Origin of the sequence: Brevundimonas faecalis, from assembly GCF_040549405.1 — a bacterium.
Taxonomy (GTDB): Bacteria; Pseudomonadota; Alphaproteobacteria; order Caulobacterales; family Caulobacteraceae; genus Brevundimonas; species Brevundimonas faecalis.
The window spans coordinates 225,292-278,609 of record NZ_JBEPTF010000004.1 but is presented as its reverse complement, the minus strand read 5'-3'; the positions used below and the strand labels follow the sequence as shown (position 1 = coordinate 278,609).

60 protein-coding genes and 1 other RNA gene (2 of these 61 only partly in view) are annotated in these 53,318 nt (G+C 67.5%); 24 read left to right on the top strand and 37 right to left on the bottom strand.

Annotated elements, in window-relative coordinates; genetic code table 11:
* The 10 genes from ABIE19_RS14665 to folE all read right to left on the bottom strand — a co-directional run.
* Positions 1-465: the 5' portion of a hypothetical protein gene (locus ABIE19_RS14665; RefSeq protein WP_354089956.1), read on the bottom strand. 120 nt of this gene lie to the left of the window's left edge; 465 of the gene's 585 nt are visible here — the first part of the coding sequence; the start codon lies at positions 463-465; the stop codon falls past the left edge of the window.
* A 3-nt stretch (positions 466-468) separates the two neighbouring features.
* Entirely contained in the window at positions 469-2,004 is a 1,536-nt protein-coding gene (locus ABIE19_RS14660; protein ID WP_354089955.1) for a UbiD family decarboxylase, read from the bottom strand.
* Between the two features lie 10 nt (positions 2,005-2,014).
* Positions 2,015-2,656 carry a Pr6Pr family membrane protein gene (locus ABIE19_RS14655; RefSeq protein WP_354089954.1) on the bottom strand — a complete coding sequence of 214 codons (642 nt, stop codon included), beginning with the start codon at positions 2,654-2,656 and terminating at the stop codon, positions 2,015-2,017.
* Positions 2,656-2,904, bottom strand: coding sequence for a helix-turn-helix domain-containing protein (locus ABIE19_RS14650; protein WP_354089953.1), 249 nt, complete (start codon positions 2,902-2,904; stop codon positions 2,656-2,658). The genes ABIE19_RS14655 and ABIE19_RS14650 overlap by 1 nt, the downstream gene beginning before the upstream one ends.
* A 42-nt stretch (positions 2,905-2,946) precedes the next feature.
* Positions 2,947-3,801: an aldo/keto reductase gene (locus tag ABIE19_RS14645; RefSeq protein WP_354089952.1), complete on the bottom strand. Its 855-nt coding sequence runs from the start codon at positions 3,799-3,801 to the stop codon at positions 2,947-2,949.
* Between the two features lie 45 nt (positions 3,802-3,846).
* Complete coding sequence (locus ABIE19_RS14640) at positions 3,847-4,713, bottom strand: alpha/beta hydrolase family protein (RefSeq protein ID WP_354089951.1); 867 nt, start codon at positions 4,711-4,713, stop codon at positions 3,847-3,849.
* A gap of 50 nt (positions 4,714-4,763) precedes the next feature.
* On the bottom strand, positions 4,764-5,168 hold the full coding sequence (locus ABIE19_RS14635; protein ID WP_354089950.1) for a hypothetical protein: 405 nt from the start codon (positions 5,166-5,168) through the stop codon (positions 4,764-4,766).
* A gap of 22 nt (positions 5,169-5,190) precedes the next feature.
* Complete coding sequence (locus ABIE19_RS14630) at positions 5,191-7,035, bottom strand: gamma-glutamyltransferase family protein (protein WP_354089949.1); 1,845 nt, start codon at positions 7,033-7,035, stop codon at positions 5,191-5,193.
* A 137-nt stretch (positions 7,036-7,172) separates the two neighbouring features.
* Entirely contained in the window at positions 7,173-7,616 is a 444-nt protein-coding gene (locus ABIE19_RS14625; RefSeq protein ID WP_354089948.1) for a biopolymer transporter ExbD, read from the bottom strand.
* 171 nt (positions 7,617-7,787) lie between these two features.
* Positions 7,788-8,402 (bottom strand): GTP cyclohydrolase I FolE, encoded by a 615-nt coding sequence (folE, locus tag ABIE19_RS14620; protein ID WP_354089947.1) that lies wholly within the window; start codon positions 8,400-8,402, stop codon positions 7,788-7,790.
* 119 nt (positions 8,403-8,521) lie between these two features.
* On the opposite strand from folE, the gene cysS reads away from it, so the two are divergent.
* Positions 8,522-9,973: a cysteine--tRNA ligase gene (gene cysS / locus ABIE19_RS14615; RefSeq protein WP_354089946.1), complete on the top strand. Its 1,452-nt coding sequence runs from the start codon at positions 8,522-8,524 to the stop codon at positions 9,971-9,973.
* A gap of 181 nt (positions 9,974-10,154) precedes the next feature.
* On the opposite strand, the gene ABIE19_RS14610 is transcribed toward cysS, so the two are convergent.
* A complete protein-coding gene (locus tag ABIE19_RS14610; protein ID WP_354089945.1) occupies positions 10,155-11,441 on the bottom strand; it encodes a lytic murein transglycosylase in 1,287 nt (428 codons plus the stop codon).
* Positions 11,442-11,795: 354 nt separating this feature from the next.
* Here ABIE19_RS14610 and ykgO point away from each other — a divergent pair, with 354 nt between their 5' ends.
* From ykgO to ABIE19_RS14595, 3 genes are all read left to right on the top strand, one after another.
* Entirely contained in the window at positions 11,796-11,921 is a 126-nt protein-coding gene (gene ykgO / locus ABIE19_RS14605) for a type B 50S ribosomal protein L36 (RefSeq protein ID WP_006274063.1), read from the top strand.
* Between the two features lie 232 nt (positions 11,922-12,153).
* Positions 12,154-12,429, top strand: coding sequence for a nucleoid-associated protein GapR (gene gapR, locus ABIE19_RS14600; RefSeq protein WP_354089944.1), 276 nt, complete (start codon positions 12,154-12,156; stop codon positions 12,427-12,429).
* Between the two features lie 314 nt (positions 12,430-12,743).
* Positions 12,744-13,046, top strand: coding sequence for a hypothetical protein (locus ABIE19_RS14595; protein ID WP_354090096.1), 303 nt, complete (start codon positions 12,744-12,746; stop codon positions 13,044-13,046).
* Between the two features lie 9 nt (positions 13,047-13,055).
* Here ABIE19_RS14595 and ABIE19_RS14590 read toward each other — a convergent pair whose 3' ends face one another.
* The 4 genes from ABIE19_RS14590 to ABIE19_RS14575 all read right to left on the bottom strand — a co-directional run bounded on the left by ABIE19_RS14590 (position 13,056) and on the right by ABIE19_RS14575 (position 18,567).
* A complete protein-coding gene (locus ABIE19_RS14590; protein WP_354089943.1) occupies positions 13,056-14,540 on the bottom strand; it encodes a serine hydrolase in 1,485 nt (494 codons plus the stop codon).
* Positions 14,541-14,662: 122 nt separating this feature from the next.
* Positions 14,663-16,114: a sigma-54-dependent transcriptional regulator gene (locus tag ABIE19_RS14585; protein WP_354089942.1), complete on the bottom strand. Its 1,452-nt coding sequence runs from the start codon at positions 16,112-16,114 to the stop codon at positions 14,663-14,665.
* Positions 16,115-16,235: 121 nt separating this feature from the next.
* A complete protein-coding gene (locus tag ABIE19_RS14580; RefSeq protein ID WP_354089941.1) occupies positions 16,236-18,029 on the bottom strand; it encodes a DUF4153 domain-containing protein in 1,794 nt (597 codons plus the stop codon).
* A 58-nt stretch (positions 18,030-18,087) separates the two neighbouring features.
* Positions 18,088-18,567 (bottom strand): DUF1203 domain-containing protein, encoded by a 480-nt coding sequence (locus tag ABIE19_RS14575; RefSeq protein ID WP_354089940.1) that lies wholly within the window; start codon positions 18,565-18,567, stop codon positions 18,088-18,090.
* An 83-nt stretch (positions 18,568-18,650) separates the two neighbouring features.
* Here ABIE19_RS14575 and ABIE19_RS14570 point away from each other — a divergent pair, with 83 nt between their 5' ends.
* The 12 genes from ABIE19_RS14570 (at position 18,651) to ABIE19_RS14515 (ending at position 29,053) form a co-directional block, all read left to right on the top strand.
* The gene (locus ABIE19_RS14570) at positions 18,651-20,447 is read left to right on the top strand and encodes a M3 family oligoendopeptidase (RefSeq protein WP_354089939.1); all 1,797 of its coding nucleotides are present in this window, start codon (positions 18,651-18,653) and stop codon (positions 20,445-20,447) included.
* Between the two features lie 44 nt (positions 20,448-20,491).
* Positions 20,492-21,865, top strand: coding sequence for a serine hydrolase domain-containing protein (locus ABIE19_RS14565; protein WP_354089938.1), 1,374 nt, complete (start codon positions 20,492-20,494; stop codon positions 21,863-21,865).
* 74 nt (positions 21,866-21,939) lie between these two features.
* On the top strand, positions 21,940-22,191 hold the full coding sequence (locus ABIE19_RS14560) for an aa3-type cytochrome c oxidase subunit IV (protein ID WP_354089937.1): 252 nt from the start codon (positions 21,940-21,942) through the stop codon (positions 22,189-22,191).
* A gap of 234 nt (positions 22,192-22,425) precedes the next feature.
* Positions 22,426-23,559: a Re/Si-specific NAD(P)(+) transhydrogenase subunit alpha gene (locus ABIE19_RS14555; RefSeq protein ID WP_354089936.1), complete on the top strand. Its 1,134-nt coding sequence runs from the start codon at positions 22,426-22,428 to the stop codon at positions 23,557-23,559.
* Positions 23,560-23,791: 232 nt separating this feature from the next.
* Complete coding sequence (locus ABIE19_RS14550; protein ID WP_354089935.1) at positions 23,792-24,118, top strand: NAD(P) transhydrogenase subunit alpha part 2; 327 nt, start codon at positions 23,792-23,794, stop codon at positions 24,116-24,118.
* Positions 24,115-24,399, top strand: a complete 285-nt coding sequence (locus ABIE19_RS14545; protein WP_354089934.1) for a hypothetical protein — start codon at positions 24,115-24,117, stop codon at positions 24,397-24,399. The genes ABIE19_RS14550 and ABIE19_RS14545 overlap by 4 nt, the downstream gene beginning before the upstream one ends.
* Before the next feature lie 10 nt (positions 24,400-24,409).
* Entirely contained in the window at positions 24,410-24,787 is a 378-nt protein-coding gene (locus tag ABIE19_RS14540) for a hypothetical protein (RefSeq protein ID WP_354089933.1), read from the top strand.
* A gap of 40 nt (positions 24,788-24,827) precedes the next feature.
* The gene (locus ABIE19_RS14535; RefSeq protein ID WP_354089932.1) at positions 24,828-26,249 is read left to right on the top strand and encodes an NAD(P)(+) transhydrogenase (Re/Si-specific) subunit beta; all 1,422 of its coding nucleotides are present in this window, start codon (positions 24,828-24,830) and stop codon (positions 26,247-26,249) included.
* Positions 26,250-26,320: 71 nt separating this feature from the next.
* On the top strand, positions 26,321-26,725 hold the full coding sequence (locus ABIE19_RS14530) for a hypothetical protein (protein ID WP_354089931.1): 405 nt from the start codon (positions 26,321-26,323) through the stop codon (positions 26,723-26,725).
* Between the two features lie 7 nt (positions 26,726-26,732).
* A complete protein-coding gene (locus ABIE19_RS14525) occupies positions 26,733-27,119 on the top strand; it encodes a cupin domain-containing protein (protein ID WP_354089930.1) in 387 nt (128 codons plus the stop codon).
* Positions 27,120-27,132: 13 nt separating this feature from the next.
* Positions 27,133-27,546 carry a DUF1801 domain-containing protein gene (locus ABIE19_RS14520; RefSeq protein ID WP_354089929.1) on the top strand — a complete coding sequence of 138 codons (414 nt, stop codon included), beginning with the start codon at positions 27,133-27,135 and terminating at the stop codon, positions 27,544-27,546.
* A 40-nt stretch (positions 27,547-27,586) separates the two neighbouring features.
* Positions 27,587-29,053 carry an amidohydrolase family protein gene (locus ABIE19_RS14515; protein ID WP_354089928.1) on the top strand — a complete coding sequence of 489 codons (1,467 nt, stop codon included), beginning with the start codon at positions 27,587-27,589 and terminating at the stop codon, positions 29,051-29,053.
* Here ABIE19_RS14515 and ABIE19_RS14510 read toward each other — a convergent pair.
* From ABIE19_RS14510 to tkt, 7 genes are all read right to left on the bottom strand, one after another.
* On the bottom strand, positions 29,031-29,606 hold the full coding sequence (locus tag ABIE19_RS14510; RefSeq protein WP_354089927.1) for an HdeD family acid-resistance protein: 576 nt from the start codon (positions 29,604-29,606) through the stop codon (positions 29,031-29,033). The two genes, ABIE19_RS14515 and ABIE19_RS14510, sit on opposite strands and share 23 nt — an antisense overlap.
* An 88-nt stretch (positions 29,607-29,694) precedes the next feature.
* Positions 29,695-29,940 (bottom strand): YbdD/YjiX family protein, encoded by a 246-nt coding sequence (locus ABIE19_RS14505; protein ID WP_354089926.1) that lies wholly within the window; start codon positions 29,938-29,940, stop codon positions 29,695-29,697.
* Entirely contained in the window at positions 29,933-32,020 is a 2,088-nt protein-coding gene (locus ABIE19_RS14500; RefSeq protein ID WP_354089925.1) for a carbon starvation CstA family protein, read from the bottom strand. Before ABIE19_RS14500 ends, ABIE19_RS14505 begins: the two co-directional genes overlap by 8 nt.
* A 274-nt stretch (positions 32,021-32,294) precedes the next feature.
* On the bottom strand, positions 32,295-33,488 hold the full coding sequence (gene purT, locus ABIE19_RS14495) for a formate-dependent phosphoribosylglycinamide formyltransferase (RefSeq protein ID WP_354089924.1): 1,194 nt from the start codon (positions 33,486-33,488) through the stop codon (positions 32,295-32,297).
* Between the two features lie 4 nt (positions 33,489-33,492).
* On the bottom strand, positions 33,493-33,885 hold the full coding sequence (locus ABIE19_RS14490) for a VOC family protein (RefSeq protein WP_354089923.1): 393 nt from the start codon (positions 33,883-33,885) through the stop codon (positions 33,493-33,495).
* Positions 33,882-34,724, bottom strand: coding sequence for an alpha/beta hydrolase (locus ABIE19_RS14485; protein ID WP_354089922.1), 843 nt, complete (start codon positions 34,722-34,724; stop codon positions 33,882-33,884). The genes ABIE19_RS14490 and ABIE19_RS14485 overlap by 4 nt, the downstream gene beginning before the upstream one ends.
* Positions 34,725-34,729: 5 nt before the next feature.
* Positions 34,730-36,679 carry a transketolase gene (gene tkt, locus ABIE19_RS14480; protein WP_354090095.1) on the bottom strand — a complete coding sequence of 650 codons (1,950 nt, stop codon included), beginning with the start codon at positions 36,677-36,679 and terminating at the stop codon, positions 34,730-34,732.
* A gap of 145 nt (positions 36,680-36,824) precedes the next feature.
* Between tkt and ABIE19_RS14475 the strand changes: the two genes are divergently transcribed.
* Positions 36,825-37,082 (top strand): hypothetical protein, encoded by a 258-nt coding sequence (locus tag ABIE19_RS14475; RefSeq protein ID WP_354089921.1) that lies wholly within the window; start codon positions 36,825-36,827, stop codon positions 37,080-37,082.
* Entirely contained in the window at positions 37,082-37,420 is a 339-nt protein-coding gene (locus ABIE19_RS14470) for a cell division protein ZapA (RefSeq protein ID WP_354089920.1), read from the top strand. Before ABIE19_RS14475 ends, ABIE19_RS14470 begins: the two co-directional genes overlap by 1 nt.
* A 30-nt stretch (positions 37,421-37,450) precedes the next feature.
* On the opposite strand, the gene ABIE19_RS14465 is transcribed toward ABIE19_RS14470, so the two are convergent.
* Positions 37,451-37,834 carry a PH domain-containing protein gene (locus ABIE19_RS14465; protein WP_354089919.1) on the bottom strand — a complete coding sequence of 128 codons (384 nt, stop codon included), beginning with the start codon at positions 37,832-37,834 and terminating at the stop codon, positions 37,451-37,453.
* 129 nt (positions 37,835-37,963) lie between these two features.
* On the opposite strand from ABIE19_RS14465, the gene ssrS reads away from it, so the two are divergent.
* The 4 genes from ssrS to ABIE19_RS14445 all read left to right on the top strand — a co-directional run bounded on the left by ssrS (position 37,964) and on the right by ABIE19_RS14445 (position 40,211).
* Positions 37,964-38,124: non-coding RNA, 6S RNA (gene ssrS / locus ABIE19_RS14460), on the top strand.
* A gap of 152 nt (positions 38,125-38,276) precedes the next feature.
* On the top strand, positions 38,277-38,822 hold the full coding sequence (locus ABIE19_RS14455; protein ID WP_354089918.1) for a 5-formyltetrahydrofolate cyclo-ligase: 546 nt from the start codon (positions 38,277-38,279) through the stop codon (positions 38,820-38,822).
* Complete coding sequence (locus ABIE19_RS14450) at positions 38,819-39,640, top strand: TIGR00282 family metallophosphoesterase (RefSeq protein WP_354089917.1); 822 nt, start codon at positions 38,819-38,821, stop codon at positions 39,638-39,640. Before ABIE19_RS14455 ends, ABIE19_RS14450 begins: the two co-directional genes overlap by 4 nt.
* Before the next feature lie 106 nt (positions 39,641-39,746).
* The gene (locus tag ABIE19_RS14445) at positions 39,747-40,211 is read left to right on the top strand and encodes a MotA/TolQ/ExbB proton channel family protein (protein WP_354089916.1); all 465 of its coding nucleotides are present in this window, start codon (positions 39,747-39,749) and stop codon (positions 40,209-40,211) included.
* Here the strand turns inward: ABIE19_RS14445 and ABIE19_RS14440 are convergent.
* The 5 genes from ABIE19_RS14440 to ABIE19_RS14420 form a co-directional block, all read right to left on the bottom strand.
* Positions 40,190-41,587: a cytochrome P450 gene (locus ABIE19_RS14440; RefSeq protein ID WP_354089915.1), complete on the bottom strand. Its 1,398-nt coding sequence runs from the start codon at positions 41,585-41,587 to the stop codon at positions 40,190-40,192. The two genes, ABIE19_RS14445 and ABIE19_RS14440, sit on opposite strands and share 22 nt — an antisense overlap.
* A 67-nt stretch (positions 41,588-41,654) precedes the next feature.
* Complete coding sequence (locus ABIE19_RS14435) at positions 41,655-42,746, bottom strand: glycosyltransferase family 4 protein (protein ID WP_354089914.1); 1,092 nt, start codon at positions 42,744-42,746, stop codon at positions 41,655-41,657.
* A 54-nt stretch (positions 42,747-42,800) separates the two neighbouring features.
* Positions 42,801-43,163, bottom strand: coding sequence for an indole-3-glycerol-phosphate synthase (locus ABIE19_RS14430; RefSeq protein ID WP_354089913.1), 363 nt, complete (start codon positions 43,161-43,163; stop codon positions 42,801-42,803).
* Complete coding sequence (gene purL / locus ABIE19_RS14425) at positions 43,163-45,373, bottom strand: phosphoribosylformylglycinamidine synthase subunit PurL (protein ID WP_354089912.1); 2,211 nt, start codon at positions 45,371-45,373, stop codon at positions 43,163-43,165. Before purL ends, ABIE19_RS14430 begins: the two co-directional genes overlap by 1 nt.
* A gap of 59 nt (positions 45,374-45,432) precedes the next feature.
* Entirely contained in the window at positions 45,433-46,230 is a 798-nt protein-coding gene (locus ABIE19_RS14420; protein ID WP_354089911.1) for a TspO-related membrane protein, read from the bottom strand.
* A gap of 136 nt (positions 46,231-46,366) precedes the next feature.
* On the opposite strand from ABIE19_RS14420, the gene ABIE19_RS14415 reads away from it, so the two are divergent.
* Positions 46,367-46,603, top strand: a complete 237-nt coding sequence (locus ABIE19_RS14415; protein ID WP_354089910.1) for a hypothetical protein — start codon at positions 46,367-46,369, stop codon at positions 46,601-46,603.
* On the opposite strand, the gene ABIE19_RS14410 is transcribed toward ABIE19_RS14415, so the two are convergent.
* The 6 genes from ABIE19_RS14410 to ABIE19_RS14385 form a co-directional block, all read right to left on the bottom strand.
* The gene (locus ABIE19_RS14410) at positions 46,600-47,250 is read right to left on the bottom strand and encodes a MalM family protein (RefSeq protein WP_354089909.1); all 651 of its coding nucleotides are present in this window, start codon (positions 47,248-47,250) and stop codon (positions 46,600-46,602) included. The two genes, ABIE19_RS14415 and ABIE19_RS14410, sit on opposite strands and share 4 nt — an antisense overlap.
* 11 nt (positions 47,251-47,261) lie before the next feature.
* Positions 47,262-47,960 (bottom strand): hypothetical protein, encoded by a 699-nt coding sequence (locus tag ABIE19_RS14405; protein WP_354089908.1) that lies wholly within the window; start codon positions 47,958-47,960, stop codon positions 47,262-47,264.
* A 74-nt stretch (positions 47,961-48,034) separates the two neighbouring features.
* On the bottom strand, positions 48,035-48,697 hold the full coding sequence (gene purQ / locus ABIE19_RS14400) for a phosphoribosylformylglycinamidine synthase subunit PurQ (protein WP_354089907.1): 663 nt from the start codon (positions 48,695-48,697) through the stop codon (positions 48,035-48,037).
* A gap of 33 nt (positions 48,698-48,730) precedes the next feature.
* Entirely contained in the window at positions 48,731-49,966 is a 1,236-nt protein-coding gene (locus ABIE19_RS14395; protein ID WP_354089906.1) for an MFS transporter, read from the bottom strand.
* 99 nt (positions 49,967-50,065) lie between these two features.
* Complete coding sequence (locus ABIE19_RS14390) at positions 50,066-50,464, bottom strand: hypothetical protein (protein ID WP_354089905.1); 399 nt, start codon at positions 50,462-50,464, stop codon at positions 50,066-50,068.
* 11 nt (positions 50,465-50,475) lie between these two features.
* Positions 50,476-50,958 carry a YbhB/YbcL family Raf kinase inhibitor-like protein gene (locus tag ABIE19_RS14385; protein ID WP_354089904.1) on the bottom strand — a complete coding sequence of 161 codons (483 nt, stop codon included), beginning with the start codon at positions 50,956-50,958 and terminating at the stop codon, positions 50,476-50,478.
* Positions 50,959-51,076: 118 nt separating this feature from the next.
* Between ABIE19_RS14385 and ABIE19_RS14380 the strand changes: the two genes are divergently transcribed.
* Positions 51,077-52,246 (top strand): class I SAM-dependent methyltransferase, encoded by a 1,170-nt coding sequence (locus ABIE19_RS14380; RefSeq protein ID WP_354089903.1) that lies wholly within the window; start codon positions 51,077-51,079, stop codon positions 52,244-52,246.
* Positions 52,247-52,250: 4 nt separating this feature from the next.
* Here ABIE19_RS14380 and ABIE19_RS14375 read toward each other — a convergent pair whose 3' ends face one another.
* The 3 genes in view from ABIE19_RS14375 to purS are tightly spaced (each overlapping or abutting the next) and all read right to left on the bottom strand, a layout consistent with a single transcriptional unit that may run on beyond the window.
* On the bottom strand, positions 52,251-52,739 hold the full coding sequence (locus tag ABIE19_RS14375; RefSeq protein ID WP_354089902.1) for a GNAT family N-acetyltransferase: 489 nt from the start codon (positions 52,737-52,739) through the stop codon (positions 52,251-52,253).
* Positions 52,736-53,212 carry a hypothetical protein gene (locus ABIE19_RS14370; RefSeq protein WP_354089901.1) on the bottom strand — a complete coding sequence of 159 codons (477 nt, stop codon included), beginning with the start codon at positions 53,210-53,212 and terminating at the stop codon, positions 52,736-52,738. The genes ABIE19_RS14375 and ABIE19_RS14370 overlap by 4 nt, the downstream gene beginning before the upstream one ends.
* Positions 53,212-53,318, bottom strand: the 3' end of a protein-coding gene (purS, locus tag ABIE19_RS14365; protein ID WP_354089900.1) for a phosphoribosylformylglycinamidine synthase subunit PurS. Its footprint extends 133 nt past the window's final position; the window shows 107 of its 240 coding nt (coding positions 134-240); the start codon falls outside the window, past its right edge — the gene reads right to left on this strand; the stop codon is at positions 53,212-53,214. The genes ABIE19_RS14370 and purS overlap by 1 nt, the downstream gene beginning before the upstream one ends.

The following is a 53,318-nucleotide window of genomic DNA, read 5'->3' as shown; positions in this document are numbered from 1 at the left end:
GTCTGCGACGTACCTGGCCCGCGACTGTTCGACTTGGACCTTCCAGTCGGCCTCGCTCACGCCGTCCGGGCGTCCGCTCCAGAGAGGCTGCCGAGCTTCGAAGGCGATGGCGCGCTCGGCCATGTCTTCCCAGGCCTCGACGTCGGAGGCCAGCCATTCGTTGACCGTGCGGCCCAGGTCCTCGTTGATCGCGGCGCGCAGGGGGCGAAGATCGGGCTGAGCCTCGGCCCAGGCCGAGGTGCGAATCTGGAAGACATAGAACCAGAAGGCCGCCTGCAACCGATCGCCGCGCGCCCACAGGCCGTTCGCCGCCTTGGCGATCTCGAACGGGGACTGCGCCGAAACATCGGCCAGGACAGCCTCGGGCCGAACGCTTTCTACAGCGTGCGTCTCATCCCGGGGCGCCGCGACGGCGGGCGACGCCGCCAGGGCGCCGAGCAGAAGGATCAGGCCGAGGTTGCGCATGCTTCAGTTCTTCTTCCAGATCGGCGCGCCGTCGCCGGGCAGGCCCAGGGCGGCCCATTTCTCGGACACCCGATCCACGATGTCCTGGTCCATGCGGATCTCCTCGCCCCATTCGCGCTTGGTCTCGGGCTCCCACTTGTCGGTGGCGTCCAGACCGATCTTCGACCCCAGACCGCTCTCGGGGCTGGCGAAGTCCAGGTAGTCGATGGGGGTGTTCTCAATCACCGTGATGTCGCGCGCCGGATCCATTTTGGTCGAGACGGCCCACATGACGTCCTTCCAGTCGCGGGCGTTGATGTCGTCGTCCACCACGATGATCCACTTGGTGTACATGAACTGCCGCAGATAGCTCCAGCAGCCCATCATCACGCGCTTGGCGTGGCCGGGGTAGGCCTTCTTCATCGACACCACGGCGATGCGGTAGCTGCATCCCTCGGGCGGCAGCCAGAAGTCGGTGATCTCCGGGAACTGCTGACGGATCAGGGGGATGAAGACCTCGTTCAGGGCCTCGCCCAGCACGGACGGCTCATCCGGCGGACGGCCGGTGAAGGTGGTCAGATAGATGGGGTCTTTCCGCATCGTAATGGCTGATAGATGGAAGACCGGGAACTTCTCGACCGAGTTGTAGTAACCGGTGTGGTCGCCGTAGGGGCCTTCGTCCTCGAACTCGTCCAGCAGGACATGGCCTTCCAGCACGATCTCGGCCTGGGCCGGGACCATCAGCGGTACGGTCTTGCAGGGAACCAGCTCGGCCTTGGCGCCGCGCATCAGGCCGGCGAACTGATACTCCGACAGGGTCTCCGGCACCGGGGTCACGGCGGCCAGGATCGTCCCCGGATCGGCGCCGAGCACGACGGCGCAGGGCAGGGGCTCGCGCTTGCCCGCCTTCTTGTGCCGGGCGTAGTGCTGGGCGCCGCCGCGGTGGGCCAGCCAGCGCATGATGGCCTTGTCCTTGCCCAGGACCTGCATCCGATAGATGCCCAGGTTGAAGTCGTCCTCGCGGTCGTCCGACGGCCCCTTGGTCACCACCAGACCCCAGGTGATTAGGGGCGCCGGCTCGCCGGGCCAGCAGCCCTGGATGGGGAGCGAGGTCAGGTCGATCTGATCGCCCTTCAGCACCACCTCCTGCACCGGGGCCTTCTTCACCGTCTTGGGCCGCATGGACATGACGGTCTGGGCCAGGGGCAGCATCTCCATGGCGTCGCCCAGGCCGCGCGGCGGCGTCGGATTGCGCAGGAAGGCCAGCAGTTCGCCGACTTCGCGCAACTCGCCCGCCGTGGTGCGTTGCTTGCCCTCCAGCGTCACGCCCATCGCGACGCGCTTCACCGTGCCGAACAGGTTGGCCAGGCAGGGGATGGGGCTGATCGAGCCGTCGGGCATGACCGGCTTCTCGAACAGGACCGCCGGGCCGCCGTTGCGCAGCAGCCGGGTCTGGATCTCGGTCATCTCCAGATGTGTGGAGACGGGCTCCGACACGCGCACCAGTTCGCCGTCGGCTTCGAGGGTCGCAAGAAAATCGCGCAGGGACTTGTAGGCCATGCGCTGACGCTTAGGCGGCAATCGCCTGGCTGTCACGCCGTCCGAAGGTGCGATCGATCGCCACGACGATCAGGCCGACAACCAGGAAGAAGACCAGCAGCCCCGCGAAATAGACCATGACCTTGCCCAGCCCCAGCTTGTCCACGTCCGTGAACCAGTAGGGCCACCAGCCGCTTAGCTTGCCGTGCAGCAAGGTCCAGCCGCCGTAGATCAGCACCGGGACCAGCCATTTGGCCGGATCGACCCAGCGCAGCCGGCCCTTGGGCGTGAAGGCCAGCCAGTCGATGACGAAGGCGGCGGGCATGACGTAGTGAAGCAGGACGTTGCCCACCAGCGCCCAGCCTTGCGGGGCCCAGATGCCCGCCAGCAGGAAGTGATAGACCACCCCGACCACGACGATGAACATGGCCACGGCGGCGCGGACGCCCTCGCTGAGAGCCCAGCGCCCGATCCGGCTGTTCGGCGCCACGACGGGCGCTGTCAGGGCCAGGGCCACGAGAATGTTGGACAGGATGGTGAAGTAGCTGAAGAAGTTCAGCGTCAGTTCGCCTGCGCCCATGTGCGGATTGCCGCTGATCGTCAGCCGGTACTGCAGGCCCAGCGCGAACCAGGCGACCAGGGCGAAGACGGCCCGATAGAGACGGGCCGCCATCAATAGGCCGGGGTGTCCGACACCAGCGCCCAGACCGGCAGGCGCAGGGCGCGGGTGGCGGCGTCCAGCCGGGCCGAATCCAGATGCTCGCGTCCCGCCTCGACCCGTCGCAGGGCCTCGGGCGTCAGGTCCACAGCCGCCGCCAGTTCGTCGAAGGGCACGCCTCTCTGGTCGCGCCAGCGTCGGATGCGGGCGCCGACCACGGCATCCATCGGATCAACTCCCGGAAAACCCAGAACCGAACCCATGGCGTCCTCCCTGACGCGGGGCGTCCTCAGGACGCCGTCTGATCAGGCATCCTGATCCCATTGGAAGGCCTCGTCCAGCCAGTCGCCGATACGGCCGTCGGGACGGGCCAGGGCGTGGATGCGCGCCATTTCATCCGCCGACAGTTCAAAGTCGAAGATGTCGAAATTCTCGGCCGCCCGGCTTTCCCTGGCGGTGCGTGGAATGGCGATCACGCCCTGCTGGATGATCCAGCGCAGCACGACCTGGCCGTTGGTCTTGCCGTGAACCTTGGCGATCGCGCCGATCACGGCGTCGTCGGCGATCCTGCCCTGGGCCAGGGGCGACCAGGCGGTGATGGACGAGCCCAGTTCGCGCGCGGTCTCGATCAGGGTCTTTTGCGACAGATAGGGGTGATACTCGACCTGGTTGGTCACCAGAGGCGCCGTCGACAGGGCGGCGGCCTGGCGGAACAGCGCCGACGGGAAGTTCGACAGGCCTATATGCTTGGTGAAACCCTGTTCCTGGGCCTCGTTCAGGGCGCTGATCGTCTCTTCCAGCGACGGGATCGGCTTGGGCCAGTGCAGAAGCAGCAGGTCCGGCGTCAGGCCCAGGCTGATGGCCGATTCCTCGGCCTGACGCAGCAGGGCGTCGCGGTGGAAGTGCTCGACCCAGATCTTGGTGGTGACGAAGATCTCCTCGCGGGCCACGATCCCCTCGGCCACGGCGTCGGCGATGCCGTCGCCCACGGCCTTCTCGTTCTTGTAGATCCAGGCTGTGTCGATGTGGCGATAGCCGATACGCAGGGCCTCATGGACCATGCGCCGCGCGTCCTCGGCCTCCAACTGCCAGGTGCCGAAGCCGAGCAGGGGGATTGCGACGCCGGAGGGCGCGACGGTCGGCTGGTCGGAATAGGGCATGGAAGGCTCCACTGGCGTTGAGGAGCGCTCGATATAGGCGCCGGATCAGGCCTCGCCATTCTCCAGCCAGTGGAAAATCCGGTCCCACAGGGGCTCCATGCCCTTGCGGAAGGCGCCTTCGTGGCCGATGCGCCGAACGCCGAAGTCGCCGGGCGCATGGACGCTGATCTCGGACGGAGCGTGAGGATAGACGCTCAGCAGGTCGCGCGCGGTGTTCGGCGTGGCGATGGGGTCGTCGGTGAAAATCCATGACCGGATCGGGGCGGTCACCGCCTCATAATGATGCGGCCGCAAGGTCGTCTCCAACTCCTTGGAGAAGTATTCCCGCTTCAGGCACCAGCGCCGCCAGGTGGCGAAGACGCCGCGTGGCAGGTCGGTCCCGGCCCACAGGCCGCCGCCCTTGATGTAGCCGTGCCGCATCAGGCTGAACGGCCCGAAGCCCAGCCAGAAGAAGAGCTCCAGCGGATTGTAGCTGCGGTGGTGCCCGCCCCACCATCCGGTCCCGACCGAGACGAAGGCGTGGCGGTCGATCCGGTCCTGATTGCTCATGAAGCCCAGGAAGTGCCCGCCGACGCTGTGGCCGACATGGACGACGCGCAGGCCCGGTGCCGCCCCGATCAGGGCGTCCAGGGCGGCGGGCATGTCCAGCCGGCCCCAGTCGGGATAGTCCATCGCCATGGCTTTCAGGTCGTCGGGTCGCGACCCGGCTATGCCCCGGAAATCATAGGTCAGGACGGCCGCGCCCCGCTCGGCCAGACGCTGCGCGAACCGCTCGTAGAAACCCTTGGGAAAGCCGGTCCCCGACGACACCAGCACCGCAATGCGCGGCTCGGCCGCCGAGATAAGCCGCATTGACAGCGGATAGCCGTCGGCGGCCGGGGCGGTGAAGTCGCGCGTGACGAGATCGTTCATAGGTCCGTCCTGTTTGGAAACGAACTCTAGCCGATTGACGCGGCGTCAGGTCAAGCGGTCGTGGCGACTTCAAGCGTCGTGCCCACCGGCGTCAGGCTGCGCTGCATTCGGAAGGTCCCCGACCAGTCGCCGTGGATCACCCAGCGCCCGGCAATACTGTTTCCGTCCGCCGATATAGAACCGACATAGTCGATGGAATGGTGCTGACCGCCCCCGTCGGGGAATTTGGTGAAGACCAGCTGCCCGTCGAAGTGATGGCCTTCAATCCGCGCCGGAATGGGCGAGGCGTCCGCAGGGCCGAGGGCGTCAGGTTCAAGGGTGGAACCCGAAACCTCGCCGCCGGCGTCGCGAATCCGGGCCTCGAACGGCGTGGGTGGCAAATCGTCGTGCGGATTGAACTCGGCATCCACCGGGTAAAAATAGATGCCGGTCCAGCGGCCGGAAAGGTCGGTCATGTCCCGTTCTCAATGAGCCAGATCAATAGGCCAGCGCATTGCCGTCCTTGCGCATCTCGGTCGCCGCGCCGTAGGTCCAACGGCCCTGTTCGTTGACCTGCTTCATCACGTTCTGATAGCCGCCGAAGCCGCCGTCGGGCGGGCCCAGGTCCCAGCCCATGGCGGTCAGCTGCTGCTTGGTGGCTTCGGGCACACCCGATTCCAGGTGCAGCTTGCCGACGCCCTCTGCCGGCTGGCCGGTCGGTTCGGACGAGCCGTAGTGCTGCCAGCGCGGGCTGTCGCCGGCCTCCTGCGGGTCGAGGCCGTAGTCGACCATGTTGATGATGATCTGGGCCTGGCCCTGGGGCTGCATCCCGCCGCCCATGACGCCATAGGCCATCCACGGCTCTCCGTCCTTGCAGGCGAAGCCGGGGATGATGGTGTGGAAGGGCCGCTTGCCCGGCGCATAGACATTGGGATGGCCGTCGGTGAGAGAGAACAGCTCGCCCCGGTCCTGGAACATGAAGCCCAGGGTGCCGCCGTCAGGACCGTCCGGCGTCAGGCCCGAACCCATGCCGCGATAGTTGGACTGGATCCAACTGACCATCATCCCGTCCTTGTCGGCCACGCTGAAATAGGTGGTGTCGCCCTGGGTCGGGGCGTCGCCGGGGAAGACGCGGTCCATGACCCGGTTCGGGTTGATCAACTTCGCCCGCTCGGCGGCGTAGGTCTTGGAGTTCAGCCAAGCGGTCGGGGCCTTGGCGAACCGCTCGTCGGCGAAGTAGCGGGCGCGGTCCTCGAAGGCCAGGCGCTTGGCCTCGGCCTGGTGATGGATGGAGGCGGCGGACTGGAAGCCCATGGCCTTGAGGTCGAACTGCTCGCAGATGTTGAGAATCTGGTTGGTCGACAGGCCCTGGGTGTTCGGCCCCAGCGAATAGACCTCGACCCCGCGATAGGTGGTCATCAGCGGCTCGACCCACTCGGTGCGGTGAGCGGCCAGGTCGGCGCGGGTCATCCAGCCGCCGATGCGCTTGAAATAGCGCTTGATGTGGTCGGCGATCACCCCGTCATAGAAGGCGTCGCGCCCGCCCTCGGCGATCAGGCGCAGGGTGCGGCCCAGGTCGGGGTTGGCGAAGACCTCGCCCGTCTTCGGCGTGCGGCCGTTAGGGCGCCAGACCTTCTTGCGGTTGTCGTTCTCCTCGATCAGGGCGGCGCTCCGGTCGAACCCGGCCATGTTGCGTTCCAGATACCAGGCGATGACCTGGGGCACGGGCACGCCCTGTTCGCACAGTTCGGCGACGGGGATCAGGACGTCCTTCCACGGCAGCTTGCCGTAGCGCTGGTGCGCGCTCCACCAGGCGTCGACCGTGCCGGGCACGTTGACGGTCACGGCGCCGTACTTGGGCAGGTAGCCGTCCACGGCCTTCGAGCGCGCGGTGGCCAACGACAGACCACGCGGACTGTTCCCCGAGCCGTTGAAGCCCACGACCTTCTTCTGGGCGGGGTCCCACATCAGACAGAAGGCGTCGCCGCCGATGCCGTTGGCGGTCGGCTCCAGGAAGCCCAGAGCGGCGTTGATGGCGATGGCGGCGTCGATGGCCGAGCCGCCGCGCCGCAAGGTGTCCAGGCCGATCAGGGTGGCGGCGGGGTGGGCCGTGGCGGCCGCGCCGTTGGCGCCCCAGACGGTGGAGCGGCCGACGAACCTGGGTCCGGTGATCCGGTCGCCGATTCCGATGCCGGCGTAGGGATCGTGAGCGGGCTGGGGCGGAGGAACCGCGCCGGTCGCTTGAGGGGAGGGGCTTCGGCCCGTCGTCGCGGTCTGGGCTGCGGCCTGACCGGCCAGAAGCGCGCCCGCAGGCAGGGTGGACAGGAAGGTGCGGCGACGCATGACGAAATCCCCCGAATACTGACGCAGCTATCAAGACCGCCGACGGTCGTCGGGGCAAGCGGCGGCGGTGAAACGGGCAAAGAAAAAGGGCCGCGCCCGAAAGGCGCGGCCCTGATTCCGTGGAGAGGAGACGAGTCCTACTCGATGTCTTCGTTCAGCAGGCCGACCTTGTAGAAGCCGTTGCCTTGCAGGGTGTTCATGACTTCCATGAACTGGTTGTACTTCACTTCCGGCTGGGCGCGGACGAAGACGCGCTCTTCGCGGCAGTCGGTGGTCACGCGCTGAGCGGCGCAGACGTCGCCCGGCAGGGAGGCGATGGTGGTTTCCTTCTCCGCGATGAACAGCGAGCCGGATTCCTGGATCGTGATGTAGACCGGTTCCTTGGGCTTTTCAGCGCTCGGCTCCGGCGGAGTCGCCGGCGGCAGGTCCAGCTTGATCGAAACGGTGGCCATCGGCGCGGCGACCATGAAGATGATCAGCAGCACCAGCATGATGTCGACGAACGGCGTGACGTTGATGTCAGCGTTCTGTTCGATCGTTTTGCCGCCCTGGCCCGCGGGACCGGAAAGTTTAGAGCCCATACGCCGTCGTCTCCATCAAGGCCCGCATTCTCTGGCGAGCAGCACTCAAAGGTATGGCTCGTCTCTTGGCGTTCCGAGAGCGGCTTGTAAAGCCGTCTTGCATGACGAATTCACGTCAATCGGCAATAAGTTTGCAAGATCCTTCGTTTCGCAGTTGCGAGACGACTGGTTTCAGCCCTTGGCCAGCTTGAGGAAGCGGTCCGCCAGAGCCGGGTCCTCCTTGAAGGCTCCGGTGAAGCGGGTGGTGATGGTGGTGACGTGGCGGTGGTGGACGCCGCGCGTGGTCATGCACTGGTGGGCGGCGTCGACCATGACAGCCACGCCGCGCGGCTGCAGATGCGATTCGATGGCGTCGATGATGTCGTTGGTCAGGGTTTCCTGGTTCTGCAGGCGACGGGCGTAGATTTCGACCACGCGCGCCAGCTTGGAGATGCCCACGACCTTCTCGCCCGGCAGATAGGCGACCCAGGCCTTGCCCAGGAAGGGCGCCAGATGGTGCTCGCAATGGCTTTCAACCTCGATGTCGCGCAGGACGACCATGTCGTCATAGCCCGTCACGTCCTCGAAGGTGCGGCTCAGCTCCTTGCCGGCGTCGGCGTCATAGCCGTCGAACCATTCGCCATAGGCGTCGACCACCCGCTTGGGCGTATCGATCAGGCCCGGACGCGCGGGATCGTCGCCGGCCCAGGCGATCAGGGTGCGCACGGCCTCCAGGGCCTGTTCGCGCGACGGACGCTTGGTCGCCTCATTGGCGACGAGAACGGGCTTGGCGGGCGTGGTGGACATGAAAAGGAACCGAGACGGAAAAGGGGAGGGCTTAGCTGTAGCTGTTATATGCGATAGTCAGGCCGCTATATGGGACGGTCCGTCCGTCCCGCAAGAAAACTCGCAAAAGACTGTCACCCATGCCGTTGCACATCCACGACACCCTTCGCCGTGAAAAGCGCGTTTTCACGCCGCGCGATCCGAACCGGGTGACGCTCTATGTCTGCGGTCCGACGGTCTATGACTACGCCCATATCGGCAACGCCCGCCCGCCGGTGGTGTTCGACGTCCTGGTCAGGCTGCTGCGCAGGGAATACGGCGCGGACAAGGTGATCTACGCCCGCAACGTCACCGACGTGGACGACAAGATCAACGCCAAGGCGGCCCGGGAAGGCGTGCCGATCGGCGAGATCACGGCCCGCTATGAAGCCGCCTATCTGGCCGACATGGGCCTGCTGAACGTCAGCCCGCCGGACATCGCCCCGCACGTCACCGACTACATCGAGGCCATCACGGCCCAGATTCAGGCCATCATCGATTCCGGCTGCGCCTATGCGGCGGAAGGCCACGTCCTGTTCGACGTCGCCTCCTATCCGTCCTACGGAGCCCTGTCGGGGCGGAACCTGGACGACATGATCGCCGGCGCCCGCGTCGAGGTCGCTCCCTACAAGAAGAACCCGCACGACTTCGTCCTGTGGAAGCCGTCCAAGGCGGACGAGCCGTCCTGGCCGTCGCCGTGGGGCGAAGGGCGTCCCGGCTGGCACATCGAATGCTCGGCCATGATCGAGCAGACCCTCGGTCTGCCCATCGACATCCACGGCGGCGGCATCGATCTGGTCTTCCCGCACCATGAGAACGAGATCGCCCAAGGCGTCTGCGCCCATGGTCACGCCCACGGCGATCAGGCCCACGACGAATACGCCCGCTACTGGATGCACAACGGCTTCCTGACCGTGGACGCCGAGAAGATGTCCAAGTCGATCGGCAACGTCCTGCTGCTGCATGACCTGGTGAAGGCCATGCCGGGCGAGGTGGTGCGCTGGGCCCTGCTGAGCGCCCACTATCGTCAGCCGCTGGACTGGAACCAGACCCTGCTGGACCAGAGCCGCAAGAACCTGGATCGCCTTTACGGCGTCCTGCGCGACGCCGACGCCGCCTTGGCCGATTTCGACGAGGCGACGCTGGAAGAGGCAGAGATGGAGCTGGCCGAGAACGCGCTGGATCCGGTGCTGGATGCACTGGAGGACGACCTCAATACGCCGGGGGCCATCGCCCAGTTGTTCGGGCTGGGGAACGCCCTGCGCGACCTGCTGAACGATGCGGAAGCCGACATCAACGACGTCGCCATGGCCCGCTGGACGCTGCAGGAGGCCGCCGGCCTGCTGGGCGTTCTGGCCCTGACGCCCGACGAATGGTTCGAGGGCGGCGATCCTGCTCTCAAGGCCGAGGTCGAGGCCCTGCTGGAGCAGCGCGCCGCCGCCCGCGCCGAAAAGAACTGGGCCGAGGCCGACCGTATCCGCGACCGCCTGAACGAACTGAACGTCGTCGTCATGGACGGCCCGCAGGGCGCGACCTGGCGGGTGAAGGGGTAATCCTTTTTCCTTCTCCCCTTGAGGGAGAAGGTGGCACGTCAGGGCCGGATGAGGGGTGCCGGCGCGGCGCTTGAAGCGTTGTGGATCAGGCGTCTCGCCCTGAATTTGGACGTGAGATGCTCACACCCCTCATCCGTCAGGCTTTGCCTGCCACCTTCTCCCACAAGGGGAGAAGGAAGATTCAGCGCCCTTTTCTGATCAGCTCGTCCGCCAGGACGTCCGTCAGATAGCCGTCCGCCACCCGGCCGTTGGCCTGCTGCCAGCGGCGTAGCGCGGCGCGGGTGTTGGACCCGATGACGCCGTCGACGCCCTGGGTGTCGAAGCCCATGCGCGTCAGGGCGGTCTGAGCGCCGACGCGCTGTTCGCGGGTCAGAGGGCCGTCGTTGGGCCAGGCCGTGGTCAGGCCCGGCTTGCCCTGAACCCCGTCGGCGATCATGCCGATGGCGAGCGCATAGCTGACCGAGTTGTTGTAGCGGCGGATGACGTAGTGGTTGGGCAGGGCCAGGAAGGCCGGGCCCTTGGCGCCTTGCGGAAGCAGGATGGCCGAGCCTTCCGCCGCCTCGGCCCCGTCGAGTGCGGCTCCGTTGGCCAGGCGCACGCCGCGCGCGGCCCAATAGGACCATGGATGCTTGGGGCCCTCGGCCTCGGCGTAGTCGAAGCCGGTCGGCAGGACGACCTCATAGGCCCAGCCCTGGCCGCGCTTCCAGCCCGCCTGGGCCAGCAGATTCGCGGCTGAGGCCAGGGCGTCGGCGTCCGAGCCCCAGATGTCCACCTTGCCGTCGCCGTTCTGATCGACGCCCAGCTTCAGATAGTTGTCCGGCATGAACTGGGTCTGGCCCATGGCGCCGGCCCAACTGCCCTTCAGGCCGCTGCGGGCGCGGCGGCCGTCCACGACGATGTCCAGCGCGTTCTTGAGCTGTCCTTCGGCCCAGTCCCGACGACGACCTTCATAGGCCAGGGTGGCCAGGGAGCGGATGACGTCGAAGTCGCCCTGGACCTGGCCGAAGGCGCTTTCCTGGGCCCAGACGCCGAGCAGGATCTCCGTCGGGACGCCGAATCTCTGGGTCACTTCCCACGGCACGCGATCCTGGCGCTGGCGGGCCATGGCGATTCGCGCCGGAGCCGTGGCGTTCTGGATGTAGACGCCGGCCGGACGCGAGAATTCGGGCTGGTTGCGATCCAGGCGGATGACGCTGGGATTCGGCGTGACGCTCTGCAGTTCGCGGGAATATTCCCACTTCCGGTCGCCGCCGTGCCGGTTCAGGAAACCCTGTTTCCAGGACTCGAAGCTCGCTTGGTCATAGGCGTCCGACAGGTCGGCTGAGGCGGGCGGGGCGGTCGGCGTCGGGGTGGCGGGCGCCGGCTCGACCACTGCGGGCGGCAGGGGCTGCGGCTGGGGCGGGGTCGGAACCATGGGCGCGCAGGCCGCGACGGAACCGATCAGCAGGAGACGATAGGCGATACGCATGAGCACAGGCTAACGCCCCCGAATTCCACGACCAATCACAAGCGCGCGAAGCCGAAAGGGGTTTCCGAAAAAAGGGTTAAGGTCGTGTTGACCATTCTTGAAAGCTTTGCTTTAACGAACGCGGTTTTACATTTTTTGACCCTTGGACACGGCCTGGTGGCGGAGGGGCGACGCGCCGGACGTGCATGTCCGGAGACCCTCCGTTCAACTCGGAGGCCAGGCCTCCAGCGGGAAACCCCACGCGGAATGTTGACGAAAGGCCGGGGCCTCTCTATACGCACCGCTCCGCCGCAGGTTCGCCCGCGGCTCTTTTGTTTTACCGCCCTCACGGGCCTCCAACCGGGACGTCCGACCATGAAGGTCCGCAGCTCGCTCAAGTCGCTCAAGGGTCGCCACCGCGACTGCAAGATCGTTCGCCGCAAGGGCGTGGTCTACGTCATCAACAAGACGGACCCGCGCTTCAAGGCCAAGCAAGGCTGATTGAACGCCATGGCGCGCCCGCCGCGGCGCGCCGACGTTCTATCCACAGGGCCGCGGACCTTGTCCGCGGCTTTTTCGCGTTCGGCGTTGAGCCTTGCGCTGCGGCGTGATTATTCGCTGTCTTCCCTGTCGCCCTGCGGGTCTTCGACCGGCTTGAAGGCGGCTTTCCCGTTTCAATTGTTTCCTCGCCGCTCAATCGGCCTTCGATTGCTTGAGTTTCGGAGCTTCCATCATGGCTGACGACGCCGCCGCCTTCGACAATCCCGACGTCCTGACCGCCACGGCCCAGGGCCGTCTGCGTTCGATCATCGAGCGCCTGGAGCGCCTCGAAGAGGACAAACAGGCCGTCATGGTCGACATGAAGGAGGTCTTCGCCGAGGCCAAGGGCGAGGGCTATGACGTCAAGACCCTGCGCAAGGTCATCCGCATCCGCAAGCAGGACAAGGCCAAGCGCCAGGAGGAAGAGGCGATTCTCGACCTCTACCTGTCGGCTCTCGGCGAGGTCTGAGGCGATCGGGCTTGAAGCGCACGCCCTTCAAGCCTCCCCGCGACCGCCCTTCACGCTCCAACAGCCTGAAGGGCGGCGACGCATCCAAGCTGCGCTCCGGCGGACTAGCCCGAGCCAGCAGCCTCAAAGCCGGCGGCGCCGACAAGCTGCGCTCAAGCAGTCCGAAGGACGGTAGCGCTCCCAAGACTCGCTCAAGCAGTCCGAAGGACGGCAGCGCTCCCAAGACTCGCTCAAGTAGTCCGAAGGACGGTAGCGCTCCCAAGCTGCGCTCAAGTAGTCCGAAGGACGGTAACGCCCCTAAAAAGAAGCCTTCGCTGTCTCCTTGGGAGCAGCAGAAGGAAGCCGCCAAACGTGCGGCTCTGAACGCCCTGAAACGCGCCCGCCGTTCGGCAGAGAAGGCCGGCGTTTTGCTTTCCGAATGGGAGGGCGACTTCCTCGATTCGGTCGGAGAGCGCATTCAGACCCACGGCCGCGCTTTCGCCGACCCCGAAAAGGGCGCGCCCGGGCAGGCCCTCTCGGCGATGCAGGGCCGCAAGCTCAAGGAAATCACCGCCAAGGCCAAAGGCGAGGCGCCGAAGCGGCGTTGGGCGCGAAAACCGGCGCAGAGCGAGGAATAGGCCCAGCCGTCAGGTCGAGGGTTTCCGCACGAAGGTTCCGACTCCGCCCAACTCCAGGCCGCCGACGTCGCCCTTGGCGTCCTGTTGGAAGACCACGGACGAGGTCCCCAGGCGAGGATGAGTCCAGCGCCCGGAGAAGGCGTCATGGCTGCGCGGCGTCAGGGTCGCGCGATGCAATGGGCCGAAGGTCAGCTCCAGCCCGGCGTCGGTCGCGATGACCGCGACCTCGCCGTAGAGCGGGTCCGTATAGACGCCCGCATAGTCTTGTAACGGGCGCGACGGCGAGGCGCCCGTCGCGACGGAGGCCGCGTCGTCTTCGTCCTCGCCGTCGGCGCGGGCGCGTTCCAGGAACAGAGCGCTCCAGTCGTGCCTGGGGGAGCCCAGGTAGAGGTCGAGCAGGCGATACATGACGGCCCGACTCAGGTCGTGACCTTCGGCGTTGGTCAGGATGACGAAACCCAGCCTGGCTTCGGGGACCAGCACCATTTCCGACTGCATGCCGTCCACGCCGCCCGTGTGCTGCAGAATCTGTCGCCCCTGATAGTCGAAAAGGGCCCAGCCCATGCCGTAGGCGTTGAAATGGGTCGTAGGGAACAGGGGATCGTTCGCGGTCGGCGTCGTCACCTGGGCGCTACGCGTCTGGCGCAGCAGGCGGGCGGCGACGAGGGGCCGCCCGTCCGCCTCACCGTCAGCGAGTTGGAAGCGCAGCCAGCGCGCCATGTCGCGGGCGCTGCTGTTGATCGAACCGGCGGGCCCCAGATTGTCCAGGTTCATGCGCGGCATGACGGTGGTCGAGCCGTTTTCGATCCAATGCGGAGAGGCCAGATCGTCCATGCCTTCCAGGGCGGAGATGCTCGTGCTGCTGCGGCTCATGCCGAGTGGGGACAGCAGCCGGTCATGGACCAGGTCGTCCCAGCTCTTTCCAGCTGCCGCCGCGGTGGCCTGCCCGGCGACGATATAGCCCAGGTTGTTGTAGTCGTAGCGGCTGCGGAACGGCAGGCGCTGGGGCAGACGGCGCATCCGGCGAATGATTTCGGTCCGGTCTAGGCCCGAGCCGTGCCACAGCATGTCGCCTCGCGCCAGGCCGTGACGATGCGTCAGCAGGTCCCGAATGGTGATCTCGCGCGTGACCCAGGGGTCGAGCAACTGGAAATCGGGAAGATAGCGGGCGACGGGAGCGTCCCAGGCCATTCGTCCGGCCTCGATCTCCGTCGCGATGACGGCGGCGGTGAAGGCCTTGGTGTTGGATCCGATGGCGAAGACGGTGTTGGCGTCGACGGAGGCCTGTTCGCCCAGACGGCGCACGCCGTATCCTTCGGCCAGGACGACCTGATCGTCGCGGACCACGGCCACCGCCATGCCCGGCACGCCCCATTGCGCCATGGCGTCCACGACATAGGCGCGCAGTTCGCCTGCTTCCTGCGACGGTTGTGCGCCGGCGGTCAGGGGTGGCAGCAGGGCCAGCGCAAACGCGATCACTCCCCAGACCCGCATCCGTCTCCTCCCGAACCTTGTTCGATAAGGTCGGTTTCAGGCGGGATTGGTCAAATGAAATATAGTCAAGGTAGGACGCGGCCAGGGCTCGGAAGCATAGGCGCCGGGCTGAGGCTTGAATCTCAGCCCGCTTCCTTGATCTGTTCTTCCAGACCCTGTTCGCGGACCTTGCGGTAGAGGGTGGAGCGGCCGATGCCCAGGCGGCGAGCGATTTCCGACATGTGGCCGGAATAGACCTCGATCGCGTGCTGGATCAGATCGCGCTCGATCTCCTCCAGGGTGCGGACGTGGCCGCGTTCGTCGGTGATGCGCACAGGGCTGTCGTGGGCTGCGTCATCGCTTGCGGCGACCGGGCGCACGACCTCGCTGGTCGAAATCGAGGCGGCTTCCAGCGGCACGGCCACGCCCGAGATGGCGGGGAAGTCGTGGGGCTGCAATAGCGGCGAATCGGCCAGGACCAGGGCGCGATAGACGGCGTTTTCCAGCTGGCGGACGTTGCCGGGCCAGTCATAGCCCTGGAGTAGGGCCAGGGTCTCGGGCGAACAGCCGGCGACGCGCTTGCCCTCCTCGACGTTGAAGCGGGCGATGAAGTGCTCGACCAGGGCCGGAATATCCGCGCGCCGTTCGCGCAGGGCCGGGGCCTCGATGGGGAAGACGTTCAGGCGGTAGAAGAGGTCCTCGCGGAAAGCGCCCTCCTTGACCTGCTGGGCCGGGTCGCGGTTGGTGGCCGAGACGATGCGGACGTCGACCTTGACCGGGCGCTTGCCGCCGACGGGATCGACCTCGCCTTCCTGAAGGGCGCGCAGCAGCTTGACCTGCATGTCCAGCGGCAGTTCGCCGATTTCGTCCAAGAACAGGGTGCCGCCGTTCGCCTCGACGAACTTGCCGGCGTGCTTTTCGTGGGCGCCGGTGAAGGCGCCCTTCTCGTGGCCGAACAGGATGGACTCGACCAGATTGGCCGGCAGGGCGCCGCAGTTGACGGCGATGAAGGGCTTGCCCGCCCGATCGGAGGCGCCGTGCAGGGCGCGGGCGATGACTTCCTTGCCGACGCCGCTTTCGCCGGTGATCAAGACGGGAATGGTGGACTTGGCCGCGCGCTGGCCCAGGGCCTTGACCATGCGCATGGGTTCGCTGTCGCCGACCATGTCGTCGAAGGAAGAGCGGCCGGCGGCGCGCTTCTTCAGCCGTCCGATCTCGGCGGTCAGTTGGGTCATCTGCAGGGCGTTGCGAACGCCGACCAGAAGGCGTTCAGGTCCGACCGGCTTGACGAAGAAGTCCTGGGCGCCGGCCTGCATGGCCTTGACCACGGTCTCGATGCCGCCGTTGGCCGTCAGGACGATGACCGGCGTGGCGACGCCCGCCGTGCGCATCTCGGCCAGGGCCTCCATGCCTGACAGGCCCGGCATGACCAGGTCCAGCAGGACGACGTCGGCGCCGCCGCCCTTGGTCAGACGGTCGATGGCTTCACCCCCCGATTCCGCATGGACGACCGCATAGCCTTCGCGGTCCAGCACCGCCTGGATCAGGCGGCGCTGCGTGGGATCATCGTCGACGACCAGAACGGTCTTGGCCATTGTGAACACACCCTTGAACATCACCGATAGCGGCCGTCCTCATTGTGCGGGAGCGGCTCGTTTCATGACGACCATATAAGGCAGGGGGTGAAGATCGGGTTTCAGAGAACTGAGTCAGGGGTTAACGAACGGGCGGCGTCGGGCAGGTCTCCTGCGGGGTCATGCGGGCCGTCCGGCCGCCCAGATTCAGGTCCGGCCAGGGCGCAGCGACCGGGGCCAGGTCCGATGATTTCAGCAGTTCGCGGAAATCCCCGCCGGGCAGGCCGGGGCAGGGCCGGATATTATAGTCGCCGCGATGCCTCCACCGTCCATCCGCGTCGAGCGCGAACAGGGCGATGTTGAAGCGGGTCGCCATCAGGACCTCCTCGCGCCCGTCGCCGTTCAGGTCGCGCAGCACGGCGACGCAGCCGTCCGACCGGCCGCAGGCGTAGCGAGGGTCGTCGCCGGGTATGGGGGCGTCGAACCCGGCGGGCAGGATGGTTCCGGCGGGCCAGGCCTCGATGGTCGGCTTGCGCGGCGGGACGGCGGCTCTTTCGACATCATAGCGAGACTCGGCCGCACGCGTCTGTTTCGCCCGGCGCGCGATCTCCGCGTTCGGCGATCGGGTCAGGTCCAGCAGGGCGTCGCGTCCGACGACGCCGGCCTCGAACTTCAGGAAGGCGTAGTCGAAGTCGGCGGGGCTGACGGCGCCGCGCTTCAGCCGGGCGGTCTGATCGTTCACCGACAGGCGGGCGGGGTCCAGCAGGGGGCTGAACAGGGACAGGACGACCAGGACGCTGAGGACCGCCGCCGCCACATTGGTCCGCTCCAGCGGCTTCATCCAGGCGGTCTTGCGCCAGAAGGGACTCAGGGCCGCCCAGCCGTAGCCCAGGGCGTAGACCACGCCGATCAGGGCGCAGGCCGAGGCGATGATGCGGTCCGGCGTCAGGCCGTGCTGACCGATGCGTAAGGAAAGCCCCCAGATCGCGATCAGGACCAGGGGCGTCAGCAGGACGGCCGCGACCCGGGCCGCCAGCCGCAGGACGACCGGCGGCAGATTGTCTTCACGTCCGTCCTGGTAACAGGCGTTGATCAGGATGATCAGGGCGGCGGCCGTCGACAGGACCAGGGCGGTCGCGCTGCCGGTCCGCCATAGGCCTTCAAAGCCGGTGAAGGGCAGGGCGATCAGGAAGCCGGCGGCCAGGACGGCGATGACCGGCAACAGCCAGGACAGCAGCATCAGGGCCACGGTCCGCACGCCCCGGATCAGGCCGCCGCGCACGTCCGTCAGTTGCACGGCGACGGCGAAGACCAGGCAGGTGACGGGGATGGCGAACCATTCCTCGGTGATCAGATCCTCCAGGAAGCCCAGGCCGATGACCTTGAACAGGGCCGCGCCCAGATGCAGCAGCAGCCAGAAGGCGCCGGTGAAACCCAGGGACAGGGCCAACTGGACGCCCGCCTTCCATGCCGTGTCGAAATAGTCGTCGAAGTCCGCGATCCAGCGCCGCGCCGCGACCGCCGGAACGATCAGGTGATGGGCGATGAACAGGGCCGCTGCCGAGAAGGCTAGGGCGGGAAAGGTCAGGAAGGGCGGATGAAAGCCGTAGTCTCGCGCCTGCCGCGCCACGTCGTGCCATCCCAACAGGGCCAGGACCGCCGCCGCGACGACCGCCCAGAGCGCCAGGAAGCGAAGCGGCAGCCGTCCGATCCCCGCCAACAGCATGACCGGCGTGAAGCCGCAGGCCAGCAGCAGGCCGCCGAACAGCGGCGGTTGGGTCGCCGGCCAACTCAGGGCGTCGGAGGGCGAGGCGGCGCTGTAGAGCAGATAAAGCAGGAGCCCCTGGACCAAGCCCGCGACGATGCGCGCCGCCGCCAGTCCCTTGGCGCCCTGGAGCGAGGTCCGGCCGGTCAGATCGTGGAACGGGTCGGTCATGGCGTGGTCCCAAAGGCTGCGAGCGCAGGTTGGACCGGGGCGACCGCGATGTGAAGTCTCAGTCCGATGCAGGACGCGAAGCCGCCGCCAGATAGCAGCCTCTTCTGGCGGCATGGATGTGGATGGTCTGGATCAGGGGATCGGCCAACCGCTCGTCGAGCCAGGTTGCGGCTGCGGCGCCTTCGACCACTTCGGCGTCCGTCATCATCCAGTCGCGATCATAGGCGCGCAGGGACAGCAGGCGAATCTGCAACAGGGCGGGCAGAACGCCGACAGCGGGCGCGGCCTCGACGGCGTTTTCACGAACGAAGATCGGGCCGGTCGCGCGAAAGGGAGATGTCGCCGCCGTCACGTGGGCGTGGTTCAGCAGGATCAGACCTTCCCCCGGTTCGGCGTCGATCAGGGAGACGCGGCAGGGCGCGCTGTTCGGCGTCTGCGCGAACATGCGGCGGGCCCCGCGTTCCGCCAGCGCGGCGTCGTCCAGGGCGAGCCAGGACTGGAAGGAAGAGAGCGGCAAGGGGGTGATGCGGAAGGTCATGCGCCGTCATGGCGCGGCCGCCGAGACATGTCTGGCGTCTTTCGGACGTTGCGTCCTCGACGCGGCGTCCCCACAACAGAGGCATGAACGCGCCCGTCAAGACGACCGACTTCGCCGACGCCCCCCTGTGGGACCTGTCAGACCTCTACGCCTCGCGCGAGGACGCGCGGATCGACGCCGATCTGGAAAAGGCGCGCGATCTGGTCGGGCGGATGAACGCCTTCCAGGGGCGGCTGGTCGGACAGAGGGGTGATGCGGCGGCCCTGGGCGCGGCCCTGGATCAGGCGATCGATCTTTATGAACAGGCGGCGGACGTCATGGGCGGCCTGGGCGCCTACGCCTTCCTGGCGGCGTCCACGGCGCGCGACGACGCGGCCGCTCAGGGCTTCGAGGCCAATGTTCGCGAGAAGATGACGGTCATCGCCACGCCGACCGTCTGGCTGACCCTGGAGATCAACCAACTGGAAGAGGCCGAGGTCGAAGCCGCCTTGAAGGCGCATCCCGCCGCCGCGCGCTGGACGCCCTGGCTGCGCCGGGTTCGGGCCATGAAGCCGCACGAACTGTCGGAAGAGCTTGAGACCTTCATCGCCGAACGCGGTCCGATCCAGGCCCAATGGCCCCGCCTGTTCGACGAGACCCTGGCCGCCTTGCGGGCCGAAGCGGGCGACGACAGCCTGACCCTGGCCGAGGGGCTGAACCGTCTGACCGACGCCGACGGCGGCACGCGCAAGGCGGCGGCCGTGGGCCTGTCCCAGCCCTTCTCCGCCCAGGCGCGGACCATGGCCATGGTCCTGAACACCGTCGCGGCCGACAAGGCGCTGGAAGACAGGCGGCGCGGTTTCGCCCGCCCCGCCGACAGCCGCCACCTGGGCAACGAAGTGGACGGTGAAAGCGTGGACGCCATGGCCGAGGCCGTGGCCGCCGCCTATCCCCGCATCTCGCACCGCTATTACGCCCTGAAGGCGAAGGCCATGGGCAAGACGCGTCTGGCCCATTGGGACCGCAACGCCCCGATCGAGGCGACGCCGGCGCGCCGTTATGACTGGAAGGAAGGCCGCGAGGTCGTCCTGGCCAGCTTCACCGACCTGGGCGGCGACTTCGCCGAACGGGCGGGCTGGTTCTTCGACCGGCCGTGGATCGACGCCCAGGCGCGCGCGGGCAAGCAGTCCGGCGCCTACGCCCACCCGGTGACGGCGGATCGGCACCCCTATGTCTTCCTGAACTGGATGGGCGACCGGCGCGACGTCCTGACCCTGGCCCACGAACTGGGCCACGGCGTGCACCAGACCCTGGCGGCGGGGCAGGGCTCTCTGCTGGCCGACACGCCCCTGACCCTGGCGGAAACCGCCTCCATCTTCGCCGAGGGCCTGACCTTCGACCGGCTGCTGTCCGAGGCGACGCCCGAGGATCAGCGCGCGCTCCTGGCCGGACGGATCGAGGACGGGCTGAACACGGTGGTGCGCCAGATCGCCTTCCATCGCTTCGAGACCCGTTTCCACGACGAGCGCGCGGCGGGCGAAGTCCCCGTCGAGCGTATCCGCGAAATCTGGATGGACGAACTGACGGCCAGCCTGGGGCCGGCGGTCGACCTGGCCGGTTATGAGGACTGGTGGACCTATGTCGGCCACTTCGTCCACTCGCCCTTCTATGTCTACGCCTACGCCTTCGGCGACCTGCTGGTCGCGGCCTTGATGGAGACGCGGGCCAAGGATCCGGCGGGCTGCACGCCCCTGTATCGCGATCTGCTGTCGGGCGGTGGCGCGCGCACCTATGTCGAGGCGCTGAAGCCCTTTGGCCTGAACCCGCGCGATCCGGCCTTCTGGACCATCGGGACCAAGCGGCTGGAAGGTCTGGTGGATCGCTTCGAAGCCCTGGGCTGAGCCGGGCCGTTGACAGGGGCGGTCCGGGCGTAAAGCGTGGCGGGATGTTCAAAGCGTTCCGCACCGCCTCCGCCGCCGCTCTCCTGCTGACCCTGCCGACGGCGGGGCTCGCTCAAGCCCCGTCTCAGGTTCCTGCGCAACAGCCCACGGCCCAGCACCGCGCCCTGGCGGCGGGCTACAAGGTCCTGACGCTCTGCAGCGCCCTCCACACGGCGCGCGCCGCCGGCGCGGAGCGGACGCCGCAAAGCGTGGAGGCGAACGAACTGGTCGGCGTCTACCCCGAGTTGCAGTCCCTGGTCGGGACCATGAAGGCGGAGATGAAGGGGGACCTCGTTTCCGTCGCCTGGGACGAGGCGGCGCCGCCCCGTGTCGCCACCTGGACCGAGGGACGCGGCTGCGTGATCGAACCCATGGGTCATGTCGCCGGACAGGGGACGACGCGCGCGCCCCTGGCGCGACGGACCTCGGCGCCGGACCTGCCGAGCGGACCGGTTCAGGGGGATGCGGCGGCTCTGAAGGCGACGCTGGACCGGGCCCTGGCCCAGGGGTTCGGGGCCGGAACCAACACCACGGCCGTCGTCGTCCTGCAGAACGGTCGCCTGGTCGCCGAGACCTATGCGCCCGGTTTCGGGCCGAACACGCCCCAGCGCACCTGGTCCGTGGCCAAGAGCTTGGCGGGAACCCTGATCGGCGCCGCCGTCCAGCGCGGCGAGGTCGACGTCAAGGCGCCGGCGGCCGTCCCCGACTGGCGGCGACCGGGCGATCCGCGCGCCGCGATCACGCTGGAGGCCCTGATGCGGATGTCGTCCGGCCTGACCAGCGACACGGCGGGTAATCGCACCGACGCCCTCTATTTCGGCGGCACGGCCGTGGACGAGCAGGCGCCGGGCTGGCCCCTGCTGGCGCCGGTCGGGACCGTCTATCGCTACGCCAACAACGACACCCTGCTGGCCGTCATGGCGATTGCGCCGACCTTCGCCGCCCATCCGCCTGCCGAACTCTTCGACCGCCTGGGCATGACCCATACCTGGGCCGAGACGGACTGGCGCGGGAACTACATCCTGTCGAGCCAGGTCTGGACGACGGCGCGCGACCTGGCCCGCTTCGGCCAGCTCTATGTCCAGGACGGGATATGGGAAGGGGAGCGCATCCTGCCCGAAGGCTGGCGCGCCTTCGTCTCGGCGCCGACGGGGCCGCAGCCGCCGACCGGCGACTTCGGCTACGGCGCGACCTTCTGGATCATGGACCGCTCGGAAGGCGTGCCCGCCGACGCCTTCGCCGCCTTTGGAAACCGGGGCCAGTATGTGGTGATCGTGCCCAGCCGACAGGTCGTCGTCGTCCGTCGCGGAGAGGACCCGGCGGGCAAGGGCTTCGACATCGCCGCCTTCACGCGCGAGGTCCTGGCGACGCTTGATTGAGCCCGCCCCTTGAGCGTTCCGCCCTGACCGTTATAAAGCCTGCCGAAATCTCGACTCTTTTCCGGAAGACCGCCATGGCCGACCCGCACGCCGACACCGCCTCGCAAGACTACGTCCACGGCTCGATGGAGATCTCGGAACAGGTCTCGACCTGGCATCTGTTCATGTTCCTGGCCAAGTGGGGTTCGCTGGCCACGGCGGCCGTGCTCCTGCTGCTGACGGTCTGGTTCGCGGTCGGCGCCGGCTTCATCGCCGGCCTGATCAGCGCGGTCGTCCTCTATGTCGCGGGCTTCTTCGTCCTGCGCACCAAGCCCGGCCAGCACTGAGCCGCGCAGCCGCCTCGGCGACGAAGATAGAAATCGGAAGCCCGCCGGACGCCCTGTCTGGCGGGCTTTTTCTTTCATGCTTACGCAGGGTGATGCGCAAGATTTGACCGAGTGCGGTCCTTCATTGTGCGCTGCGCGCAAGATAATTACGCATTTGCAGCATTTTCGGTTTTGACGAACCCTTCCTTCCCGTCCTAACGTTCTCCGGACCTAGGGGACCAGGGAGGGATTCGCTTGGCTGTCGCCATCGCCGTGACCCGCGAACGCCGTGAAGGCGAAACGCGCTGCGCCGTAACGCCCGAAACGGTGAAGAAGCTGATCGCCCTGGGCGCGACCGTCTCGGTCGAGGCCGGGACCGGCCTGGGCTCCTCCATTCCCGATGACGACTATGCGGCGGCCGGGGCGACGGTCCGGCCCGACCTGGCGACGGTCCTGGCGGGGGCGGACGTCCTGCTGAAGGTTCGCGGCCCGACGGCGGCCGAGATCAGCGCGCTCAAGCCCGGCGCCGTGGTGGCGGCCATGCTGGACGCCTATCGCGAGAAGGCTGGGGTCGAAGCGTTGAAGGCGGCGGGCGCCACCGCCTTCGCCATGGAATTCGTGCCGCGCATCACCCGCGCCCAGGTCATGGACGTCCTGTCGTCCCAGGCCAATCTGGCGGGCTATCGCGCGGTGATCGAGGCGGCCTACGCCTACGGCAAGGGCTTCCCGATGATGATGACGGCGGCGGGCACGGTCGCCCCGGCCAAGGTCTTCGTCATGGGCGTGGGCGTGGCGGGCCTGCAGGCCATCGCCACGGCGCGGCGTCTCGGCGCGGTGGTCACCGCCACCGACGTGCGCCCGGCCACCAAGGAACAGGTTGAAAGCCTGGGCGCCAAGTTCCTGGCTGTCGAGGACGAAGAGTTCAGGAACGCCCAGACGGCGGGCGGCTACGCCAAGCCCATGTCGGCGGAGTATCAGGCCAAGCAGGCCGTCCTGACCGGCGAACACATCAGGAAGCAGGACATCGTCATCACCACGGCCCTGATCCCCGGCCGCGCGGCGCCGGTGCTGGTCAGCGCCGAGCAGGCGGCCTCGATGAAGCCGGGTTCGGTCATCGTCGACCTGGCGGTCGAGGCGGGCGGCAATGTCGAGGGATCCAAGGCGAATGAGGTCGTTACGACGGCCGGCGGCGTGCAGATCGTCGGCTGGACCAACCTGCCCGGCCGGATCGCCGCCGACGCCAGCGCCCTCTACGCCCGCAACCTGGTCGCCTTCCTGGGCCTGATGATCAAGGACGGCGCCCTGGCGGTGGACCTGGACGAGGAAATCCTCAAGGCCGCCGTCGTGACGCACGGCGGGGCCGTCGTGCATGAGGGCGTGAAGGGATGATTCCTCTTCGTCTACGAAACGCGCTGTCGGTCTTCTCGATGGTCGCGATTTTTGGCGGTCCTATTTTCTGCGTCTTTGCGTTGGGAGTGGGCTTCGTGGAGGATAGTTCTGGTCAAGCGTTTGGCAGGGGGCTCACGAACATTGCTCCGATCTTTTTCGGAAGCGTGCTCAACGGTGGTTTCCTGAGAGTGCTCATCAGCATTGATGCTCGACTGGAGCAAAGGGTCTGATCATGGAACACGTCGATCCCACTGTCTTTCGTCTGGCGATCTTCGTCCTGGCGATCTTCGTCGGCTACTACGTCGTCTGGAGCGTGACGCCGGCCCTGCACACGCCCCTGATGGCCGTGACCAACGCCATTTCCAGCGTTATCGTCGTCGGCGGCCTGATCGCCGCCGCGGCCATGAGCGCCCAGGCGGGCGGGCCGAACGCCTGGATCGCCAAGGGGGCGGGCGTGGCCGCTGTGACCCTGGCCAGCGTCAACATCTTCGGCGGCTTCATGGTCACGCGGCGGATGCTGGCCATGTACAAGAAGAAGGAAAGGCCCAAGGCCTCGTGATCTTCTCGCCTGTCCTGTTCGCCTTCTACGTCTCCTGGGCCGTCACCGGCCTGGGCGTCGCCCTGTGGATCTGGAGCTGGGTCAGGGTCAAGGACCCGATCGGCCGTCTGCGGTTCCAGGACTGCGGCGTGGTGCTGGTCTTTTCCGCCGTCCTGACCCGGATCGTGATCCAGGATCGGGAGATGACCGTCTTCGACTGGGCCATGATAGTGCTGGGGCCGCTGTTCATCGCCGCCGCCCTGTGGCGGCTGTCCCGCACCCAGAATCTGAGCAAACGATAAGAGTAACCGTATGAAGACCTCGCTGATTTTCGCTTCCGTCCTGAGTCTGGCCGTCGTCGCATCGGTCGGCGCCGCCTCGGCCCGACAGACCCAGGAAGTGGGCAAGAACCCCTATGGCGGCCTGCACTGGTCGGTCGCCGCGCCTCAGGGCGCGACCTGGGCGCTGGAGTGCGGCTTCGCGCCCGTCACCGTGCGCGGCATCCACATGAACCGCATCAACCACACGGGTTCGGGCCACATGGCGGGCCGCCTGCCGGGCGACAACGGCAGCTGCCGCCTGACCAAGACCGGCGGCGAAGGCCCGGTGGGCGTCGCCGTCGTCAAGAACGGCAAGGCGACGGCCGCCGGATCGCGCGACGCCACGCCGGCCGTCGTCAATGTTTTCTGACACCAACCAAAACTGACCGAACCCCGGGGGAGGGGAGACGATGAACGCATCCATAGCCGCATTGGCCTATCTGGCGGCCGGGGTCCTGTTCATCCTCTCTCTGCGGGGGCTGTCCAGCCCGGAGACCAGCCGCAGGGGCAACACCCTGGGCATGATCGGCATGGCCCTGGCCGTCGGCGTCACCCTGCTGACCCTGGGGACGTCCGGCGCGCTGGATCCGCTGACCCTGGCCCTGATCGCGGGCGGCGTGCTGGTCGGCGGCGGCGTCGGCGCCGTGATCGCCAACCGGGTGCCGATGACGGCCATGCCGCAACTGGTCGCGGCCTTCCACTCCCTGGTCGGTCTGGCCGCCTGTCTGGTGGCGGTGGGCGCCGTCTACGCCCCTGACGCCTTCGGCATCATGACGGCGAGCGGAGGCATCAAGACCCTGTCGATCGTCGAACTGTCGCTGGGCGTGGCCATCGGCGCCATCACCTTCACCGGCTCGGTCATCGCCTTCGCCAAGCTGGACGGCCGAATGAGCGGGGCGCCCATCCTTCTGCCCGCCCGTCACCTGATCAACATCGGCCTGGCCCTGGCCCTGGTCTTCCTGATCGGCATCCTGATCGGCACCGGCGGCACGGCGACCTGGGCCTTCTGGGCCGTCTTCGCCCTCAGCCTGATCCTGGGCGCGACCCTGATCATCCCCATCGGCGGGGCGGACATGCCCGTCGTGGTGTCCATGCTGAACTCCTACTCCGGCTGGGCCGCGGCGGCGCTCGGCTTCACGCTGGAGAACATCGCCCTGATCATCACGGGCGCCCTGGTCGGGTCGTCCGGGGCCATCCTCAGCTACATCATGTGCAAGGGCATGAACCGCAGCTTCGTCAGCGTCATCCTGGGCGGCTTCGGCGGCGGGGACGCGGCGGCGGGCGCTGGCGGCGGCGCGGTCGAGACGCGCCCGGTCAAGCAGGGCTCGGCCGAGGACGCGGCCTTCATCATGAAGAATGCGTCGAAGGTCATCATCGTCCCGGGCTACGGCATGGCTGTGGCCCAGGCCCAGCACGCCCTGCGCGAAATGGCCGACAAGCTGAAGGAAGAGGGCGTTGAGGTGAAGTACGCCATCCACCCCGTCGCGGGCCGGATGCCGGGCCACATGAACGTCCTGCTGGCGGAGGCCAACGTCCCCTATGACGAGGTGTTCGAGCTGGAGGACATCAACTCCGAGTTCTCGACCGCCGACGTGGCCTTCGTCATCGGCGCCAACGACGTGACCAACCCGGCCGCCAAGACCGACCCGCAGTCGCCCATCTACGGCATGCCGGTTCTGGACGTGGAGAAGGCGGGCACGGTCCTCTTCATCAAGCGCGGCATGGCGGCGGGCTACGCCGGCGTCGAGAACGAGCTCTTCTTCCGCGACAACACCATGATGCTGTTCGCCGACGCCAAGAAGATGGTCGAAGGGATCGTGAAGGCGCTGTGAGTGCAGTGGGCAGGTCTCGGAGCCTCGGTCTTGTCCTGCTGTCCGCGGCGTCGGTCGCGGCCTGTTCGGCCATGATTCAGGTCCATATCAGCGGAGGGCTGGAGCAGCCGGTAGCGACCTTCGGCGTCGACCCTGCGAACCCCGAGAAGGCCTGCGTCGGCGGCCTGGCCGTACATGAGACGTCCAACGCCATGATGCGCCCGGTCTGGACCATCAGCGCGCGTGGGCGCGACTGTCGCGCGCTGAAACAGGTCGTCTACGGCCAGGCGCCCGAGGGGTTCGGCACGGACGTGCCCGCCGCGCCGCTCAAGCCCGGTGTCCGCTATGTCGTCGTCGGCTACGGCCTGACCGGAGGGTTGAGCCGCGTTCCCTGGCGCGGCGGCGGCGACTTCATCTTCGAGAACGGCCAGTGGCGGCCGGCGCCGGAACGATCGCCCTTCCCACGCATGGACGCATCGGGCGAAGCGGCCCATTAGCGGACGGATGCAAGGCGAGACGGATTTCACCCTGGAGGAAGTGGTCGGCAACCTGTCGCTGGCCCGTCTGTCCGGCGGCGGCTGGGGCCGGGTGATGGGCGAGGTCGGGGCCGTTCCAGCGCCGGGCGAGAGGGTCAGCGCCTATCGATTGCTGACGCACGAGGCGGCCGAAGACTGGCGCGCGGTCGAGGTCGAGGAGTTGTGGACCGCCTATATGGGCGCCGCCCTGGCGCTGGAGACGGCGACCGAGACAGGCGTGCGCCATTCGACGATCGAGGCCGGGTCCGGCGCCTGGGCGCGCATCCCCGCCGGCGGCTGGTTGCGGATCAGACCTCTGGGCGACTGGTGTCTGGCGGGACGGATCGGTCCGATGCAGGATGACGGCCTGTCCTGAAGGGAGAGGCGCCATGTCTGAACCCAAGACCCAGCCGACCGACGCCTCGGTCGAGGATTTCCTGGCCGCCGCCGAACCGGCGCGGCGACGCGAGGAAGGCCGTATCCTGTGCGACCTGATGCAGGAGGTGACGGGCGAGGCGCCGGTCATGTGGGGGCCGTCCATCGTCGGCTTCGGCCGTTACACCTACGTCAACTCGACCAAGAAGCCCGCCGACTGGCCGCGCATGGGCTTTTCGCCGCGCAAGGCGGCTCTGACCCTCTATCTGGCCTCGACGCCGGAGACGGAGGCCATGCTGGCGCGCCTGGGGCCGCACACGACCAGCGTGGCCTGTCTCTACATCAAGCGTCTGGACCAGGTGGACATGGGCGTCCTGCGCGACCTGTGCGTCGCCAGCCGGGACGAGATGGACCGTCGCCATCCCTGACCGCTTGTCGAGGGCGCGCGGAGGCGTATAGCGATTGACCATGCGTAACCTGTTGATCGCCGCCATCGCCCTGTCCGCCGCCTGCGCCATGGCGCCCCTGGCCGCCGCGGAAACCCCGGTCCAGCCCGTGGACCTGCTGTTGACCTCGGCCACGGTGGTCGATGTCGAGAAGGGGACGACGACGCGGGATCAACTGGTGGCCGTGCGCGGCGGCGACATCGTGGCCGTGGCTCCGGAGGGAGAGGCGAGCCGCTATCGTGCGACGCGGACGGCCGACCTGGGCGACCGCTACGTCATGCCGGGCCTTTGGGACATGCACGTCCACTTCGGCGGGGGCGCGCTCCTGATCGAGGAGAACGCCGAGCTGATGCCCCTGTTCGTCGTCAACGGCGTGGTGGCGGTGCGCGACGCGGCGGGCGACTTGGCGCAGCAGGTGCTGGACTGGCGCGACGCCCCGCCGACGCCCGACAGCCCCCGCATCTTCACCTCCGGTCCCAAGATCGAGGGCATAGCCCCCGTCTGGAAGGGCGTGATCGAGACCGGCAGCGAGGCGGACGTGGACGCGGCGCTGGACCGGCTGCAGGCTCTGCGCGTCGACTTCGTCAAGATCACCGACAACACCCTGAAGCCCGAGCTCTTCCTCTACGCCGTGCGCGAGGCGAAGAAGCGGGGCATGAAGACCTCGGCCCATATCCCGGCCAGCATCACCGTGCTGGAGGCCGCCGAGGCGGGCCTGTCCTCGATTGAGCATCTGGACTACGCCATGAAGGCGGGCTCGCGCGACGAGGCCGCCATCGCCGCCGACTATCTGGCCGGCAAATACACCTACGCCCAGACCATGCGGCGGTACGCGGACACCTTCGACGTCGAGACGGCGCGGCGGGTGTACGCCCGGTTGCGGGAACTGGGCACGGCGGTGTCGCCGACCCTCTACGGCTCGACCACCCTGGCCAACCTGGACCTGGACGACCACTCCCACGACGAGGGGCTGGCCTATGTCGGGCCGGGCATGCGCGCCACCTATGACTGGCGCATCCAGCGCGCGGCCCAGGCCACGCCGCAGCAGGTCGAGGACCGGCATTTCGTCAAGGAGGTGACGTCCCGCACCCTGCCCATGCTGCGCGACGCGGGCGTGACCATCCTGACGGGGACGGACGCGGGCTTCCTCAACTCGTTCAACTATCCGGGCTTCTCGCTGCACGACGAGTTGGAGCTCTACGTCAAACTGGGCCTGACCCCGCGCGAAGCCCTGATGGGCTCGGTCGTGGACGGGCCGCGCTTCCTGAACCAGGGCGAACGCTACGGCGCCGTGGCGGCGGGCAAGTCGGCGGACCTGCTGGTGCTGGAGGCGAATCCGCTGGAGGACGCGGGCGCGACCCGGCGTATCGCCGACGTGGTGCTGCGCGGCCGTCTGATCACGGCCGAGGACCTGGAGCGGATGCGCGGCGAAATCCGCGCTCGCGTCGTCGCTCGCAACGCGGACTTCAGGCCTTCGCCAGCTTCCTGACCCGGAAGGCGACCCAGATCAGCAGTAGGCCGAACAGAACGGCCCAGGCCGCGATCAGCCAAAGCAGACCCATGGCGCCCGCGCCCGGCATGAAGACCAGGATCAGACCCAGGATCACCGAAAGTGCGCCGGCCGCGCCCAGGGACCACTCGTTGGCGATCTCCTTCCTCAGGCGGACGGCGCCGATGATTTCCAGCACGCCGCGCATGATCGACCAGAAGCCGATCAGATAGACCAGGACCAGGGCGGTCAGGCCAGGCAGGGCGAAGGCCAGGACGCCGGCCAGGATGCTGACCACGCCGCCCAGGGCCAGCCACCAGCGCGGGGCGAAGCCGCCGCCCCGGACGGCGGCGATCAGGGCCAGGACCCCGTCCGCCACGGCGTAGATCCCATAGACCAGGATCAGGGTCAGCAGGCTGATCTGCGGCCAGACGAAGGTCAGGGCGCCGAAGGCGACGGCGGCGATCCCGCGCAGCAGCAACAGCCACCAGGACCGATGAAGCGCGGAACGGACGAGGCCTTCCAGCGAAGGCGCGACATGAGGCGTGGACATGGACGGCGATCCTTCAGCGAGGGCGTAAGGCCACGCTTCGTGGAACGTCGGCGCCGGGTCGGAGGTTCCGCCGCTCGCCGAACCGTCGTCAGCAGCAGCGGAACCCGCCCGCCCCGCCGAACCGCCTTTGCTCGTGCAGGCGGAAGAAGGCGGTGCGGTCCAGGGGCGCCTGGTCGGGATGGGTCGCCGCCGCATGGGCGACATAGGCGTCATAGTCCGGCTGGCCCACCATCAGCCCGGCCGTGCGCCGGGCGTCCCGGCCCCAGCGGGTCAGGGCGTCGCGGCAGGCGCAGAACAGGTCCGCGCCGCCGCTCGGGGATGCGGGCCTAGGCACGGGCCGCGTCCATGGCTTCGTCGGCCAGGGTCAGCTCGTGCTCGGCCGGGGTTTCGACCACGGTGGGCTGGTCGCTCTTCATGGCCTTCAGACAGGCGCCGACGCCATAGACCAGGACTGTCGCCACCACGAACAGGAAGCCCGCCGTCAGGGCCGAGTTGACGTAGTCGTTGACGATGACCCGATGCATGTCGCCCAGGGACTTGGCCGGGGCCAGGATGTCGCCGGCGGCCAGGGCGTCCTGATACTTCCGGGCATGGGCCAGGAAGCCGATCTTCACGTCGGTGTGGAACAGCTTCTGCAGGCCTGCGGTGACGGTGCAGATCAGCAGCCAGACCGCCGGAACCGCCGTGGCCCAGGCGAACCTCTGCCGCTTCATCTTGAACAGGACGACCGTGCCCAGGACCAGGGCGCAGGCGGCCAGCATCTGGTTGGCGATGCCGAACAGGGGCCACAGGCTGTTGATCCCGCCCAGGGGATCGACCACGCCGGTATAGAGGAAATAGCCCCACAGGCTGACCGTCAGGGCCGTGGCCACGACATTGCCGGTCCAGGACTGGGTCTGACGCATCTTGGGCACGGCCATGCCCAGCAGGTCCTGGATCATGAAGCGGCAGACGCGGGTGCCGGCGTCGACCGTGGTCAGGATGAACAGGGCCTCGAACAGGATGGCGAAGTGATACCAGAAGGCCATCATGGCCTTGCCGCCGATGACGCCGGACAGGATGTGGGCCATGCCGACGGCCAGGGTCGGGGCGCCGCCCGCGCGCGACAGGATGGAGTGTTCGCCCACGTCGCGGGCCAGTTGCTCCAGCTCGGCCGGGGTGATGTGGAAGCCCCACTGGGCCACGGCGGCGGCGGCCGAGGCCGCATTGTCGCCGATGACGCTGACGGGGCTGTTCATGGCGAAGTAGACGGCCGGGTCCAGCACGGTGGCGGCGATCAGGGCCATGACGGCGACGAAGCTTTCGCACAGCATGGCGCCGTAGCCGATCATCGGGATCTGATTTTCGTTCTCCAGCAGCTTGGGCGTGGTGCCGGACGAGATCAGGGCGTGGAAGCCGGACACGGCCCCGCAGGCGATGGTGATGAACAGGAAGGGGAAGAGGGCGCCGGAGAAGACCGGGCCGGTCCCGTCGATGAAGGGCGTCAGGGCGGGCATCTGCACGTGCGGGCGCACGATCAGGATGCCGACGGCCAGGGCCAGGATGGCGCCGATCTTCAGGAAGGTGGACAGGTAGTCGCGCGGCGCCAGCAACAGCCAGACCGGAATAACCGAGGCGACGAAGCCATAGGCCATCATGGCCAGGGCCAGGGTGGTGCCCGACAGGGTGAAGGCGGGACCCCAGAACGGGTCAGCGGCGATATGGCCACCGCCGATGATGGCCAGGATCAGCAGAACCACGCCGATCACCGAAACCTCGCCCACGCGGCCGGGCCGTAGATAGCGGGTGTACAGGCCCATGAAGACGGCGATGGGGATGGTGGCCGCGACGGTGAAGGTTCCCCACGGGCTCTCGGCCAGGGCCTTGACCACGACCAGGGCCAGAACGGCCAGGATGATGACCATGATCATCAGGACCCCGACCTGGGCGATGACGCCGGGTATAGGGCCCATCTCGGTTCTGATCATGTCGCCCAGCGACCGGCCGTCGCGGCGGGTGGACATGAACAGGACCATCATGTCCTGCACCGCCCCCGCGATCACGGCGCCGACCAGGATCCATAGCACGCCGGGCAGATAGCCCATCTGCGCCGCCAGCACCGGCCCGACCAGGGGCCCGGCTCCCGCGATGGCCGCGAAGTGGTGGCCGAACAGGACGTTCTTCGGCGTCGGCACATAGTCCAGGCCGTCGTTATGGCGCACGGCGGGCGTGGGTCGTTTCGCGTTCAGCCCCATGACCTTTCCGGCCAGATAGCGGGCGTAGAAGCGATAGGCGATGGCGTAGACGCACAAGGCCGCCGTCACGATCCAGACGGCGCTGATGCTCTCGCCCTGGTGCAGGGCGATGACGGCGAGGGACACGGCCCCCAGTATGGCGATGGCGCCGAAGATCAGCGCCGTCTTGAACTTGCCCATGGCGAAGGGTCCCTCCGTGGCCGACTGTGCGCGACCTTTCGCCTTTTCTGGACCCTAAACGGCGACGGCGCCAATCGACAAAAGTCGAAGGGCGGCATGGATCCTTCTCCCCTTGAGGGAGAAGGTGGACGCTGCAGGCGCTCGGATGAGGGGTGTCAGCGCGACGTTTGTGAAGGGGCAGCGGGGCGGCGAGGTCAGAATTTCAAGTGACGCCGCCGACACCCCTCATCCGTCTCGCTCTCGCGAGCCACCTTCTCCCACAAGGGGAGAAGGGTTAAGGTCCGACCACCCGCACCTTGCCCGCCGCCACGGTCGCGCGCTCACGCGCCTGATCCGTATCCGCTCCTCGCGCCAGGGCCACGCCCATACGGCGGCGCTCGAAGGCTTCGGGCTTGCCGAACAGGCGCAGGTCGGCGGTCGGGACCGACAGGGCCTCGGCCACGCCCTCATAGACCACGCCCTCGGCCTCCAGACCGCCGTAGACGACGGCGCTGGCGCCGGGCTCGCGCTGGGTCACGTCCACCGGCAGGCCCAAGATGGCGCGGGCGTGCAGGGCGAACTCGCTCATGACCTGGGTCGCCAGGGTCACCAGGCCGGTGTCGTGCGGACGCGGCGAAACCTCCGAGAACCAGACCTCGTCGCCCTTCACGAACAGCTCGACGCCGAAGACGCCGAGACCGTCCAGGGCGTCCGTGACCTTGGCCGCGATCTCCTGCGCCGCCGTCAGGGCGGCCTCGCTCATGGCCTGGGGCTGCCAGCTTTCGACATAGTCGCCCTTGGCTTGGCGATGGCCGATGGGCGCGCAGAAGTCGGTCCGCACCGTGCCGTCGCGCAGCGACCGCACGGTCAGCAGGGTGATCTCATAGTCGAAGTCGATCCGGCCCTCGACGATGACCCGGCCGCCCGCGACCCGGCCCGAGCCTTCCGCATAGGCCCAGGCGTCGGCGACCTGATCGGCGCGTTCGACATAGGACTGGCCCTTGCCCGACGACGACATGACCGGCTTGACGAAGCAGGGGAAGCCGACGGCCTCGGCGCCCGCCGCCAGTTCCTCGGCCGAGCCGGCGAAGGCGTAGGGGCTGGTCGGCAGACCCAGCTCCTCGGCGGCCAGACGGCGGATGCCCTCGCGGTTCATGGTCAGCTGGGTGGCGCGAGCGGTGGGGATGACGCGAGCCATACCCGCCGCCTCGATCGCCGCCAGGACGTCGGTGGCGATGGCCTCGATCTCCGGCACGATGATGTGCGGGGCCTCGGCCATGATGACGCCGTTCAGCACCTGAGGGTCGGTCATGGGGATGACGTGGCTGCGGTGCGCCACCTGCATGGCCGGGGCGTTGGCATAGCGGTCGACCGCGATCACCTCGGCGCCCAGGCGCTGCAGCTCGATGGCCACCTCCTTGCCCAGCTCGCCCGAGCCGAGCAGCATGACGCGCGTGGCGTGGTCGGTAAGCGGCGTGCCGATCTTCATGGCGTCAGGCTCCGTTGGCGGGTTCGATCAGGTCCCAGGCGTTGCCGTAGAGGTCTTCGAAGACCGCCACCTTGCCATAGGGTTCGTGACGGGGCGTTTCGCGGAAGACGACGCCGGCCTTCAGCCAGGCGGCGTGGTCCCGGTCGAAGTCGTCGGTCTCCAGGAAGAGCCAGACCCGGCCGCCCGCCTGATCGCCGATCCGGGCGATCTGTTCCGGCGTCGCGGCGCGGGCCAGCAGCAGGGAGGTCTGGCCGCCTTTCGGCGTCACGCGAACCCAGCGCTTGCCGCCGCCCATGTCGGCGTCATCGCTGAGGTCGAAACCCAACTTGCCGACATAGAAGGCGACAGCCTCGTCATAGTCGCGGACCAGCAGGCTGACGGCGCCGAGCCGGCTCATGACGCCGGAACCGCATAGAGGCGGCGGAAGGCGTCCAGGGCTGCGCCGTGATAGATGGTGGCGTGGCTCTCGGTGGGGCGAGTGGTGAAGTCCCATTTGACGCCGGGCAGGGCGTGGTCGCGCAGGTTGGCGATCAGGACGTCCATCGGCGCCTGCATCATCTCGCCCTCGTCGCCGAGCGTCAGGATCAGGGTGCGCGGATCGTTGGAGTGGTCGCGCAGATGGGCGCCGGACTGCCGCGCCAGCTTGCCGCCGTCCCACCACAGGCTGGGGCTGACGGCGACATAGGCGTCGAACATCTGCGGTTCCTTCAGGAAGGTCTCGACCACGAACAGGCCCGCCAGGGACTCGCCCATCAGGGCCGTCTCGCCGCTGGTGCGATAGCGGACTTCGATGAAGGGCATGACCTCTTCGCCGACGAAACGGCGGAAGCGGTCGGATTGCCCTTGCGTCGGATAGCGGGCGATCAGTTCGGGATTGTCGGTGGGCAGGGCCAGCTCGTTGCGGCGGTCCATCGAGGCGATGCCCACGACGATGACGTCGCGCGTCGTTCCGACGATGGTCCCCAACTGGGCGATGCCAGAGATGTGGTGGAAGTCCTGATCCTGCCCGCCGTCCAGCACATAGAGGACCGGATAGGTCTGGCTGCTTTGGGCATAGCCGGGCGGCAGCCAGACGTTGATTTCGCGCGTCTGGTTCATGACGGCGGAGGGCAGGGCGTAGGACTGGCCGATGACGATGGGTGTCTCGACCGCCATGGGGGCGGTTGTCTCGGCGAAGGCAGGCGCGCCGCCCGCCATCGACAAGCCGAGGCTCAGGGCGAGGGTGAGGCGGCGCATGGAGCTTACAGCCGGGCCTTGGCGGCTTCGACCACGGCCTCGGCGGTGATGCCGAACTCGCGGTAGAGGACTTCGGCCGGGGCCGAGGCGCCGAAGCCGGTCATGCCGACGAAGCCGCCGTCCTCGCCGATGAAGCGTTCCCAGCCCTGCTTGATCGCGGCTTCGACGGCGACACGGACGGTGCCGCGGCCGATGACGGCGTCCTGATAGGCCTTGGGCTGCTGCTCGAACAGGGCGAAGCAGGGGACCGAGACGACGCGGGTCGGCACGCCTTCGGCCTCCAGCGTCTCGGCGGCCTGCAGGGCCAGGGCGACCTCGGTGCCGGTGCCGAACAGGGTGACCTTGGCCACACCGTCAGCGGCCTTCAGCTCATAGGCACCCTTCCTGGAGAGATTTTCGCCCGCGTCTGTCAGGCGGACGGCCGGGGTCTTCTGGCGCGACAGGCACAGGGCGGTCGGCGTGGTCTTGTGCTGCAGGGCGACCTGCCAGCACTCCAGCGCCTCGACCGTGTCGGCCGGACGCATGGTCAGCAGGTTGGGAATGGCGCGCAGGGCGGCCAGATGCTCGACCGGCTGGTGGGTCGGACCGTCTTCGCCCAGACCGATGGAGTCATGGGTCAGGACGTGGACCGCGCGCACGCCCATCAGGGCGCCGAGGCGGATGGCCGGACGGCTGTAGTCCGCGAACGCCATGAAGGTGCCGCCGTAGGGGATGACCCCGCCGTGCAGAGCCAGGCCGTTCATCGCCGCGGCCATGCCGAACTCGCGAATGCCGTAGTTCAGGTAGCGACCGGCGTAGCTCGGCGCGTCCAGGATCTGCGTGTCCTTGACGAAGGTGTTGTTCGAGCCGGTCAGGTCGGCCGAGCCGCCGACCAGTTCGGGGATGGCGTTGAACACCGTCTCCAGGGCCTCGCCCGAGGACTGGCGCGTGGCCAGGGCAGGCTGGGTCGAGACCAGTTCCTTCAGCTTGGCGTCCAGGGCTTCGAAGGCGCCGTTGGGCAGGTCGCCGGCCATGGCGCGGGTGAAGTCGTCGCGTTGGGCGTGGTTCAGCAGACGGCCTTCCCAGGCCTTGCGGGCCTTGCCGCCCTGCTTGCCGACCTTGGCCCAGGCGGTCTTGATCCCTTCCGGCAGTTCGAAGGGGGCGAAGGGCCAGTTCAGCGCCTGGCGCGTGGCGGCGATCTCGGTCGCGCCCAGGGCCGCGCCGTGGGTCTTGTGGCTGCCTTCCATGGTGGCGGCGCCCTTGCCGATCTTGGTCTTGCAGGCGATCAGCGTCGGCTTGTCCTGCTTGGTCGCCCAGGCCAGGACCTTCTGGATCTGCTTGTGGTCGTGGCCGTCGACGGCCTTGACCGCCCAGCCCGAGGCCTTGAAGCGCGCCAGTTGGTCGGTAGCGTCCGACAGGGACACCTTGCCGTCGATGGTGATCTCATTGTCGTCCCACAGGACGCACAGCTTGTTCAGCTTCAGACGGCCGGCAAGCGCAATGGCCTCCTGCGACACGCCTTCCATCAGGCAGCCGTCGCCGGCGACGACCCAGGTGCGGTGATCCACCAGATCCTTGCCGAAGCGTGCGGCCAGATGCCGTTCCGCGATGGCGAAGCCGACCGAGGTGGCCAGGCCCTGACCCAGCGGACCCGTGGTGGTCTCGATCCCGGCCATGTGACCGTATTCCGGGTGGCCGGCGGTCTTGAAGCCCCACTGGCGGAAGTTTTCCAGCTGTTCGCGGGTCGCGTCCTTGTAGCCGGTCAGGTGCAGCAGGGCGTAGATCAGCATCGAGCCGTGACCGGCCGACAGGATGAAGCGGTCGCGGTCGGCCCAGTCGGGACGGCCAGCGTCGAACTTCAGGAATTTCGAATAGAGGACGGTGGCGACGTCGGCCATGCCCATCGGCATGCCGGGGTGACCGCTCTTGGCCTTCTCGACCCCGTCCATGGCCAGGACGCGGATGGCGTCGGCCATCTGTCGCGGGGAGGGTTTGGCGAAAGCGGCTTGAGCGTCGGTCACGGCAAGGCCTTTATGTCGGGAAACAGAATAATGCGGCGCGGCGCCGCTTTACCCCGGCGCGCTCAGGGGTTCTATACGGAATCTCATGGAAAGGACCGCAATGGACGCTGTGACGGCCGCAAAGACACGCATCGACAAGGCCCTGGCCCTGCTGGAACGCAAGGTGCTGGAGCTGAAGGCGCGCCCGGCGTCCGCTCCGCCCGTCGCGGACGACGACCTGTTCGCGCCCCGTCCGTCGAACGCGGGCGACCTGGTGCGCATCGCCGAACTGGAGGCCGCGGGTCGCGAGGCTGCCGAGGCTCTAGGTCGCGCCGCCGAGGCCGTGCGCGACGTCCTGGCCGAGCAGGAGGCGCGCTGATGGCGACCGTGAACCTTGAAATCAACGGCCGTAGCTACGCCGTCGGATGCGCCGACGGCCAGGAGAAGCGGGTCCGCCTGCTGGGCCAGCAGTTCGACGGCCATGTGCGCCAAGTCGCGTCCGACGTGGGCCAGGTCGGGGAACTGCGCCTCTTCCTGATGGCCGCGCTTATGCTGGCCGACGAACTGCATGACACCCGTCAACGCCTGGAAGAGGGACGGGGCCCCGTGGATCAGGATGGTCCGCAGAAGGCTCCGCCGCCCCCGTCCGGCGACGGCGTGGCCGAAGCCCTCAACGCCGTCGCCGCCCGGATCGAGAAGATCTGTCAGGGACTCTGACCTCTCGGCCCTCAGCGGGGCCGAGGGCGATCAGTCCGCGTGCTTCAGCACATAATTGGCCAGGACGCGCTGGACGTCGGCGATGTCGACGCCCCGCCCGAAGGTCTTCTGGAAGACGTGACCGCCGGACACCGCGACCTTCATTTCCGAATCCATGTCCAGGGTTCCGGCCGTCTCGACGCTGAAGTGGCTGATCTTGGAATAGGGGATGGAGTGGAACTCCACCTTCTTTCCGGTCACGCCCTGCTTGTCGACCAGCAGGAGCCGCTTGTCCGTGAAGACGATCAGGTCGCGCACCAGCTTGTAGGCGTGCTCCACCTTTTCGCCGGGGATGAGGATGTGGGTCAGTTCGGCGGCGACGCTCTGGGCGTCCACGGCGTTGGCGTTGCCCATCAGGGCGTTCAGCAGGCTCATTCGGCGCGATCTCCATGCGCATTGATGTCGGGAGATAGTTCGCAATCGGGACCATGGTTGCAATCGCGAAAGCGACGTGCGCGGGCCATTGTTGAAACGCCTCGGACCGCCTATCTTGTCCGACGGCGGGTCCTGCTGCGGCTCACGTCGAAGACAACATATCCTTCTGACCTTAATTCACTCTACGGGATCTGTCCCTGTCCGGGCTCGAGGGCTTGGGCATACGGAGCCCACCTGGCTACCCAGGTCGAGAGGATTTAAACGCTCTTCACGGTTCTCGCGGCGCCGCCACCCTCATTCTTTTTTGCGCTATCGCTCGGCCCGCGGGGCCTCGCGGCTTGAGCGCGGTTGTGCGCTATTGCTCGCCGCGCGGCGGCTTGCTGCTTGAGTGTGGTGCTTCGTGCATTCATCTAGCGACGAGAATGGCGGTAGAGAGCCCGTGATGACCTCCAAACACGAACTCCGCGCCTCCATGCGCGCCCTGCGCAAGCGGCTGGCCGAGGTCGACAACGAGGCGGCCGAGCGCGCAGCGGGTCACGCCGAGGCCCTGCCGTCCGGCGAAACCGTGGCCCTCTATCGCGCCATGGGATCGGAGCTCGACACGGACGCCCTGGCCGTGGCCCTGCATCAGGCGGGCCGTCGCCTGTGCCTGCCGGTGGTGATCGAGCGCGACGCGGCCATGATCTTCCGCGCCTGGGCGCCGGGCGAGCCGCTGGAGCTGGACGCGGCGGGATGCCCCGCGCCTCTGCCGCTGAGCGAGGTCGTCGCGCCGGACCTGATCCTGACGCCCTTGCTGGCCTTCGACGCCCACGGCGGGCGGTTGGGGCAGGGCGGCGGCTACTACGACCGGACCTTCGCCGTCATGCCGGGCGCTCTGCGCATCGGTTTCGCCTATGCGGGACAGGAGGTCGAACGGCTGGCGCTGGAGCCGCACGACATGCGCCTGCATGGCGTTTTGACCGAGACCGGCTATAGAGCCTTCCCATGAGATTGGCGTTTTTCGGCGACGTGGTCGGCAAGTCCGGCCGGGATGGACTTTCGGATCATCTTCCGGGGCTGAGGCGCGACCTCAGGCTCGACTTCGTGGTGGTCAACGCAGAGAACGCGGCGGGCGGTTTCGGCATCACCGAGAACACGGCCAATGAGATCTTCGCCGCCGGCGCTGACGTCCTGACCCTGGGCAACCACAGCTGGGACCAGCGCGAGGCCCTGACCTATATCGTGCGCGAGCCGCGCCTGATCCGTCCGGCCAACTATCCGCGCCTGATGGACGCGCCGGGCCGAGGCGCCGACGTCTTCGTCACCGCCGACGGCCGCCGGGTCCTGGTGATCAACGTACTGGGCCGTGTCCACATGGACCCGATGGACGATCCCTTCAGCGCCGTGGAGCGCGAACTGGAGGCTGCGCCCCTGGGCGTGGTCGCCGACGCCGTCATCGTCGACATGCACGCGGAGGCGACCAGCGAGAAGATGGGCATGGGCCACTTCTGCGACGGCCGCGCCAGTCTGGTGGTCGGCACCCACACCCACGTCCCGACCGCCGACGCGCAAATCCTGCCCCATGGCACGGCCTATCAGACCGACGCCGGCGGCTGCTGCGACTACGACTCCGTGATCGGCAACGACAAGGAAGAGCCGCTGCGTCGCTTCACCACGCGGCTTTCCGGCGGGCGCTACACCCCCGCCAGCGGCCCGGCCACCATCTGCGGCGTCTTCGTCGAGACGGACGACCGCACCGGCCTGGCCAAGCGGGTCGAGCCGATCCGCGTCGGCGGCCGTCTCAGCCAGGCGGTGCCGCAGGTCTGAAACCTGTCGGCGATTGCTGGCGGAGCTTTAAATGAGGCCAAGGAACGGCGCTTGACGAGATAAACGGCTAATGTAACCGAGAGCATGATCATCAATGACGGGAGCGATGATGTCACGCGTCGGATACAGCCTGCTCTTTCTTCTCCTGGCTGCGGAGCCGGCCGCGGCGGCGATGCCCGAGTATGGTGTCGGGTCCATCTTTTTGGAGGCCTACGCCTTTACCAAGATGATGTTCTTCTTGCTGGCCCTGATGGGGGCAGCTTGCTTGGCTGTGTCCGTCCGTGCTTGCCTGAAGCAGAAGCATTCTAAGGAAAATCTGCCGATCTTCCTATTCGTGCAGTGGGCGGCGCCCGTGATCGGCCTTTTAGCGACGGCCTATCTCGTTTTGAATCTGATGATAGCCATGACGACCAGCGGGACGACGACCCCTATGGCCGTCATGGCTCCATCCTTGGCGGAAGCCTTGCTGGCGATCATCTGTGGCCTGCTGGTCAGTTTTTTCGCGACGTGCGGCGCTTTCCACGTCCGGATACAGTCGATTGATCCGCCTCAGGCCGATCCGCCGGGCTGATCCGTTCTCGCCCGCAACCGCAACCTCATGGGGCGGCTGCTGCGCAGGGTGACCTGGTGGATAGGGCGGGGTTCGACCGGGGTCACGGCCTCCACATCCGCCGCCTTCAGGATTTCAGCCAGGGCGATCACGGCCTCCTGCATGGCGAAGGCCGCTCCGATGCAGATGCGGGGACCGCCGCTGAAGGGCAGCCAGGCGTAGCGGTCGATGGTCTTGCGGTTTTCAGGCAGGAAGCGCTCGGGGCGGAAGGCGTCGGGTTCGTCCCACAGCTTTTCGTGACGATGGATGACCCAGGGCGCGATCAGGATGCTCTGGCCCGCCTTGACCTCATGTCCGCCGATCTCGTCGTCCGCCACGGCCTGCCGGATCATGGCCGGGGCGGGCGGGAACAGGCGCATGGCCTCCTCGATCACGGCTCGATGCCAGATCAGGTCGCGAAGCGAAGCGGCGTCGCGGTCCCAGGCGTCGGCCTCGGCCTTCAGGATGTCCGCGATCCTGCGGTCGCGGCTGATGAGGTGCAGGGTCCAGCCCAGGGTGCGGGCGGTCGTCTCGTGCCCGGCCAGGATGAAGGTCAGGATGTTGGAGGCGACCTCGTGGTCCGACAGGCCGGAGCCGTCGCCTTCCTCGTCGCGGGCGCTGAGCAGGGCTGTCAGCAGGTCGTCGGGCGCCTCTCCCTGCTCCAGGCGGACACGCCGGCGCGCCACCAGGGCGTCGACTCTTTCCTTAAAGAAGCGAGCGTCCCCGCCGGCCGCCACCCGGCCGAGGCGAGGAATCCAGTCGGGCGCCTTCAGCGCGTCGAGGGGGCTGATCCGCGCCCCGACCGCCAGAAAATGGTTCAGGGCCTTCTCGAAACCCGCCGCGTCGCCGTCCAGATCATCCGAGAACAGGGTCGCCGACAGGATGTCGAAGGTCAGGCCGCTCATCTCGCTGTCGATGTTCAGGACGCGGGCGCTGTGGTGAGGCAGGCCCCAGCCGTCCACACGACGGCGGCAGACCCTGTCCATGGCCTCGACCGTCCGCACCGTGTGGGCGGGGGTGAACAGAGGCGCCATGATGCGTCGGGCGCGCCGCCACTGGTCGCCCTCGGTCAACAGAAGGCCGTCGGCCAGCATGGGACCCAGGACCCGTCTCTGCAGGTCGCCCTTCACATAGTTGGCCGCGTTGTCGGTCAGGACATGACGGACGCCCGCCGGGTCGCTGACCACCAGGGTCCGGCCTAGCGGGGATGCGCCGTCGACATAGAGTTCGCGGAAGTGGGCCTCGCCCCAGATCTGCAGAGGATCGCGCCAGCTCTGCCACAGGAACAGGGGCAGGCTCATTTTTTCCGTTCGGCGCGGCGGCGTCCAAGGGCGGAAGGTCGAGGCGGCGGCGGTCATGGAGCGCTCCTTCTCAGGTTCGCCCATAGTTATTGACTATGATGTCAAAATAAAGGGCCTGCGACGATCAGGCCGCCATTCGCCTGGTGCGCCTGGCGCCCAGCAGGCTGCAACGCAGGGCGTTCAGTTCCGCGGCGCGGGCGGCGGGAGAATGGGTCTCGATCACGAAGGCCTGGGCCGCGCGCGCCATGGCCAGGCGTCGGGCCGGATCGACGACCAGGCTTTCCATCGCGGCGCCGAGATTGTCCGCCGTCAATTCGTCGACATAGAGGGCGTGCGGGCCGCTGGCTTCACGCAGGCCGCCGCGCCCGGACGAGATCAGCGCGGCGCCCGCGGCGTGAGCTTCCAGCGCGGTCAGGCCCAGCGGCTCGCTCCAGGTCGAGGGCGTCAGGGCGATGGCGGCGCGCTTCATCACGTTGCGGACATCGCCCAGCGAAGCGGAACGCAGAACCTGCACGCGCTCTCCGTATCGTTCCAGCGGCGCGACATGGGGCTGGGCCCAACCGCCGTGCATCTCCCAGTCGTTCAGCATCAGGACGGCGCGCCAGTCGGGATGGCGGTCCAGGATGTCGGGAAGGGCGGCGCAGATCAGGTCGACGCCCTTTTCCTGCATGGCGCGCCCGGCGAAGGCGATGACCTTGTCGCGATCCTCGACGTCGCCGCGCCACAGTTCGGCGTCGATCGGATTGGGAATGGCGTAGGCCCGATCCGCCAGTTCGGGGAAGTCCTGCAGGAAGATGCGGCGTTCGGATTCGCTGACGAAGACCAGACCGTCCAGCTTCTGATAGCGAGACTTGTAGCGCCACCGATTGATCGGATTGTTCGAGGTTTTCAGCGCATTGTGGCGATACAGGATGCTGACGGCGCCGGGGATCGAGCCTGCGATCTTGGTGGCCTGGCTCGTCTGCTGGTGGAATTCGATCAGGTCGGGTTCATAGGCCCCCAGGGCGTGCCGCAGGGCTTTCAGCCTGGCGCTGCGACCCCGGGGCAGGATCTCGACCGTGAAGTCGCCGTAGACCTCTGCGCCTTCGCAGCAGAAGACCTTCACTTCGCCCTCGTGCGCGCAGGCTCCCGCCAAGGTGCGCACCACGGTTTCCATGGAGTTCGGCCGCACCTCGCAGAAGCAGCTGCCGGGCGGCATGACGATGGCGGTCTTCATCTCGGCTTTCCCAACACGGCCTTTCGCCCCCATAGCGAGGGGGATCAGACGAGTCTATCGCGCCGCAATACGCGCTTCGAGCGCGCGCAAGCGTTCTTCCTCCGCCTTCAGATCATTGCTCAGCTGACTTTTCAGAGCAGGATCAGAGGCGGCGGACATCAAGGCGCGGGTCTCCTCGACCGCGCGACGCCGTGTTGCGACGAGTTGCGACAATTTGTCGCCCTCGGGCGTGGCTGCCGCAGCCGCGCCTCGGTCAGAGGCCTGGCTCTGCTCTTCTTCCGTCGTCTTGAGGGCGGCGGCCTGACGTGCGGCCGCTGCGTCGCGCAAGGCGTGCTGGACCGGATCGCCGCCCTCGAAGTCGCAGGCGGCCAGCAGAGCCGCGCCGGCGACGACGAAAGCGACGGCGCGCAGGCGCATCAGCCTTCGATCCAGTTCGGCATCCAGCCTTCGTGGATCTCGCGCAGGTGGGCGACGGGGATGCGGTAGAGTTCGCCCTTCGGACCTGAGGAGGCGAAGTCCGCGCCCTTGGCGGCGCCGACGACCGAGGCGTGCAGCCCGGCCTCATGCGCCTTGGCGATCAGGGCATGGGCGTCCGAGACGGCGACCAGATAGCGGGCCTGGTCTTCGCCGAACAGGAAGCCGTGGGCGTGGGCGGCGCTGGAGGCGTTCAGCTCAATGCCGACGTCGGACGCCAAAGCCAAGTCGGCGGCGGCGCCGACCAGACCGCCGTCCGACAGGTCATGAACGACCGTCAGCTCGCCGGTCTCGATCAGACCGCGCACGAAGTCTCCGGTCTTGCGTTCCAGCTTCAGGTCCACCGGCGGCGGGGCGCCGTCTTCACGGCCCAGAACCTCGCGCAGATAGATGGAGGCGCCCAGCTCGCCGTGCGTCTGGCCGATCAGGACCAGGACATCGCCCTCGACCACGCCGCCGAAGCCGGTGACCACGTCATAGTTGGTCAGCAGGCCGACCGCGCCGACCGTCGGGGTCGGTGGAATGGCGACGCCGTTGGTCTCGTTATAGAGGCTGACGTTGCCGCTCACGACGGGGAAGTCGAGCTCGCGGCAGGCCTCGGCCATGCCGTCGGTGGCGCGCACGATCTGGCCCATGATCTCGGGGCGCTGCGGGTTGCCGAAGTTCAGGTTGTCAGTGATGGCGATGGGACGCGAGCCCACGGCCGTCAGGTTGCGCCAGGCCTCGGCCACGGCCTGCTTGCCGCCTTCATAGGGGTCGGCCTGGACATAGCGCGGGGTGCAGTCGCTGGTGACGGCCAGACCCTTGTCCGTGCCGTGAACGCGGACCACGCCAGCGTCGGCGCCGGTCGACGAGTCCTGCAGGGTGTCGGCCATGACATGGCGGTCGTACTGTTCCCAGATCCAGCGCTTGGACGCCATGTCGGGGCAGGCGATGACCTTGATCACCGCGTCGTTCCAGCTTTCCGGGGCCGGAACCTCGGCCGGGTCGAGGCGCGGCTGCAACTCGGGCTGGACCCAGGGGCGGTCGTACAGGGGCGCGTCGTCGAACAGCGGGGCCAGCGGCACGTCGCAGACCACCTCGCCGTGATGCTTCAGCACCAGATGGCCGGTGTTCGTGGTCTTGCCGATGATGGCGAAGTCCAGGCCCCACTTCTGGAAGATGCGATAGCCGACATCCTCGAAGCCGGGCTTGAGGACCGCCAGCATCCGCTCCTGGCTTTCCGACAGCATCATCTCATAGGCGGTCATGCCGGTTTCGCGCTGGGGCACCTTGTCGAGGTCCAGCTCGACGCCGACGCCGCCCTTGCCCGCCATCTCGACCGACGAAGAGGTCAGACCGGCCGCGCCCATGTCCTGGATGGCGGCGACCGCGCCCGAGGCCATCAGTTCGAGGGTGGCCTCGATCAGCAGCTTCTCGGCGAAGGGGTCGCCGACCTGGACGGTGGGGCGCTTGGCCTCCGACTCGTCGTCGAACTCGGTCGAGGACATGGTGGCGCCGTGGATGCCGTCTCGGCCCGTCTTGGAGCCGAAATAGACCACGTCGTGGCCCGCTTCCGGCGCGGCGGAGTAGTAGATCTCATCGGCGCGGGCCAGGCCGACGCACATGGCGTTGACCAGGATGTTGCCGTTGTAGCCCTTGTGGAAGTTGGTCTCGCCGGCGACCGTCGGCACGCCGACGCAGTTGCCGTAGCCGCCGATGCCGGCGACCACGCCCGAGACCAGGCGCTTGGTCTTCTCATGCGAGGGATCGCCGAAGCGCAGGGCGTTCAGCAGGGCCACCGGGCGGGCGCCCATGGTGAAGACGTCGCGCATGATGCCGCCCACGCCCGTCGCCGCGCCCTGATAGGGTTCGATATAGGAGGGGTGGTTGTGGCTCTCCATCTTGAAGATGCAGGCGTCGCCGTCGTCGATGTCGATCACGCCGGCGTTCTCGCCGGGGCCGCAGATGACGCGCGGTCCCGTGACCGGGAACTTCATCAACTGCTTCTTGGAGGATTTGTAGGAGCAGTGCTCGGACCACATGACCGAAAACACGCCCAACTCGACCTGGTTGGGCTCGCGGCCCAGCCGGTCCAGAAGGACCTCATACTCGTTTGGAGCCAGACCGTATTCAGCGGCCAATTCTGCGATGGTCTTTTGCGGAGCGCTCATGGGCGGGGCTTCTAGCCGGGTCTGAGCCTCCTGTCAGCCCGTCCCTTCAGCAGGGGCGTTCAGCGCGGCCGCTCGATCCCGCGTTTCAGGCCGAAGACGAGGATGACCGCCGCCACCACCAGCAGGAAGGCAGCGCCCAGGGCGGTGAATCCAAGCAGGGGATTCCTCTCCTGTTCCGCCACGAAGGCGCCGACCAGACCCCATGCGATCGGCAGGGAATAGGTCATGGTTCTCAGATAGAGCGTGACTTCGATCGCGATCAGAAACACCACTGCGATCGCGATGACGGCCCATCCGGTCGGCGAGACGAAGGCGGGCAGGGCGTCGAAGGCCGTCGCCGTCGTGATCAGGTTCAGCGGCGCGGCGATGGTCAGCCACCCCGCCAGCGCCGACAGCGGCCAGATCAGGAACCAGCGATCCCGATCCATGACCCCTGTCGTGCGGATCGTCTTGCCCAGGGCCAGCAAGGGAACCAGCAGGGCCAGCAGGGAGGCGAAGATGACCACGACGCTCGCCGCCTTCAGGTCGAGGGCCGCGACGACGATCCACAGGCCGATGCCGGAGAAAGCGACGACGGAAGGCCAGCCCATGCGGTTGATCAGCACGCTTTCGCCTGTCTGAGGCAGGGCCTGACGTCCGGCGTAGATCAGCAAGCCCAGATACAACAGCCCCCAGATCGAGAAGGCGTAGCCCGCGACCCGCAAGGTCTGGTCGCCGGCCGCGGCGAACTCGGCCTGGCTGAGGCCGAAACCGGTCAGACCCTGGATCACAGGGACCGCCACGGCGAAGACGGCCGCCGCCAGAACGGCTAGGCGTCGGGTCCGCTGGGCGGGGGTGGGGCGTTCGATGGCGGTCATGGACGACGTCTCCGGCGCAGCTTCACCGTCATCTACGCGCCGGACGCCGATTTGGTTCACGCGGCGCCCGGCCCGGAACCGGGAAGGCCTCGTCCCGCTTAGAATTCAGCACCCACGCAAACCCAGGAAACCGATCATGGCCGATCCCGACGATCTTCCCGAAGACGAGGCGCTCGACACCGAGGAGGTCGAGACCAACCGCGCCCTGGAACAGGGCCTGGGCGTCGGCGCCCGCGAACTGGCCGCTATCGGCGAGTCGGGCGCGGAGGGCACGCTTGAACGTCCGCAAGATGAAGACGACGAACTGGCCGAGAACGCCCTAGACGTCGGCGATGCAGGTCGCAGCGCAAGCGTGCTGGACCGTCACGATTAGGTCTTGGGCTTCTCGTCAGTGTCGGTGTCGTTGATCGAGACACGGACAGTCCCGTCGTAGGAGAAGGTCCGTAGTTGCTTGGCTTCGGTGCCGGTGTTCACGACCGCGGAGTACATGCCCACGGGGACAACGGTGGTGGCGACCCCGATCTGGATGGCGTCGTACCCCTGGCCGACCAGTTCAGGCGCCGCGGTCACCAGCAGGTAGGATTCATTCTGGCGGGGGCGAAACTGCACGGAATAGACCGGACCGCGATAGAAATACTCCTCCCGTTCGAATGTGCGGGTGACTCGCCCTTGCGCATCAAGAACTTCGACGTTTGGCGCGAATATGCGCATCGCTTCCAAGGTTGAGCCGACATTCAGCGTCTTGTCCTCGAAGTCGGTGGGAAGCGCATAGACCACGTAGGGGACGGATCGACCTGCCCGGGTCAGGCAAGGGGTATCCGTTCCGATAGGCGAAGCCACCAGATGGACAGCCCGCTCCTTGTCCGGCGTCAAGCTGAGGGCGCTCGAGAGATCAGGGGCGGCGGAGCAGTCCATGCGGGCATAGGCGAGCATCGCCGGTGGAGGCGGGGCGGCGGTAGCACAGGCCGAAACCATCGCCCCATACAGGCTGATCACACCGACGGCGTGAACACGCGTCATATGAGAGCCTCCTATTGCAGAAGGCGGGCGGCTGTGTCGGCCACCTGGTTCAGCGCGTCTTCGATGCCGGCGGCCAAGCGCGCGGGATTCTCCAGCAGCTCGGCGCGATTGCTAAACGCATATTGGGGATTCGGAGCCAGGGTGACGACCCCTTCGGCTGGCGTCAGCGGATTGTAGACGATGATGTTCTCCATCAAGGTGGAGCGATCAGACACCTTCACCAGTCGCACCTCGGCGCCTACGCTGGGACGAAAGGGCTGGCCGGCTCCCGATGACAGGTAGCCGTAGTGGGTCACCGATACATCAAGGTAGGCGTCGACGCCGGAGGCGTCCGGATAGGCTTCAAGCAGGTCTCGCTTTTCGCGAGTTGAGCCCGACAGAGGGGCGACGGTGTAGCCCTGTGTCGACAGAGCCGAAGCCATCCGGCGCTCCAGCCGCTCTTCCGCGTCGAAGTCAATGCTGACCAGAGCATCGTTCACGGCGTCTTGACGGCTGGCCTGGATGCCTGCGTCCACGAGCGCGCCGATCAACCCGAAGTTGGAACCGACCGACGCGACCTCATAGGCTATGGCCTTTTCAGGCAGCGCGTCGTCCATCATCGTGATGGACTGCACATTGTGCGCCGCCCGATCGTAAGGTGTGGCGACATAGGGCGACGCGCACGCGCCCAGCGACAGGATCGCGGCGATCCCGAGAATTTTCTTGATCATGAAAGCCCCCTTGGCTGCCCGAACAGATGCCGTGCAGTCGTATGGGCGTCAAGATTGGAAAACGACGTTCGGCCCTAGGCGGCCGCGTAGATGCTCTGGAACAGGACCGCCCCGTCAGCCGAGCCCAGTTCGGCTTCGAAGGCGCGGTCGGGGTGGGGCATCATGCCCAGGACGTTGCCGCGTTCGTTCTGGATGCCGGCGATGTCGGCGACCGAGCCGTTCGGGTTGTCGACATAGCGGAAGACCACCTGGCCCTCGCCTTCCAGGCGGGCCAGGGTTTCGGCGTCGGCGAAGTAGTTTCCGTCGCCGTTGCCCTGGGTCATGACGACTTCGCGCTGACCCTGATAGCCGGAGGTGAAGCGGGTCTGGCCGTTGGCGACGGTCAGACTGATCGGCTTGCACACGTATTTCAGGCCGCTGTTGCGCAACAGGGCGCCCGGCAGCATCCCGGCTTCGCACAGGACCTGGAAGCCGTTGCAGATGCCGACCACAGTGACGCCGTCGTCGGCGGCCTTCTTGACCGCCTGCATGATGGGAGCCTGGGCGGCCATGGCGCCGCAGCGCAGATAGTCGCCGTAGGAGAAGCCGCCGGGCAGGACGATCAGATCGAGGCCCTTCGGCAGCTCGGTCTCGGCGTGCCAGACCATCTGGACCTGTTCGCCAGTGGAACGTTCGACGGCGACCTTGCAGTCGCGGTCGCAGTTGGAACCGGGGAAGACGATGACGGCTGCGCTCATGGCCGGGCCTCCTAGCACCCTTCGCGAAGAATGTCAGGCGTCGCTTTGTTGTGTCCTGCGTCCCGTCAGCCAGGCGACCGCCCAGACCGCGAAGCCGCCCAGGGTCAGGGCCACGCCGACCCAGCCGGTCGAGGTCCAGCCCCAGCCTGCGGCCACGGCCATGCCGCCCAGCAGCGGACCTATGGCGTTGGCCGTGTTGAAGGCGGAGTGATTCAGCGCGGCGGCCAGGGTCTGGGCGTCGCCGGCCACGTCCATCAGCCGGGTCTGCAGGATGGAGCCCAGGCCGCCTCCGCCGCCGATCAGCAGGACGACGATCAGCATGGACCAGAGGTGAGGCGCGGCGAAGGGATAGAGGGCCAGGGCGGCCGCGCTCCACAGCAACAGCCCGCCGGCTGCCGCCATGCCGAATCGGTCGGCGGCCCAGGCCCCGAGGAGATTGCCGGCCGTCATGCCGATCCCGAAGACGGCGAAGACCCAGGGCATGACCTCCGGGCCCACGCCCGTCACGGCCTTCAAGGTCGAGGCCAGATAGGCGTAGACGGCGAACATGCCGCCGAACCCGACGGCGCCGACGCCCAGCGTCAGCCAGACCTGGCTGCGCTTCAGGGCGCCGAGTTCGCGCAGGGGCGTGGCCTCGGGCCGGGCCGGGTCGCGCGGGGCGAAAAGGACCACCAGGGCCATGGTCAGGACGGCCAGCAGGCTGACGATGGCGAAGGTCCAGCGCCATCCGAAGGCGTGGCTGACGGCGTTGGCGATCGGCACGCCGATCACCGTGGCGACCGTCAGGCCCAGCAGAATGGTCGAGACCGCCCTGGTCCGGAGCCGAAGCGGCACGAGCGAGGCCGCGACCAGGGCCGCCACGCCGAAATAGGCGCCGTGCGGCACGCCGCTGAGGAAGCGGAAGGCCAGCATCCACTCATAGGTCGGGGCCAGGGCGCTCAGACCGTTGCCCACGGCGAACAGGGCCATGAAGCCGATCAGCAGCAGCCAGCGCGGCAGGCGCGCGCCCAGCACGGCCAGGATCGGCGCCCCGACCACCACGCCTGCGGCGTAGGCGCTGATGACATGGCCGGCCGTGGGTTCGTCGACCCCTAGTCCGGCCGCGAAGTCGGGCAGGACGCTCATGGCGGCGAACTCGGTCACGCCGATGGCGAAACCGCCCATGGCCAGGGCCAGCAGGACCAGGGCGACCTTTCCCCGGGCCGCCACGCGATCCGGCGCCGGGCAGGGCAGGTCGTCGAGGCAGGGGGCGGCGTCGGCAGGGGCCATGATTATCGCAGTGCGGCAAACGGGAAGGGTGCGCTGCAAAATAGGCCACGCGCCGTCCGCATCAACCGCGGCTGTTCGCCATCGGCCTCACGATATGTGTCAGGCGCCGGTCAGGCCTTGGCGAATCCGGGGGTGGGACACGGACAGGCCCAGCGACTGGGCGGCGTAGAGCTCCAGCAGCATCCGGTCGTCCTCGTCTTCCAGCGGCAGCCAACGGGCGGAGACGGGCTTGCGCGTCATGGCGGGGCTGGGCGACGAGGCGCGACGAGGTCCATGGGCGCCGATCTTTTGCGACAGCCGCACCGACGGGGCCAGCAGGCGCACCTCCTCCACATGGGGCGGACTGCCCACCAGGATCGGCTCCTCGTCCTGATAGAAGACATAGAGGGCGTCGCGCACCGGCAGGCGCGCCCGCGTCAGGGGATGCAGCGGCTGGTCCAGCAGGCGGCGGAACAGGTCGGGCATGGCCGACAGCCGGGTTTCATGCGTGTCGGCCATGCGGGTCGTCATCAGCCCAGGTTCTCGTAGGTCGCGGTGATCGAGGCCTTGGCCAGGGTGTGGAAGTGCAGGTTGAAGCCGAAGACGGCGCCGGAATTGTCCTCGGTCACGTCCAGCCGGTCCACGTCCACGGCGAAGACTGTGAAGATGTAGCGGTGCGGGCCGTGGCCGGCGGGCGGGGCTGCGCCGCCGAAGCCGAGCAGGCCGAAGTCGGTACGGCCCTGTACGGCGCCCTGGGGCAGGCTCGAACCGTCGGCGGCGCCGGCGCCAGCCGCCAGTTCCGTCACGGCGGCGGGGATGTTGGCCACGGTCCAGTGCCAGAAGCCCGAGCCCGTCGGGGCGTCCGGGTCATAGCAGGTGACGGCGAAGCTTCGGGTTCCCTCGGGCGCGCCCGACCAGGACAGCTGCGGCGAGGCGTCCCCCAGGGCTTTCACCTGGGCGTCGGGCAGGACGTCGCCGTCCGTGAAACCGGTCGAGGAAAGGGTGAAGGTCATAGGCGGCGCTCCCGTTTGATCACTGTCCTGTGCGGAACGGTCGGGGTTCGACGCCGTTGCCTTCCCACGGACAGTTCCTAGCTAAGCTTCATCGACGTTCTAAAGCGCGGAGAGCCGGATGCTGCAATCCCTTCTCGACCGTACCTTCCTGACGCGTTCGATCCGCGTGCGTCTTCCCGACGGGCGGACGCTGTCCGCGGGACCGGGCGAACCCGAACTGACGGCGGTCGTGACCGGGAACAAGGCGGCCTTGGCCATCGCCGCCAATCCAGAACTGGCCCTGGGCGAGGCCTTCATGGACGGGACCTTCCGGATCGAAGGCGGCGACATCTACGACTTCCTGCAACTGACGACCTCGCAACTGGCGCTCCGCCCCCGGTCGCCGCGCCTGACCCTGATGCAGCGTATCCGGCGCGGTGCGGAACAGGCCAACGACCGTCTGCACGCCCGCAACAACGTCCACCACCACTATGACCTGACGGTCGACTTCTATCGCCTGTTCCTGGACCAGGACCTGCAATACTCCTGCGCCTTCTTCGAGACGCCGGACGCGACCCTGGAACAGGCCCAGATCGCCAAGAAGCGGCGTCTGATCGACAAGCTGCTGCTCCAACCGGGGCAGAGCGTTCTGGACATCGGGTGCGGCTGGGGCGGGCTGGGCCTGTCGATGGCGGAAAGAGGCGGGCGCGTGACCGGCGTCACCCTGTCGACCGAGCAGCATCGTACAGCCAATGCGCGGGCGGCGGAGCGCGGCCTGGCCGATCGGGCCGATTTCCGGCTGCAGGACTATCGCGACCTGAGCCAGACCTTCGACCGCATCATCTCGGTCGGCATGTTCGAACATGTCGGGACGCCCAACTATCAGGAGTATTTCGACACGGTGGCCCGTCTTCTGGACGACGACGGCGTGGCGGTGATCCACTCCATCGGCCGCAAGTCGCCGCCCAGCCGCACCCAGCCCTTCATCCGCAAATACATCTTCCCCGGCGGCTATATCCCGGCCCTGTCGGAGGTCCTGCCGGCCATCGAGCGTTCGGGCCTGTGGGTCACGGACATGGAGATCCTGCGCCTGCACTACGCCGAGACGCTGAAGGTCTGGCGCGAGCGCTTCCTGGCGCGGCGGGACGAGGCCCTGACCATGTACGACGAGCGCTTCTGCCGGATGTGGGAGTTCTATCTGGCCGCCAGCGAGGTCGCTTTCCGCGAACTGGGCCACATGGTGTTCCAACTGCAGCTGACGAAGAAGCAGACCGCCGTGCCGCTCAGCCGGGACTATCTGTGCGAATAGCGCCTCAGCCGAAGGCTGGATGGTAGCGCACGTCGCCTGATCCCTTGATACCGCCGAAGGCCAGGGCCATGAAATACTCGGGCGGCGGGCCGGGATAGGTCAGGTGCGGGTCCTGAACAAAGCCGAAGCGGCCATAGTAGGCGGGCTCGCCCATGACGACGCAGCCGCGCGCACCGCCTCGGCGCAGCTCGTCCAGTCCCGCTTCGATCAGTCGGCGGCCGATGCCCTGGTTCTGGCGATCCGGCGCGACGGACACCGGACCGAGGCCGAACCAGTCGCCCTCGCCAGGCCATTCGACGGGAGAAAAGGCGGCGTGGCCGACCACCTGGCCATCGACCTCCGCCACCAGCGACAAGGTCAGGGCGCCGGCGTCGCGCAGAGCGCCGATGATGCGCGGCTCGGAGCCGTCGCTGTGCGGATGGCCGTCAAAGGCCGCCGCCGTCAGAGCCTGGATTGCGGCCCGATCTGACGGACTTTCGGGGCGGAGAATCATTCAGACGGCTGGGGTTGGATGGGCGGCGGCGGATAGCGGTCTATTGCGGACGGGGAGAGCAATCTGTCCGATGAACACAGGTGGCAGACATATTCCGCATTCAACATCCGGTCGAAGGCTGAGTAGGCTTTCAGTTCGGTGTCGAGGGCCTTCAGGTCGCCGAAGCCGCACCCTCCTGAGACTATCGAGGCGCCCTCGCTCGATAGGGCGACGTGCCGGACGAAGATGGCCGGGTGGGCGGGATGGTCAGGTCTAGTGATCAGGTAGAGGGCTGATGCTCGATCATCACGGTATGCCGACGTTCCGCGATCATATTCTTCAGCGATGATGGCGGGCGTGCGTTTGATCTCGGCGGCCAAGGCGTCGAAGCCCTGGGAGCAGTCCAGAAACGCCGAGCCGAATTGCCGAACCGGCCGCTCTTGCGAACAGCCGGCCAATAAAAAAGCCGCCCCGATCAACAGGGCGGCTCTCATCAGGCGATCTCGATCCGGTAGCCCTCGATGACCGTATTGGCCAGCAGGGTCTCGCACATGCGCTTCACCTCGGCCTCCTTGTCGGCGACGCCGTCGTCGAGGTCGA

Bases quoted from the DNA above. Each gene is read 5' to 3' on its own strand.
- ABIE19_RS14640 (WP_354089951.1), bottom strand. From the start codon at position 4,713: ATGAACGATCTCGTCACGCGCGACTTCACCGCCCCGGCCGCCGACGGC.
- ABIE19_RS14560 (WP_354089937.1), top strand. From the start codon at position 21,940: ATGGCCGACCCGCACGCCGACACCGCCTCGCAAGACTACGTCCACGGC.
- tkt (WP_354090095.1), bottom strand. From the start codon at position 36,679: ATGGCCGACGCCATCCGCGTCCTGGCCATGGACGGGGTCGAGAAGGCC.
- ABIE19_RS14470 (WP_354089920.1), top strand. From the start codon at position 37,082: ATGGCGACCGTGAACCTTGAAATCAACGGCCGTAGCTACGCCGTCGGA.
- ABIE19_RS14625 (WP_354089948.1), bottom strand. From the start codon at position 7,616: ATGGGCTCTAAACTTTCCGGTCCCGCGGGCCAGGGCGGCAAAACGATC.
- ABIE19_RS14655 (WP_354089954.1), bottom strand. From the start codon at position 2,656: ATGGCGGCCCGTCTCTATCGGGCCGTCTTCGCCCTGGTCGCCTGGTTC.
- ABIE19_RS14510 (WP_354089927.1), bottom strand. From the start codon at position 29,606: ATGTCCACGCCTCATGTCGCGCCTTCGCTGGAAGGCCTCGTCCGTTCC.
- ABIE19_RS14590 (WP_354089943.1), bottom strand. From the start codon at position 14,540: ATGCGGGTCTGGGGAGTGATCGCGTTTGCGCTGGCCCTGCTGCCACCC.
- purT (WP_354089924.1), bottom strand. From the start codon at position 33,488: ATGAAGATCGGCACGCCGCTTACCGACCACGCCACGCGCGTCATGCTG.
- ABIE19_RS14580 (WP_354089941.1), bottom strand. From the start codon at position 18,029: ATGACCGACCCGTTCCACGATCTGACCGGCCGGACCTCGCTCCAGGGC.
- folE (WP_354089947.1), bottom strand. From the start codon at position 8,402: ATGTCCACCACGCCCGCCAAGCCCGTTCTCGTCGCCAATGAGGCGACC.
- ABIE19_RS14430 (WP_354089913.1), bottom strand. From the start codon at position 43,163: ATGCGCCTGCGCGCCGTCGCTTTCGTCGTCGCCGGCGCGGCTCTGCTG.
- ABIE19_RS14465 (WP_354089919.1), bottom strand. From the start codon at position 37,834: ATGAGCCTGCTGAACGCCCTGATGGGCAACGCCAACGCCGTGGACGCC.
- ABIE19_RS14450 (WP_354089917.1), top strand. From the start codon at position 38,819: ATGAGATTGGCGTTTTTCGGCGACGTGGTCGGCAAGTCCGGCCGGGAT.
- ABIE19_RS14405 (WP_354089908.1), bottom strand. From the start codon at position 47,960: ATGATCAAGAAAATTCTCGGGATCGCCGCGATCCTGTCGCTGGGCGCG.
- cysS (WP_354089946.1), top strand. From the start codon at position 8,522: ATGCCGTTGCACATCCACGACACCCTTCGCCGTGAAAAGCGCGTTTTC.
- ABIE19_RS14490 (WP_354089923.1), bottom strand. From the start codon at position 33,885: ATGAGCCGGCTCGGCGCCGTCAGCCTGCTGGTCCGCGACTATGACGAG.
- ABIE19_RS14525 (WP_354089930.1), top strand. From the start codon at position 26,733: ATGCAAGGCGAGACGGATTTCACCCTGGAGGAAGTGGTCGGCAACCTG.
- ABIE19_RS14455 (WP_354089918.1), top strand. From the start codon at position 38,277: ATGACCTCCAAACACGAACTCCGCGCCTCCATGCGCGCCCTGCGCAAG.
- gapR (WP_354089944.1), top strand. From the start codon at position 12,154: ATGGCTGACGACGCCGCCGCCTTCGACAATCCCGACGTCCTGACCGCC.
- ABIE19_RS14535 (WP_354089932.1), top strand. From the start codon at position 24,828: ATGAACGCATCCATAGCCGCATTGGCCTATCTGGCGGCCGGGGTCCTG.
- ABIE19_RS14485 (WP_354089922.1), bottom strand. From the start codon at position 34,724: ATGCGCCGCCTCACCCTCGCCCTGAGCCTCGGCTTGTCGATGGCGGGC.
- ABIE19_RS14565 (WP_354089938.1), top strand. From the start codon at position 20,492: ATGTTCAAAGCGTTCCGCACCGCCTCCGCCGCCGCTCTCCTGCTGACC.
- ABIE19_RS14570 (WP_354089939.1), top strand. From the start codon at position 18,651: ATGAACGCGCCCGTCAAGACGACCGACTTCGCCGACGCCCCCCTGTGG.
- ABIE19_RS14635 (WP_354089950.1), bottom strand. From the start codon at position 5,168: ATGACCGACCTTTCCGGCCGCTGGACCGGCATCTATTTTTACCCGGTG.
- ABIE19_RS14415 (WP_354089910.1), top strand. From the start codon at position 46,367: ATGGCCGATCCCGACGATCTTCCCGAAGACGAGGCGCTCGACACCGAG.
- purQ (WP_354089907.1), bottom strand. From the start codon at position 48,697: ATGAGCGCAGCCGTCATCGTCTTCCCCGGTTCCAACTGCGACCGCGAC.
- ABIE19_RS14380 (WP_354089903.1), top strand. From the start codon at position 51,077: ATGCTGCAATCCCTTCTCGACCGTACCTTCCTGACGCGTTCGATCCGC.
- ABIE19_RS14410 (WP_354089909.1), bottom strand. From the start codon at position 47,250: ATGACGCGTGTTCACGCCGTCGGTGTGATCAGCCTGTATGGGGCGATG.
- ABIE19_RS14585 (WP_354089942.1), bottom strand. From the start codon at position 16,114: ATGGCCAAGACCGTTCTGGTCGTCGACGATGATCCCACGCAGCGCCGC.
- ABIE19_RS14435 (WP_354089914.1), bottom strand. From the start codon at position 42,746: ATGAAGACCGCCATCGTCATGCCGCCCGGCAGCTGCTTCTGCGAGGTG.
- ABIE19_RS14395 (WP_354089906.1), bottom strand. From the start codon at position 49,966: ATGGCCCCTGCCGACGCCGCCCCCTGCCTCGACGACCTGCCCTGCCCG.
- ABIE19_RS14385 (WP_354089904.1), bottom strand. From the start codon at position 50,958: ATGACCTTCACCCTTTCCTCGACCGGTTTCACGGACGGCGACGTCCTG.
- ABIE19_RS14390 (WP_354089905.1), bottom strand. From the start codon at position 50,464: ATGGCCGACACGCATGAAACCCGGCTGTCGGCCATGCCCGACCTGTTC.
- ABIE19_RS14370 (WP_354089901.1), bottom strand. From the start codon at position 53,212: ATGAGAGCCGCCCTGTTGATCGGGGCGGCTTTTTTATTGGCCGGCTGT.
- ABIE19_RS14650 (WP_354089953.1), bottom strand. From the start codon at position 2,904: ATGGGTTCGGTTCTGGGTTTTCCGGGAGTTGATCCGATGGATGCCGTG.
- ABIE19_RS14530 (WP_354089931.1), top strand. From the start codon at position 26,321: ATGATTCAGGTCCATATCAGCGGAGGGCTGGAGCAGCCGGTAGCGACC.
- ABIE19_RS14645 (WP_354089952.1), bottom strand. From the start codon at position 3,801: ATGCCCTATTCCGACCAGCCGACCGTCGCGCCCTCCGGCGTCGCAATC.
- ABIE19_RS14550 (WP_354089935.1), top strand. From the start codon at position 23,792: ATGGAACACGTCGATCCCACTGTCTTTCGTCTGGCGATCTTCGTCCTG.
- ABIE19_RS14540 (WP_354089933.1), top strand. From the start codon at position 24,410: ATGAAGACCTCGCTGATTTTCGCTTCCGTCCTGAGTCTGGCCGTCGTC.
- ABIE19_RS14610 (WP_354089945.1), bottom strand. From the start codon at position 11,441: ATGCGTATCGCCTATCGTCTCCTGCTGATCGGTTCCGTCGCGGCCTGC.
- purL (WP_354089912.1), bottom strand. From the start codon at position 45,373: ATGAGCGCTCCGCAAAAGACCATCGCAGAATTGGCCGCTGAATACGGT.
- ABIE19_RS14420 (WP_354089911.1), bottom strand. From the start codon at position 46,230: ATGACCGCCATCGAACGCCCCACCCCCGCCCAGCGGACCCGACGCCTA.
- ABIE19_RS14520 (WP_354089929.1), top strand. From the start codon at position 27,133: ATGTCTGAACCCAAGACCCAGCCGACCGACGCCTCGGTCGAGGATTTC.
- ABIE19_RS14375 (WP_354089902.1), bottom strand. From the start codon at position 52,739: ATGATTCTCCGCCCCGAAAGTCCGTCAGATCGGGCCGCAATCCAGGCT.
- ABIE19_RS14660 (WP_354089955.1), bottom strand. From the start codon at position 2,004: ATGGCCTACAAGTCCCTGCGCGATTTTCTTGCGACCCTCGAAGCCGAC.
- ABIE19_RS14515 (WP_354089928.1), top strand. From the start codon at position 27,587: ATGCGTAACCTGTTGATCGCCGCCATCGCCCTGTCCGCCGCCTGCGCC.
- ABIE19_RS14630 (WP_354089949.1), bottom strand. From the start codon at position 7,035: ATGCGTCGCCGCACCTTCCTGTCCACCCTGCCTGCGGGCGCGCTTCTG.
- ABIE19_RS14440 (WP_354089915.1), bottom strand. From the start codon at position 41,587: ATGACCGCCGCCGCCTCGACCTTCCGCCCTTGGACGCCGCCGCGCCGA.
- ABIE19_RS14500 (WP_354089925.1), bottom strand. From the start codon at position 32,020: ATGGGCAAGTTCAAGACGGCGCTGATCTTCGGCGCCATCGCCATACTG.
- ABIE19_RS14445 (WP_354089916.1), top strand. From the start codon at position 39,747: ATGATGTCACGCGTCGGATACAGCCTGCTCTTTCTTCTCCTGGCTGCG.
- ABIE19_RS14575 (WP_354089940.1), bottom strand. From the start codon at position 18,567: ATGACCTTCCGCATCACCCCCTTGCCGCTCTCTTCCTTCCAGTCCTGG.
- ykgO (WP_006274063.1), top strand. From the start codon at position 11,796: ATGAAGGTCCGCAGCTCGCTCAAGTCGCTCAAGGGTCGCCACCGCGAC.
- ABIE19_RS14475 (WP_354089921.1), top strand. From the start codon at position 36,825: ATGGACGCTGTGACGGCCGCAAAGACACGCATCGACAAGGCCCTGGCC.